This is a genomic window from Psychromonas arctica DSM 14288 (genome assembly GCF_000482725.1).
Classification (GTDB): Bacteria; Pseudomonadota; Gammaproteobacteria; order Enterobacterales; family Psychromonadaceae; genus Psychromonas; species Psychromonas arctica.
In genome coordinates this window covers 433516-483335 of record NZ_AXWP01000001.1, presented here as the reverse complement: position 1 = coordinate 483335, position 49820 = coordinate 433516, and the positions used below count along the sequence as shown (strand labels likewise).

The window sequence follows — 49820 nt, the reverse complement described above, 5'->3', positions numbered from 1 at the left end:
CCCTTGCCATTCGGATTATCTTCCCCTCAATCAGGGTGATCTCACTTTCTTGCAAGTGAGCGGGTTTGCCAGCTTTGCTGGGCAAACAAAAAAGTCACCAATAATTGGTGACCTTATCTCTATTTTCATACTGTTTTTTATCGAAAGTTTTGTAATGGATTATTTATCAATAGAAGATTTACGACGCCATAAACTGAGACCAAGTAAAGCTGCCGCAAAAATTAATAACGAAGAGGGAGCTGGAACCGGAGTAGGAACACTTACGGTAGGGATAGGGTTATAAGCGATATCTCCATTAAATATTGGATTATGTATTTCACCGTTTTGATAAAAATTATTAACAACTACGGAGCCTTCAATATAATTAGAAATAGTTAATGTTGCTAAAGGTGCTAATAGACTTCCCTGTAAACGTTTATCTAATTTAATATCAATAGCTTCATAAAAATTCCAAATTATAAAATCACTATTAGCTTTGTTAAATCCACCGACGGGGTTACCCATACTTGCATCAGTAATATTCTCTCCTGCAACATTTATTACTACAGCAGATGGAGATTGATTAGCAAAATTAATATCATATTGTTGTACTAAACCATTACCAAATAAATCATCAGTATCGATATTAAATACAGCCATACCATTACCAATATTTGAATCAATATTAAAGTTTGCTGCGCTCGGTTGATTACCATTTGGAGAGTCTAATAAAGAATTGGCATTGAGGTTAGCTAAATATGCAGAAAAATCTGTCAATTCATTTTTCACTAAACCAAAATCCACTGGCGAAGACCCTGTAACGGTAAGCGCTGAGTTTATTGTTCCATTATTATTTCCAGCAACCGTGACAGTATGCCCATTTGCATTGATAGTCGTGCCTGATGTTACGTTGCCACCTACCACCAATGCAGTATCATAAGGTGCTAGGTTAATACCATAATTTGATGCGGGACCAGAAATATCACCGCCGACTAACGTTTTACCTTCAACTTCACTATTAGACTGTAAATTACCGAATACAATCAGATTGTTCTGATTGAGCAACTCTATCGGACCAGCTATACCAACCTGTGAATATAAACCTGCGACTAACGCTATAATCGTATAAGTTTTTTTCATGTTTACCTCTTAATTAATAATTACGGTGTAATAAGCAATTATAAGGCCAAGTTAGCAAGCCATTGTTACTACTACTATTTATATATCCCAATATGGGTATAGTTTATGAATGTAAATTATTCCGACACTATGCGTATTAAATTTTCACTTTAAAACTAGAGGTGCTGCTTATGAAAGGCTATTTAAATCATCATGATAGACTAATATCGTTTCAAATCCGTTGATAAGTATCTATATCGCTTACGGCAATTAGTTAATGATTTTAAAAAGATAGTTGCTAAAACATAAGTCGCGATTAAAATGGCTTTTTATAACCAAAAATATCAATCGCGATGGTTAAGTCACCCTGTTTTCAGATAATCAGAAATGTTTACTTTATTTTAGTTAAGGTGTTTTTATCATTATGATCAAACTCTCTACCATAAATATCGAGTAGCATATTTTGTTGGTATTGTAGTGTATTACCCGATACCTGTAATTCTTGTTTGTAACTTTTAGTTTTAGCTTTTTGTACCAAGAAACTACTTTGGATAATTGGACACTGTTCACTATCTAAGGATGCTGCCACTGAGAATCTTGTTGTATTTTCTTGTTGTGATGATGTGCCGCCCGCAAGTACACAAATACCACGAGGAATAGTTAAAGAGTGCATCACTTTATCAGTGCCCTGTTGCCACATCCAATATCCGGTTTCTTGGTGAATTATTTTATTATTACTAATACGTTGTACTTTTTGAGTGTAATGTACAGCACTCAGTCTTTCTTCTTCTGCATTCGCTAAATCAACGGCTTCGGTAAATACAATCGTTTCATAATATTCATTATGTTCGGTGCCATCGGGTTCCGGAGCAAGATCTTTACCTTTATTTCCTTCCCATTTGCCTACTAACACCGCCAACGGTCCATAGTCGATTAATTTTTGCTCTTGCATTGTAAAATCCTTTATTTGTAAATTAATGTGTTTGAATTAACTAATGACAATCATTATAACAAATAAATGTGAGTAAACAGTTGAATTTAAATGTTATATGATATTTATCAAAGGGGTATTTGAGTGATAGAGAAGGAAAATAATAAACATATATAGTGGTTATTTTTTCATATTTAACTAGCTGTTTAGCCGTTATCATTCAAGGTGACTTACTATTTTGATAGTTGAATAATAACGGATACAAAGACAATGAAGGTTACTAAGCGAGGATTAATAGCCTTTTTTTAAGGCTCTTTTCACAAAGGCCTTGGTACGCTGGTGCTGCGGATTTTCAAAAATTTGCTGTGGCGAGCCTTGTTCAACAATATACCCATCTTCCATAAAAATAACCGTATCGGCTACCTCTTTTGCAAATTGCATTTCATGGGTCACTACGATCATGGTTTGCCTTTCAACGGCCAATTGTTTCATTACGGCTAATACTTCATCAACCCATTCAGGATCTAATGCTGAAGTAGGCTCATCAAATAAAATGACTTCCCCCTTTGCCGCCATTGCTCTAGCAATACCAACACGCTGTTGCTGACCACCTGATAATTGCGAAGGATAAATATGTAGTTTATCTTTTAAACCAACTTTGATCAGAATTGCTTCGGCTTTTGCTAAGGCTTCAGATTTAGGTACTCCCCAAACCGTAATTAAACTTTCAGCAACATTTTGTAAGGCTGTTTTATTCGCAAATAGAGAATAGTTTTGAAATACAAAGCTACTCTGTTTACGTAACGAAGTAACCTCTTTCGCTGTATGTGACAACGCATCAATATTGACATCACCGATGTGGATTTGACCACTGCTTGGTGTTTCAAGGTAATTAAGACAACGTAATAAGGTAGATTTACCGGTACCAGATGGACCAATAATAACGATTATTTCACCCTGGGACACTTCAAAGTTGATATCTTTAAGTACTTCTAAATCGCCAAACTTTTTACTCAGACTGGTTACTTTGATCATGATTAATAAGCCTTATTAAGTTTGTATTCTAGAAGATGCTGTATACGCGTAAAGATGATAACAACAACCCAGTAAACAACGGCAACAGCAAGAAAACTTTCAAAAAACTTGAAGCTTGAAGAGGCTTCCATTTGTGCTTTTGCCATAATTTCAACAACACCTAATGTAAACGCCAATGACGTACTTTTGATCATGTCGATGAAGTAGTTCATTAATGATGGTGTTGCGACACGTGAAGCTTGCGGCAAAATAACACGTTTCATTGCTTGTAAACGTGTCATGCCTAAACTTAAGCAAGCTTCCATTTGTGATTTATCAATGCCTAAAATGGCAGCACGAATACTTTCAGCCATATACGCAGAAAAGTGTAACGAAAGACCTATAATCGCGGCGGTAAACGCATCCATACCAACAAAAATAGGCATAAATTGTGGAAACCCATAATACAAAAGAAACAACTGTACTAATAATGGCGTGCCACGAAAAAAGGAAATATAAAGAGAGGCAAGATGCTGTACAAAAGTAATTTTAAATACTCGCACTAGGGCTAAACCCAGTGCGAGTATTAATGCAAATACAAACCCCCAAAGTGCCATTTCCATTGTCACCCCAAGATATTTTAATAAAATGGGCATTAATTCAATAATATATTGAAAATCAAATGAACTTTGCATAAAAACGACTCTTTAAGGATTAATATTATTGCGTGATATCAGTATCAAACCATTTGTTTGAAATTTCAGCTAATTTTCCATCTGCACGCATTGCTTCAAGTGCAGTATTAACCTTGTCGCGAATAATCAATTGTGATGGTTTATTTAAAAATGGCATTGCATTTTCAATTTTCTCAAAAGGTTTGCCTGCTAATTGCAAAGGTAATCCTGCTTTTTTAATTAACTGCGCAGAAGAAACGCGGTCCATTACGAATGCATCGGCACGACCTAATGCAACATCTTGCTCAATACCTGTATCGTAAGTAACAATGTTAATTTCATTGTTTGTATCAATTTTACGTAATACTTGCTCAAAGTTACTACCTAAATTAACTGCAACTTTTTTACCTTTAAGATCTTCAACACCTTGGATATCATCACGTCCTTTACGAACAGTAACTTGAACACCGTCGATCACATAAGGAATTGAGAATGCATACTTAGCAGTACGTGCTTCTGTAATAGTAATTTGGTTTGCAATGGTGTCAATGTGCCCAGCTTCTAACATGCCAAATAAACCCGAAAAACTACTTGTCACAAATTCAACTTTATAGTCAGCGCGTTTTGCAACTTCATTCCATACATCCACTTCAAAGCCCTGAAGCACATCACTTTTAGAAAAGGTAAATGGGAAGTAACGACCAGACATACCGACTTTAACTGTTTCCTGTGCAAATGCAGGTACGGTTAGTAAACTTGTTGCAGCCACTAGTGCAACCAGTGCTTTTTTAAAAAATACGTTCATATTATTCCTAAATAAAATTAATTTGGGTTTATGTTATATATTGGTAATGCAACATCAATTAATGGATGCTTTACCGTGATTATTTACGACATTTAAAAACTAACCAAACTAAATACATAATACAAAGCATCATTCAGTTGAGAAAAGCTGAACCATTTATAGGTAACACTATCGATTGATGTTAAGAAGTAATATTTTGCTGTCAGGAAAACATCTATAAATAAATTTAATTTATTATCAGCAGTTCACTTAAATTCTACAGTAAAATCTGAGGCTAAGGCATAATAATCATTATATTTTAGCCTAATTCAGTCTGATTGAAGCGAAAGTGTACACAACTGTAATTTTGTATTAAACCATTAAGTGTTATTCCTGTCTTTAGTAATGTTATAACGAAATGTTATATCTTAGGGTAACTTGAACGATCGTGTACACTTTATAAACAGCACGAGTGAAACCGTCCAACATTTATCCTATATGAATAAAATCTTTCTGATGCTCAATGCGAGATATCCAAGAAAGTATTGCGGGGAATTCATTTAAATCAAATCCTCCCTCATAGGCCACATGCGTATAAGCAAATAGACTAATATCTGCGATAGATATTTCATCACCTAATAAATAGGGCATTTTCTGAAGTTGTATTTCCATCACGGCTAACGCCCTATTACCGCCTTCCTTTTTACTTTCTAGTTCCTGCAACCTATCTGCAGGACTACCTAGGTATTTATTAATGAAACGTGCAACTGCAATATAGGGTTCATGGCTATATTGTTCAAAGAACATCCATTGTAAACACAGCGATTGTTGTAATATAGATGCAGGGAACAACCGGCTACCTTGCGCAAGGTAATAAAGAATAGCGTTAGACTCCGCAATGGCTTGGTTTTGCTCGGTCACTAATAAAGGTATTTTTGCATTTGGATTAAGTGCTAAAAACTCACTGGTGCGTGTTTCCCCAGCCATAATATCAACTTCAATCCATTGGTGTTCTATATTTAATAGCGCACAAAGTAGCTTAATTTTATAACAATTACCCGACAAGCTATCACCGTAAATAACTACAGACATATTCAATCCTTAAGGTACCGATAATACGGCACAGTTACATAAATCATCACTTTTAAAGGCAGTCATATCACCGGCTTCTAAACCTGGCACTGGAAACAATCTAACCGTAAGTGGTTTATTTAACCTAAAAGCCATAGTGCCGGTATCGCGCATTAAGGCAGAAATTTTATCAATCGGTGTGTCACCGGGAATAGGCACCGTATCTAATCCAATGCCGCAGACTGCGCTATAGGTTAATAAAGAACGTATATCAAAATTCTGTAGTTGGCTACCTTCAGCTAAGCCTCTATCTTCGGTTAGTGCTAACATCAATCCAGAAAAGCCCACCAGCGGTATATGTTTTATGGATTTAAATACACGAGTTAATAAAGCAGAGGCTTCGACCGTGCCTGATGCACCAAAGTATTCAACCCCCAATAATTCATAGACTTCGGTCATACTTGCGCAATCTTTTGAAGGGGCAGCTGAACTATCTAAACCTGCGAATTTGAAATCTTTATCAAGATGATCATTTTCTATAACAGCTTTAATTTGGTCGACATGGTATTGCAATTGTTGGGACAATGATTGGTAATAACCAGCACTTGCTTGTTGATGATTTAAGACCGGATTGTGATGACTAAATGCTTTCAGTGTTGCCACTAATAAGTCAGGTGTTTCTAATCCGATAACAAAACTGTTTTCACTGGATTGATTACTATAACCGGCAGGAAAATATGGGATTAAAGGATCACAGTTGAAATTAACAGTGAAGTTAAAATTACCTTCTCCACGGGGAGTGATCTGGCTGATCTTATTCACTGCTTTGGTCGCTTCTTCAATCAATTGATTATCTAAGACACCATTTTCATCCATTTTTATATTGACGCAGACATTACATAAATCACCGAACTCTTGAATCAACTCAGGTATTAATCCTAATTGATGGGCGCTGGTCACTTCACCGATCGCAAATCTTAATCTTAAACCACTTTGCTGACCATTATTTAACATTTCATTTAAGATACGAAGATCTCGTTGAGCAGATGCAAGATCAGTCGTATCAATATATTCAGCAAATGCATTAGTCACAATACGAATTGATTGAACAGTATAACCATTGTGTTTTAAATCATTGGCTAATACTTGACAAAACGAGTTCGCTTTATGAATGACTTTAGCCCACTTAGTTTGATCAAAATCCAATCGAACAAAAGTGGTAATTGTTCTAACTTTACATAAATTTTTATCCAATAAAATGTCAGGTAATTGCATATGGCATCCTTTTATAATTAACATGCAACATAACATACTCTTTTTGTTTTAGTTACTTTGAAGTAACCACCCTTTGCTATTTTGTAAAGTTTATATAGATAAACAGACAATACTTTTAGTGCTTTCTATCTCAAAAATCGCTAGTTTTTTTTTGAGAAATAATCAAATAATATAATTTGAATCAATATGTTAAATATAAAAATTTATATAAAATGTGACCTTTTAATAGATAAAGTTGCGGTCAACACCAAATAATCGATATCACTAACATGTTACTTTATTGCGTATAAATAGATTAGGTTAAACAGGGATTTTAAATGGCAATATTAATCATGGATAGTCTCAGACGTAGAGTGACTTTGTTATGGCTATTTTTATATTTTTTAACCTTAATCATAAGTATTCATTGGTTATGGCAATACAGCTATCAACAGCTACAAATAACTAACCAACAACAACTAGATAGATTCAGTCGTCATATTGATAGTCAACTTGGTCATTTTTCATTTATTCCTCAACTATTGTCTCGTCAAGGAATTATTATTAACGCTTTAATGGCTTCTGATAATAGCGCACAACTGGATTTAACTAACAGGCACCTCAATACCATCAACAAAATCGTCGGCGCATCAGATACCTATTTATTAGATAAGGATGGTACTACTATCGCCGCGAGTAATTGGACTAAAAAAAGTACTTTTATAGGCAATAATTTTTCGTTTCGCCCCTACTACCAAGATGCTATTCAAGGGGCGCCAGGACGTTATTTTGCATTAGGATCAACCTCAGGCAAACGTGGTTACTACTTTTCGTACCCTGTTAATTATGCAGCGGAAACGATTGGTGTGGTCGTGATTAAAATGAACTTATCTTTACTAGAAAAAGATTGGGCAGGCAAAGAACAGTCCTTTTTGGTGACCGATCTTAACAATGTGGTTTTTATCTCATCTGAAATCAAATGGCTTTACCACAGTTTAACTCCACTCTCCGAACAGCAAAAAAATGATCTGCGAGACACTCGCCGCTACCTTGAGCGTCAAATTGACTATATACCAATATCTGGTAATTTAAACACTAATGCCGCCCTCCTAACATTAGATAATAAAAAGTGGCTGCCTACTTATTACCTATCATTAATTAAAGCCTTTGATGATGAACAATGGAATGTACGCGTATTAGCGCCTATTACCCCTATTCTATTCGATATCCTATTGTTGTTCTTATTGATTACTTTACTGTATATGCTGTTGTACCTCACCCTTATTTTAATTAAACAAAAGCAAACTCGTCACCAGGAACAAGTGCTTGCCGAAATAAAATCCAAACAAAAGTTGGAATTCACTGTGATGCAACGTACTTCTGCTTTACAAGCTGAAGTAGAAGAACGACATAAGGCTGAAGCCGCATTAAGGTCCACACAAAAAGAATTGATTCAATCTGCTAAGTTAGCCGTATTAGGGCAATTGTCTGCCAGTATCAGCCATGAGCTTAATAATCCACTATCGGCTATTCGTACTTACGCTGAAAATGCAGTGCTTTTTCTAGATCGTGATAAGTTAGATCAAGTCAGTAATAACCTAAGCCGTATTACCCACTTAACAGAGCGGATGGCTAAAATAAGTTCACAGCTTAAATCTTTTGCGAGAAAGTCCAATGGAGAGTTAAAAATAATTGCTTTGCAACCTGTTATTCTCGCAGCCCATGAATTGTTAAAACCGCAATTAAAAGCGAATAAAACAGAACTAACCATGCAGCTACCCACACAATCCATTTATGTAAAAGCAGAACCTATTCAGCTTGAACAAATTGTTGTTAACCTTCTATCTAACGCTTTGCAATCGATGCAACATAGCGATCATAAATTGATTAAAATTGAGTTAATTATTGAATCCGATATTGCAAAGATTAAAGTATTGGATCAAGGGACAGGCATTGATCAAGCTCACCTCCCACACCTTTTTGAACCCTTCTTTACCACCAAGGAAACAGGATTAGGCTTAGGCTTGTCAATTTCTCAGCAAATCATTAATAACATGCAAGGTACATTAACGGCGAAAAATAGAGTAACCAGTGGTGCAGAGTTCTGTATTTCACTCCCCGTCAATAAGAACAATATGAGCGCGAACAACAATTAACATACTCAGATTAAAGCAACAAAAGTGAATCAAATTAAGGAAAATAAATGAGCACAGTATTTTTTATTGACGATGAAATAGATATGCGCCTAGCTAACCAACAAACATTTGCTCTAGCCGATATAGAAGCAGAATTTTTTGAAGATGCAGAGTCTGCATTAATTGCAATGAAAGAAACATTACCGATGGTGGTGATATCTGATATCAGATTACCTGGCATCTCCGGTTTACAATTGCTAAATACTTTACAGCAACGCGATCTCGACTTACCAATCATTTTAATAACCGGGCATGGCGATATTTCTATGGCCGTTGAGGCGATTAGGAATGGAGCCTATGACTTTATCGAAAAGCCCTTTGCATCGGATAGATTAATTGAACATACACGTAAAGCCTTGGAGAAACGTCAACTTACACTTGAAAATAGAGAGTTAAAAAAAGCCTTACAAAATAAAGAAACATTAGGGCCACGGATCATAGGCAACACACCAAGCATGCTCACACTCAAACAAATGGTTGATCGCGTGGCAGATAGCCATGCAGATATATTACTTTATGGAGAAACAGGTACCGGTAAAGAATTAGTTGCTCGCTCTTTGCATGAACAAAGTCAACGTCGTTCCAATAACTTTGTTGCTGTCAACTGTGGTGCAGTACCAGAAAATTTGATTGAAAGTGAATTATACGGACATGAAAAAGGCGCATTTACCGGAGCAGATACACAACGAATTGGCAAATTTGAATATGCACAAGGCGGTACGCTATTCCTTGATGAAATTGAGTCGATGCCAATGCAAGCGCAAGTGCGTTTATTGCGTGTGCTGCAAGAGCGAAGCCTAGAGCGTATCGGCTCAAATAAAGCCATTGATTTAGATATTCGCATCATCGCGGCCACTAAAGTAGATTTAAAAGAAGCCCCCAACTTTAGACAAGATTTATTCTATCGTTTGAATATGGTCACCCTCGATTTACCTCCATTACGTCATCGCAAAGAAGACATAGCAAAATTGTTTCATCACTTTTTATTAATTGCGGCAGCGCGATATGGCAAAGCAGCCCCTGCGTTGCCCGCAAACTCGTTACAAGCCCTATTAAGTCATGATTGGCCTGGTAATGTGCGTGAATTAAGAAATGCAGCAGAACGTTATATTTTATTAGGTTCATTATCAGACTTAAACGATGTTAATAATGACGTTAATTCCGGGCTAAGTTTAGCTGAGCAGGTAGAGGCATTTGAAAAGACATTAATCGAGCAAGCGTTAAGCCTAACTAATGGCAGTATCAAGGAGACCATGCATGCACTCAATTTACCGCGTAAAACGCTGTATGATAAAATGCAAAAACATGAGATAAAAAAGCAAAATTTTAAAGCGGATTAACTGCGACTAATAATTATGATGGGCTAGCTTTTACTGACGAATTATATAAGTCATAAATAGCTCATTCAACAGAAGGAGTGCACATAAAAAAAGTGCTGATGTAAATAAACCACCAGCACCAAACAGAACTTTTCACTTATTAACTTATTAACTTATTATTCAGATTAGTGGCTATTTTATAACAACCACTACGCTAGTTAACTTTTTACTTGGTGACAACTTCAGGTCCCATCATCATATTGGGTAACCAAGTTGAAACCCAAGGTACATAAGTTACAATAATTAAGAACAAGAACATCACGCCAACTAATGGTAAAGAAGCTTTCACCACTTTCATCATTGATAATTTGGCCACGCCAGCGGTCACAAATAGATTTAATCCTACGGGTGGTGTGATCATACCTATTTCCATATTTACCACCATCATGATACCTAGGTGAATCGGGTCAATACCTAATGCAATCGCAATTGGGAACACTAAAGGTGCAACAATAATCAATAAACCTGAAGGCTCCATGAATTGGCCACCGATTAAGAGCAGTAAATTCACTACAATCAAGAACTCGATTGGCCCCAGACCTGCAGATAGCATCGACTCAGTGATCATTTGTGGAATACGTTCTTCCGTTAACACGTGCTTTAGGATCAGGGCATTTGCGACGATGAACATTAACATGATAGTTAACTTACCAGCATCGTATAAGGTTTTGCGTGTATCCTCATGACAGAACACGTGCATCGCTTTAAACCAATAAGCTTTAGCTTTTTTCTCTGCGGGTTCCTTATCTGCTAATGGTCCCATATCTTTATAAACAAAGTTTGAAATAATAAAGGCATATACAGCGGCAACAGCAGCAGCTTCAGTGGGTGTAAAAACACCACCATAAATACCACCAAGGATAATAACAATCAGTAATAATCCCCAGCCAGCATCTCTTGCAGAACGGAACACTTCGCCCCAACCAACAAAAGGTTGCGCAGGAATGTTTTTATAACGCGCATAAATGTAGATGGCGATCATCAACATCACTCCGGCTAACAGACCAGGAATAACGCCCCCTAAAAACATACGCCCTACGGATACATCGGTTGCAGCCGCATAAACAACCATAACTATTGAGGGCGGAATCAAAATACCTAACGTACCAGCATTACAGATAACACCTGCAGCAAACTCTTTTGTATAACCATTTTTGACCATACCAGCAATAACAATACCACCGATTGCCACTACCGTCGCAGGAGAAGAACCTGACAACGCCGCAAACATCATACAAGCAACAACTGATGCCATGGCTAATCCACCACGCAATGACCCAACCAGTGCAATTGCAAATCGAATAATACGTTTAGCCACACCACCCGTAGCCATAAAACTAGAAGCAAGAATGAAGAAAGGGATCGCCAATAAAGTATAATGGCCAGTAAACGCATTAAGTAACGTTTGTGCAATAGATGCTAGCGATGCGTCAGAATGAACCATCAAAAAAACAATACTTGAAGCACCTAGTGAAATCGCAATAGGCACCCCGATGATCATTAATGTAATCACCATAATAAAAAGCATTAACATAGCCATTAGTTACTCTCCTTGTTAACATTCGCTTTTTCAGTTTTATTTTTTAGCCCATTGCTTTTGTTGGCAACACTTTGTTTAATCTCTTTGAGTTCAATATTATCTTGTTCTTGATGAAACTCATCTAGTTGTTCTTCAGCTTCATGACTTGCAATCATGCGATCTAATTTATTGGTCATAATTAACCAAGCGATTTGCAAGAATCTGAATGTCATTAATGCCATACCTAAAGGCAATGCAAAGTAAGGAATAAATCGAGGTAGCCTCTCGTATCGCTCTCCTTCATTAAACCAACCAGAAAGAAACTGTAATATGTCAGGCATTGGAATATCTTCCGTCTCATACCACGCACGGTCAGTAATAAAAGGGACCCAATAATTCCAAGAACCAATTAATAATGAAATAGAAAAGAATAAACAGAAGAATACAGCGATCAAGGCAAATGTCTTTCTTAAGCCTTTTGGTGCAATATTGACAACCACATCAACACCGATGTGAAAATGTTTTTTAACGCCATAAGAAGCCCCTACTAACACCATCCATGCAAACATGAATACAGTGAGTTCTAAAGCCCATAATATATTGTCATTCAAGACATATCGCACCACTACATTGGCAAAAGTTAATAACGTCATTAACCCTAAAAATGCGGCAATTAATGTTTCTTCTGCATAATCGGTTATTTTCCCTATTCGGGTAAAAATTCCGTTTTTCATTTATTTATCCCTTTCTTAATCACTATCTTTTACACTATTTAGTAAAGCCATTACCTCAAAAAACAATATTTCATCTTTAAGGTAATGGCTGATATTAATAGTTACTGGTTTGAAGCTTGTGCAGCATCAAGTAAGTCACTACCGATATCTTTTTCAAACTTTTTCCAAACAGGTTTAAGAGCAGTGACCCATTCACCACGTTGCTCAGGTGTTAAAGTACGTACTACGCCACCTGCTTTGATAATATTTTGTTTATTCGCTTCGTTCACAATAGTTGATTCAGCATTTCTCTCTTCAGTCACTTCTTTTAAAATAGTGCCTAACTGATTACGAATATCATCAGGTAGGTTGTCCCACCAATCGCCAGACGTCACCACTAAGTAATCTAAAATACCGTGATTCGTTTCAGTTACGCCATCTTGAACTTCGAAGAATTTTTTACCGTAAGTATTTGACCACGTATTTTCCTGGCCATCGATAACTTTAGTTTGTAAGCCGCCGTAAACCTCTTTAAATGACATTTTCTGAGGATTAGCACCTAGTTGCTCAAATTGTGCAACTAACACGTCAGATGCTTGTACACGGAACTTAAGCCCTTTAGCATCACTTGGTAATAACAAAGGTTTATTAGCAGACATTTGTTTCATACCGTTATGCCAAAACTCTAAACCTTTAAGGCCACGACGATTCATCGCATTTTTTAATTTATCACCCGCTTCCGAGTTCTGAAATCTATCAACGGCAGCAACATCATCGAATAAGAACGGCAAATCAAAAAGTCGATATTTCTTAGTTATTTTTTCAAACTTAGACAGAGAAGGAGCAGCTAGTTGAACATCTCCATTTAACAGCGCTTCTAAAACTTGGTTATCATCGTAAAGTGTTGAGTTAGGAAAAACTTGCATACAAGCTTTACCATTCATTTCAGTATTCACTCGTTGCTCTAATAATGAAGCAGCTACGCCTTTAGGATGTTTGTCAGAGTTAGTAACATGACTAAACTTGATCACCATCTCCCCTTCATCACAATTAGCATAAGCATTAACACTACTTAAAAGTGCTGCACTACATAGAGAAATAACGGTTAATTTTTTAAACATTTTGAGCTCCTATATCCATATTGGTACGCATCAATGCGCTGTTTTTAAAATATGTAAAACCACTGAGTCGTTACATACAGCAGATATAGCAAGTGCCGAGCCAATGTTACTAATTTGTTAACAGGTCAGTGCTAGCAAGGGAAAGATGTTAAAAAAGTGATCGTAAACAATACCAATAAAAAACAAATGGGCGGGATCCTACCCATTAATATTTGCTATATGTGTCAGTAACCGCCCTTTTAAATAGTTGTCTTACTCGTATCGAAATGTTGCCATGTATAAAACACTAATAAGGTAAAGTAGTAAAAACGCCTTTAGTCTTTACAAGAAGTAAAGTTTGTGGAGTTTAGGATAGGCAGTAGTTTAATTCAGGCTCTTTATCAGAACAGTGGTGTTAAATAGAAAAGACAAAAAAGGCCACCTAAGTGACCTTTGTAAATAACCTTTAAGATAAAAGAAGTTTTTGTTTTACTAACGCTTTTAATAAGCAATTAACGCTTACGGCGTGACGCACCAGAAAATCCTAATAGCGCCAAACCTAAAACAGCAAAAGTAGGGGGTTCTAGAATTGCAGTGGCAGTCTCTAAAATCAAGTTTACTAATCGCTCCTGAACCGTTATGACGAATCTCAACAGAATAAGCTTCAGCAATATCAAAAATTAAATCATCCCAAGTGTATTTAAAATCATAATTTAAAAAAGTATTGCTTATGAAAATAACTTAAGAAAATAAACGTTTTGCTTTTAATAGCGCACCAAATACAACTGAGCTAAATGCATCAGCGACAGAAATATCCACATTAGGGAAACGTTCTGCCAATGCTTGCTGCACTAACGGTGATAAACCCATGCCCCCCGTTAAATAGATTATTTCAGGCGTTTGTTGAGCTTGTTTTATTGTGTCATCAATCATCACAAACATTTTATCAAGCCAATTATCCATGGTTTCAGCGACTTGTTCGCGCTTTATATCTAAATGCAATGTACGTTCAATAAACGATAACGATAATTGTGTTTTTTGTTTATCACTCAGGTTTATTTTAGACAACTCTACCGCATGCATTAATTGATGGGTCAGGCGTTGTTTTTGTACTCGTTGCAGGCGCATTAAAGGCAACGGATCTTCACATTGATAAATATATTCAGCGATTGATTTGCTTCGTGTTGGCGAATAAAAGTCACTCATCAATGGAATATTATCGATATCATAAACCCCGGAGAACAACATATTAGGGATTGCTTTTCCATTATCAGTGCGTCCACCGCGTCCAAATAAAGGTGAAACAATGCCGCTGGCTAATAATTTATCGCAAACAATCCCTCCTTGGCGAATACCTTGTGTCGAATGAATATCCTCATCACGATCTAGTTTTTCAGCATTTTCCTGACTTAATAAACAGAATGTAACATCGGATGTACCACCGCCGAGATCCACCACCATCGCTTGTGTAGGTTTTTGTATTTTCTGTTCAAAGTGATAAGCAGCAGCCAAAGGCTCATGGATAAACTCAACATCTACAAATCCCACTTTGTTAGCGGCACGTAGCATCAAAGCTTCTGCTTGTTTGTTACCCAACTCTCCCATTGTCGAGTGATAGTTCACTGGTCGAGCTATAACTACTTTAGTAATAGTGGTATGCAATTGCTTTTCTGCACATTTTTTTAAATAAGAAAGAAACCTGACTACTAACGTTTCAAAACTATCTAATAAACGTTTCGGGATCTTAGCGCCCAAGAAGTTCTTCGGGCTATTCACATAACGCCCTTCATGCGGAGTTTGTAAAAAAGCATTAAAGCCCTGCTCCCCAAATAAAATTTCGCCTGCAGCTAACATTTCGTTAAGGGTTTGTTCATTGGCTTTAGCATCTTGGCTATCAACCCCAGATTGATCATGTGCAAGATAAATAGCTGAGCGTATTTTGTAAGGATTGTCACTGTTTTCATCGACAACAATCAAGGTCGGTTGATTGTTAACAAGTGCCGCTACAGCACAATTACTTGTCCCAAAATCAATTCCAATAAAATCAGATGGCATTATATTTCCTAGTCATGCAAAAATTAAAGGACGCGATTCTACAGTAGACGATTAGAAATTTATACCCGTTATCAGCTCATATTCAGGTCAATAAAGTCAGCACAGTTTTGCTTGCTTTTTTTAATCTTGTCAGCAAGAAATAAATACTCTTTTTTATCCCCTCTCTACTTAAAAGCATTTCTTAACATTTATCTTTAAAAGCATTGCCTGAAAATAATTATTTACAGTCAGCCTTAAAGATGTAAAATAAATACATCTTTAAGGCTGACTGGTTTTTATATGCATATTACGCGTTATACCGACTACTCATTGCGTGTCTTGATTTATCTAGCCATTCATCAAGATCAATTAGCGACTATTAGTGAAATAGCCAACAGTTATGGTATTTCAAAAAATCATTTGATGAAAATTGTGCAACAACTTAACCAACAGGGTTATTTATTAGCAACGCGTGGCAAAAATGGTGGCATAAAATTAAATCGCCCTGCTGAAGAAATTAATATTGGGCAATTAGTACGCAAAATAGAAGACAAAAATAAACTAGTGGAGTGTTTTGATGCTGATAATCAATGTGTGATAACACCAAGTTGCCAATTGAAAAATATTTTTGCAGAAGCACAGGAAAACTTTTTTGCTACCTTAGATGCTTATACCTTGAGTGACTTGGTAGGACCAAAACAACAAAGAAACTTAGCTGAATTGTTAGCAATTAAAGTTATCTAAGGCTATCTAGCAAGTCTAAAAAGTTATTTATACTCGACCAATAAAATACAATTAACAAGACAATACTAACGGTGATATACCATGATTAAAATAACAGATCCGAATGATAACAGCCGAGCGGCTAATCAACCCATTGCTTTTCTGGAATTTGCATTTCGACCTTTATTTTTATTTGCAGCCATATTTAGCATGATCAGCTTACTCGTTTGGAATGGAATATTAACCGGTAATCTAAACATTAGGTTATTTGGAGGTAGTCTTTGGTGGCATATGCATGAAATGTTATTTGCCTTCGCGACGACGGTTATTGTTGGGTTCCTGTTAACCGCAGTACAAAATTGGAGTGGTGTACGCAGTTTGCATGGTAAAGGGTTAGGCGCTCTGGTCATTTTATGGGTATTAGCGCGCATTGCATTCTTTTTCCCAGATCAACTACCGCACTCATTAATTGTTACCTTAGATGCCTTATTTTTACCATTATCAGCCTTAGCTTTAGCAATACCTATTATCAAAACGAAATTGTGGCGCAATTTAATGTTTATTCCTATTTTACTGATCATGGCCATTACTAACCTGATCACACATTACAGTGCCATCACTAACAATCCAATACTGATGGGACAAGCAGCTACCTTTATGGTGTTATTAATTACCTTAGTGATGTGTATTATGGGCGGTAGAGTATTTCCAATGTTCACAGCCAATGGAACAAAAACCCCTCGTGTAGATGCACTACCATTATTGGAAAAATTATCACTCATTAGCATACTGCTCACCATTTTCATTGCTGCATTAGCAACATCAACACTGATTGATGTCCCTGCACTATTGGTGGCAGTGTTGTTCATCACTACCAGCGTGATACATGCAATTCGTGTGTTTCGTTGGAAATTTTCAGTGACCTTATCAACTCCCTTAGTATGGTCATTGCATATTAGTTATTGGTGTATTGTGATAGGACTATTAATGTTTGGTTTATCACAAATAACGTATCTAGTTAGTCACTCACAAGCTATCCATACGCTTACTATCGGAGCGATGGCAACGATGATTTTAAGCATGATTTCTCGTGTTTCGTTAGGCCATACGGGACGAATGATTGCAGTGGGTAAAACCATGAGTATCGCATTTATCGCGATCATACTAGCCTTTGTAGTACGGGTTTTTGGACTGTATTTTATTGCCAACTATAGCCACGTGCTAACACTTACTGTGGCTTTATGGGTGATTGGTTTTGGCTGTTTTGTGGTCGTTTACACCCCAGTTCTATTGGGCCCTAAAGCACGCTAGTTCAGGATTAAAAAGTAAGAAATACACCTTAAGTTGTTTCAACTAAATAAATTAACACAAGTAAGTTATTAAATTAAAACAAGTAAATTAACTATTGGAGATAAAATATGAGTTGTTGTGGTGGATGTGGCGGTTCGGGTCATGAAGAAGAGAAAAAGAAACAAGAGCAACAAGAAAAGCAAGAGACTGAGTAACATGGTACATTGTTAACAGATGCTAATTAAAAACCAGTTTAGTGATTATTCGTTAGGCTGGTTTTATTCTTTTAGACATTTATTCCTTTACACCTTTATTCCTTTATTCCTTTAGACCTTTGTGCATTTATTCCATTTGCACCTTTATCACTGCAAATTACCTAACCATTGCTTTCATATGCTTTAAAATATCCACAGAGTGATCTTTCAATAAACATCGTTAAAAACCCCTTACATAAAGCCTATTTTATCTAATACAGACCTGCACCGAGACAGTGCAATCTATCAATACTTTTCTTTAATGGTGCAATAACCTTGCTACCTAATAGGGTGTAGGATGGCGCTTAAAACCTTAAGCAACTGATAATAAAGACATAAATACTTTTGGCACTCATCCTGCTATATGAGAAACATGCACAACAGTATCAATTATTAAAAGGAGCCAAATAAATGATGAAAGTAAATAGTAAATTAGTAACCTCCGTACACACGCGTTCGGTCTTACTAGTTGAAGATGTCATCATGGATCCTTCACCGTTCAAAATTGCTTTACAAGACCTTGGTTATGCCATAACAGAACATATACAAACGAATCAATTCAATCAGCTTGCACTGAAGCTGAATGAGCAACAACAATGGCATCAACAAAGCAAAAAACAAGGTTCTTATCATGGTAAGCAAAGTACTAAAAATAAAATATCAGCCCCGCTATTCGCTGATCTATTAATGATCAATACCAGCTCTCCTAATGAATCATTGCTTACCGCTCTTGAAAATATTAATCAGTTAGCGCCTTTACCAATTATCTTATTTACTAAAAATAAAAATGAGCATGTCATCAATGCTTCGATACAAGCAGGTGTAAGCTCATATATTGATGATGTAAAGCCCACCCAATTAAGCTTTTTAATGAAGGTTGCTGAAGCACAATATAAACAGCGCCAATCATTGCGCAAAGAACTAGATAAAACAAAAACACAGTTAGCTAACCGAAAAATTGTTGAACGCGCAAAAGGTTATTTAATGCAACAGAAAAGCATCACAGAGCAAGACGCCTTTGTTTTATTACGCACCATGGCAATGAATAATGGTCAAACATTAGCAACCGTCTCTCAAAATGTAACTGACGCATATAGTTTAGAAATATAGTTTAGAAAATTTAGTCTAAAAATTAATTATTATTCAATAGACTGTATATAAACACAGTCATCGCAATAACCATACTATTTTATTTCTATCAATGAAGATAGCCAGTAGATAGTAAGGACGATATTTAGAATCCACACAATGATGTTGGGGTTTTAAGAAGAGCAACGACGCTCATCAACACTCTTTTACAAGAGGATTGATGCGCGTTTTTTTTTGCAAAAAATGTCTATTAATAAAAGGATTTTACAATATGAGTTGGATTAAACCCGTTAAGTTTGTGGCGAAGAAACTAGCATTGAGTATTGCTATTTCAGCGACAATTGTCTCTTTTTCACAAGCTGAAGAGTTAGGTTTCCCAGAAAAAGAAGAACTAAAGTTTGGTTTTATTAAGTTAACAGATATGGCACCGATCGCTATAGCCTACGAAAATGGATATTTTGAGGATGAAGGCTTATACGTGACCATTGAGGCACAAGCCAATTGGAAGGTTCTACTAAATGGTTTAATTGATGGCACGTTAGATGGAGCACATATGTTAGCAGGACAACCTATTGCAGCGACCATGGGTTTTGGTACAAAAGCACATATTATTACGCCTTTTTCCATGGACTTAAATGGCAATGCAATCACGGTTTCTAATGAAATCTGGAAGCAGATGAAACCTAATATTCCTAAACAAGCTGATGGTTGGCCTGTTCACCCTATTAAAGCGGATGCACTAAAACCCGTTGTAGAATCTTATAAAGCACAGGGTAAACCGTTTAATTTAGGCATGGTTTTCCCAGTATCAACGCATAACTATGAATTACGTTATTGGTTAGCGGCTGGTGGTATTCATCCTGGCTTTTATGCACCACATAAAGGGGATACAAGTGGACACATAGACAGTGATGCCATCTTATCAGTGACTCCGCCACCACAAATGCCATCAACACTAGAAGCGGGCACAATTTACGGTTACTCAGTAGGTGAACCATGGAATCAACAAGCCGTATTTAAAGGCATTGGTGTACCTGTCGTGACTGACTATGAAATTTGGAAAAATAACCCAGAGAAAGTGTTTGGTCTAACCGCTGAATTTGCAGAGAAATACCCTAATACAACGATCCGTTTAACACGTGCACTAATTCGTGCAGCTATGTGGTTAGATGAAAAAGACAATGCTAACCGCCCTGCTGCAGTGAAAATATTGTCACAATCTAATTATGTGGGGGCAGATTACGAAGTAATTGCCAATAGCATGACCGGTACTTTTGAATATGAAAAAGGTGATAAACGTGCAGTGCCTGACTTCAATGTATTCTTTAGACACAATGCAACTTACCCGTACTATTCAGATGCTATCTGGTACTTAACGCAAATGCGTCGTTGGGGACAGATTTCAGAAGCAAAATCTGACCAATGGTACAAAGACTTAGCGAAAAAAGTCTATCGTCCTGACATCTACCAGAAAGCCGCGCAATCATTGATTGATGAGAAGTTGGCGAAGGCCAAAGACTTTCCTGATTTTGCCACTGAAAAAGGTTTTAGAGCACCACAAACTCACTTTATTGATGATTTAGTTTATGACGGTAATACACCTAATGCTTATATCGATTCATTTAAAATTGGTCTTAAAAAAGAAGACAAACTTTAACATCCTATTTAATTAATCATTACTGGATTCGAGCTTAATCGGCACAATTGTTATAAACAAAACAATAACAAACGAATAAGAACTCGAATCCAATCATATTAATTGTAGTTACTCAAATGACTAAATTTTACGCACAATAAAGTATTTATTTAATGGCATTATCAGCCAAGAGCTTGTTCTTTTGACGCGTACATTTATACAGTAAATTTGAATAATAAGAGCACTGTCTACTGCACTTAGTATCACTAGCGTTAACAAGGAATCGAGACTATGACAACCATTTCACTGAGTAATAAATTAACACTCTCGCCCACTTTAATGAGCAACTTACAGGGTTTATTTAAGTCGGCTTGCCAAATAGTTATCTTGCCACTACTTGGTATCATGATCTTTTTATTACTATGGAGCATTGCCGCAAAAAATATTCATACGTCTTTAGGTGATTTCCCGGGGCCAACGGCTGTTTACCAACAGTTTCACTCTCTTTACGATGAACATACAGCCGAACGCATCAAAGCAGATAAGTTCTACGATCGCCAACATATTCGTAATGATAAAAGATTAGCCGCAGACCCTAGTTATCAAGTCAAAATCAGAAACTACACAGGTAAAGAAACGTTCTTGGATCAAATTGTAACCAGTTTAATCACAGTCACCAGTGGTTTTTTATTAGCCGCGATCATCGCTATCCCATTAGGTATTGCCATGGGATTAAGTAAAAACTTAAACTCAGCAGTAAACCCCATTATACAAATTTTTAAACCTGTCTCGCCATTAGCGTGGCTTCCACTGGTTACTATGGTCGTCAGTGCCTTGTATGTGTCAGATGACCCTTTAGTCTCTAAGTCATTTGTGAACTCACTATTAACCGTCACTTTATGTAGCTTATGGCCAATGGTCATTAATACCTCAATTGGTGTTTCTTCATTAGATCAAGACTTAAAAAATGTCAGCCGCGTTTTACGTTTACCTCTGTTTACTCATATTCGTAAAATTGTGTTACCAGCCTCTGTACCCATGATATTTACAGGCATGCGTTTGTCATTTGGAGTGGCATGGATGGTATTAATCGCCGCCGAAATGCTAGCGCAAAATCCAGGCTTGGGTAAGTTCGTTTGGGATGAGTTTCAAAATGGTAGCTCTGATTCTTTAGCGCGTATTATGGCAGCAGTGATCGTGATTGGTTTTATTGGCTTTGTACTTGATAGAGGCATGTTGCAACTACAACGAATGGCTTCTTGGGATAAATCATCAACTACGGTTTAGTGGTAACTAGCATTGTAGATAAATCAAACAATATAAAAGTCTAATTTATTTAATCGAAGTATCAGAAATTAAGGAAAGAATAATGAGCATTTTACTTGATATCAGCAATATAGATATGGTGTTTCCAACCCCAACCGGTGGTTTTACCGCATTAAAAAATGTTAATTTAAAAATTAAAAAAGGTGAATTTGTGTCGCTAATTGGCCATTCAGGCTGTGGTAAATCAACGGTCTTGAATGTGGTTGCTGGACTTTATCAAGCGACCAAGGGCGGTATCATTTTAAGTGGTAAAGAAGTTACCGAACCCGGGCCAGAAAGAGCCGTCGTATTTCAAAATCATTCTTTATTGCCTTGGTTAACCGCTTATCAAAACGTAGAATTAGCGGTTGAGCAAGTGTTTGGTAAAACCATGAGCAAACCCGAGAAAAAAGAATGGATTGAACATAATCTAAAATTGGTACACATGGATCATGCAATGAATAAACGTCCCAACGAAATATCTGGCGGTATGAAACAACGTGTAGGTATCGCCCGTGCGTTAGCGATGCAGCCCGAGGTTTTATTAATGGATGAGCCTTTTGGAGCATTGGATGCATTGACTAGAGCACATATGCAAGACTCTTTGATGGAGATTCAAAATGAGCTCAACAATACCGTTATTATGATCACCCATGATGTAGATGAAGCGGTATTACTGTCAGATAAAATAGTGATGATGACTAACGGGCCGAGTGCAACCATTGGTGAAATCTTGAATGTTGAATTAGAGCGTCCGCGAGACCGTTTAAGTTTATCAAAAGATATGCATTACAATCGTCTACGTTCAGAGGTATTAACTTTTTTGTATGAAAAACAGCGTAAAGTAGAAACGATTCGAAACAAAACTATACCTGCGACAAACGAACCTAAAACAGCTTAATGGTGAATACTATTATGTATTCACCAACATTCAGTAACTAGATCACTTTGATAACAAACTATCGGTGATCTAGGCTTTTTTGAACGTTTGTTGCTAAAAAAGTGCTTAAGGTAATGACAAATGACCTCACTACATGTATCAGCCAAGTTATCTTTTGATGTTAATCAAGCACTTAATGAAGTAATCGACCTTAACGAACATAAAAAGCAATAGAGATAAAATGACTGACCGACCCCATCAACACAAACAAGTGCCAAATACCATGAGCATGTTTTAACTTATCAAAGTCGTCCAAGACATAAAACACAATCCCCACAGTATAAGCGATGCCACCGACCGTTAACCATGTAATACCAGGTCCTGGAATAGCATTTTGCAAACTACTGTATTTAAAAACACATATCCACCCCATGGCCAAATAGATAATGATTTGTAACCACTCTATGCGCTTTACAATCAGTACATCAATGACCAAACCAATGACAGCGAGTCCCCACACTAAAGCTAACATCAACATGCCTCCATCTCCTTCTAAAGACAGCAACATATAAGGTGTATAAGTGCCTGCAATTAAAAGGTAAATTGACACATGATCTAACTGTTGGAATACTTTTTTAAGTTTAACGCTTTGCAAACTATGGTACAGAGTGGACATGCTATAAAGCATAATCAAGGTTAAGCCGAAGACAACAAAACTCACGACTATTCGCCAATGCGCTTGTTCAAAAGCAATAGTTAACAACGACCCAAAGCCGACCAATGCTAATATAGCCCCAACAAGGTGAGTGATACTATTTAGCTTTTCACCGTAGTACATAAAACGTCTTCCTCTTAATACATAAAGTTCATTTACAACGTGACTTAAGTATTTAAATAATAAGCGTATAATCATCGAACACATGATCAGTTATACTCAATGAACTAGTCACTTCAGCAGCCAAGTAAGCAGACAGTTAAACGCGCAGCAAATTCAGTTTACTCTGTTTTTAAGCATCTAAAGAGGAAAATACATGTCACAAAATACATTCTATCCGATCGGACAAGCAGGTATCGCTTGGTCTGATACTGAAAAAAAACAATGGTTAAACGCTTGTGTAAAATCTCGTTCATATCTGCAACAAGTGGTAACGTCGTTGGAACAATTGAGCAGCGAATTTGACCTTGTGCAATATGGAGCTTTAAGTATTAACCCTAGCAGTTACCCTTTGTTTGCATTAACCAATCAACAATGGGATCGTAATAAACCCATCATATTAGTCACTGGCGGTGTACATGGATATGAAACTAGTGGCGTCCACGGTGCCATTCAGTTTTTACAAACGGCCACAAATGAATATTCCGAGCATGTTAATATCGTTGTTTTACCCTGTGTGAGCCCATGGGGATACGAACATATTATTCGTTGGAATCCTTATGCCATCGATCCAAACCGCTCTTTTACAGTCAATAGCCCAAGTGAAGAAGCCAGTAATGCGATGCGCTTTGTCGCTGGATTAGAAGGAGAAATAATTCTTCATATCGATTTACACGAGACAACAGATTCTGATGAAAGTGAGTTTAGACCGGCATTAGCAGCAAGAGACGGTGAAGACTATATTCCAGGTGCTATCCCCGATGGATTTTATTTAGTGGGTGACGCTGAAAATAAACAAACCGCTTTCCAAGCCGCAATCATTAAAGCGGTTAAACAAGTGACGCATATTGCACCCGCAGATGATCAAGGCGAAATAATTGGCTCGATAGCAGAAGATGAAGGTGTCATTTACTATCCGGTTAAACAGTTGGGTTTATGTGGTGGGATGACCAACGCACTTTATACAACAACAACAGAGGTTTACCCTGATAGTGAAAAAGCCACGGATGAAGATTGTAATAACGCACAAGTAGCTGCAATTAAAGCCGCCTTAGATTTTGTACTGACTGCTAACAAATAGACTTAATAGTATTGAATAACAGTTCTAACAGACGTTATTAATTAAAAAATAACGTCATTGTAGTCGTTAAAGTTATTAATCTACTACTGAGCAGTGGATCACATTGCGCTGCATAAATTAAGTCTGCGCATTTTTAGACCTTCTTTATCTTTGTATAAACCGATTTAAATTCTTTCAACGCCTTTTAAGCGTTTGTCAGTCAAGGCTGTAAAAGGTCAGGTAGTCTAAGTCATGGTACTAACCACTTCAGTGATGCCAACAATGACCATTTGCATTCCGATCACCGCAAGAATTAACCCCATTAGACGGGTTACAATACTCAAACCACTCTTACCTATCACCGCTAGAATATTTGAACTAAATATAAAACAGATAAAGGTGATAATGCATAACACCGCAAATACAGAAACAGTCACTAAGATACCAGATATTTCACCTGATGAAGAATAATTCATAGCAGTAGCTATCGTACCTGGGCCAGCAAGTAAAGGTACGGCTAAAGGGGAAACGGCGACATCTGTTTCATCTTTGTTTTCAGCGGAGTGTAACTTAGAACCGTGCCCATTAAGCATGTGATACCCAACAAGAAACACCAAAATTCCACCAGTTATTCTCAAGGCTGAAATGGTGATACCAAATAAGTGAAAAATTGCTTTACCAAGTAAAGAAAAAGACAAGATCACAATAAACGTAATAATTAAGGCTTTAGCTGCAATTTTTATTTGTTCAGTTTTGGGTTTATCACCCACCAACCCTGCAAAAGCAGCCGTATTAGCGATGGGATTCATGATCGCAAAAAAACCTAAAAAGACGGTGATTACTTGTGTATATAAATCATTCATTGACGATTATCCTTTGATGAGCCGAGTAAACAGTTGAAATATAATTAACTAGACTATAAATTTAACTTTGATTACTTTTAACCTATATAATTCCAGGCTTACATTTTCCATTTTATAAATTACTACATTTTTAACTTACATTACTTTAGCTTACATTAACTTAAGGCGCTTTAACTTATGTTGCTTTGTTTATGAAATGACAAGATTTCGTGTTCAGTTAAATATCGCCAATCACCTACTTCAACATCCAATTTTATAGCCCCAATTTGTTCTCTATGCAACGATAAAACACGATTACCAACCGCAGCAAACATACGTTTTACCTGATGAAACTTACCTTCAGTAATAGTTAACAAAACCTCTGTGTCACTGATCATTTCTAAACAGGCTGGTAACGTTAAATTGTTCTCTCCTTGTAACTGAATACCTTGTTCAAACCTCTTTATCACCTCCTGGTTAATCTGTCGGGATAATCCTACACGGTATACTTTTTTACAGCCATTATTGGGCGACGTGATATTAAATGTCCAACGCCCATCATCTGTAATCAAAATTAACCCAGTGGTATCTGCGTCTAAGCGCCCTGCTATATGTAACTCAGAAACGAGCTCTAGATTCTGTACAACCTGAACATTTCTATTTTTACTGCAATAGTTTAATAAATTAAGCACAGAGGGATAAACATCGTCTACATTTGAACAGATAAAATTGGCAGGTTTGTGCAGTAATAAATAACGAAATGGACGAGCTGTTAATACTTGATTTTGGTGCTGAATAACATTATTTTCATGAACTTGAGTAGCAACCGATTTGATCACTTGCTCGTTAACAGTGATCTCGCCCGACTCTATTGCCGTGATGGCTTGCTGCTTTGTTAATTGCGTACTTTTACAAATAAATTTATCTAAACGCATTATGCTACCGAGTTAATTGAATATGGCTTTCAACAGGAGATTACCAAGTATTTACGTTAAGGTTTACTTAATATATTTAACCAGTTACAAAATAGATTAGCGGTACAGATGTTCGTTACACAATTCAGCATAACCATAACCATAACCATAACCAAGTAATTATAAGTAAATACCGATTCGACTAAACCTATTAAGCCAGGCTGTGTAAACCAGAAATGGTAAAACCAAGGCTGCTTAAACAAATGATATAGTATCGACATAAAATGAAAGAAGACGTTAACGTGGCATACTCACAAAAGTCAATTTCAGTTAACGGTGAAAACCAAGGGATTTCAAACTTATTGGCCGCTACTTTTTAATAAAGGCCGTTTCAGATAAGTTATTTCCAATCACGATGTTCTACATTAACTCATCGCCTACCCATGATGTTAGCAGGACGACTGCAGCTGAATTACCTTTGAATTGTGTATCATAATGGCATCCACTACCGTAGCATCCTCTTTTATTAACATTATCTAACCCCTTAAAAAATTAAAGCTGACAATGTGATTGTCAGCTTTAATTGCACGTTTAGAACGTGCTTTCAGTATCAGGATCTAAAGCGGTAGGTTAATAACGACGACGTTATTAACCTACCAAATTACACTATCAGAAATAGTTGAAACCTGCATATCACTGAGTTTATTTAACCGCGATAGTAGCTTTGTGCTACAAATGGCATTTTTTCAACAACCATTGCTAATTTTTTACCACGCACTTCTGCAAATAATTCAGTACCAATCGCAGTATAATCAGTGCCAACATACCCCATAGCAACAGGAATGCTTTTTGTCGGGCCAAAAGTACCACTGGTCACAATACCAATTTCGTTATCAGCGGCATCAAACAATTTAGCACCTTCACGAACCGGTGCTTTAGTTAGACCCACTAAACCAATGCGTTTACGAGAAACTTGTTTTGTCGCGATTTGTTCCAGAATAATATCACTACCTATGAAACCACCGGCACGCACGCCATCAGCACGACGAGCTTTGCTGATACCCCATAGCAAACTTGCCTCAACAGGGGTTGTTGTTTCATCTAGGTCATGGCCATATAAACATAACCCGCACTCTAAACGTAATGAGTCACGAGCACCCAGCCCAACCCACTCCACTTCATCATTTGCTAATAGTTCACGAGCAAGTTGTTCAGCTTGCGCAGCAGGTACTGATATTTCAAAACCATCTTCCCCCGTGTAACCAGAACGACTGACATAACATTCAACCCCAACGAGCTGTATTTTTTCAGCATCCATAAACACCATCTTTTGTACGTCAGCATTTAACTTCGCTAACATATCAGCTGCTTTTGGGCCTTGAATCGCTAATAAAGCGCGGTCTTCAATAATATCAATTTCAACATCAGCAGGAAGATTAGCTTGTAGGTGAGCAATATCTTGTGTTTTACAAGCCGCATTGACTACAACAAACAAGTGGTCGCCAAAGTTAGTCACCATTAAATCATCACTAATACCACCTTGCTCATTAGTGAAAAAAGCATAACGCTGTTTACCCGCCGGCAAGTCAATAATATCGACAGGAACTAAAGCTTCTATCGCCGCCGCTGCATTAGCACCTTTTAAACGCAGCTGTCCCATATGAGACACATCAAATAAACCCGCCGATTGACGACAATGTAAGTGCTCTTTTTTTACACCTAATGCATATTGCACCGGCATATCATAACCAGCAAAAGGAACCATTTTTGCGCCCATTTCAATATGTAAAGCATGAAACGGTGTAACTAATAATTGTTCTGACATTGTTTTTACTCCAAAGGCTATAATTTATTAAACGTCACTTACGTTTAGTTAGTAAATTTAATTGTGTTGTTTAAAGCTATTTTTAACGTTGATTTAAACGTTATCGTAGCCCGTTATTTGTAAATGTATTTTGTGTTTAACTATTAATAATGTTGTTCGTTGTTAATGTGATTTATTGATGCTTCCGTTTATCTTTATTAATAATGTTCGATAATAGTGTTAGCGAGTCATGTTTAGTAACTATGTTAAGTAACTATGCTAAGTAACTATGTTAAGTAATCGTGTTAAGTAATCATGTTTGGTAAAAATGCTAGATGCTTGTTAAATATCTGCATTAATATCCCATTTGCTGACTGCGTCACTTATCGACTTACTTACCATTTCCCTCACATACGGTCTCAGCAACTACCTGAGTTAATAACTTACCACCAAAAATTTCGATGATTAACTAAGAAGCGGTCACCCATAAAATACTGGCGTCGTCTTCACTTACCGAGATCAACATGTGTCCCATGTTGGCATCATAATAAACTGAATCACCTTCAGTTAAATTGACCGGTTCATAAAATTCAGAGAAAAATGTAATTTCTCCACTTAACACTAACAGGAACTCTTCACCGTCATGTCTTATCCAATCGGCATACGCATCAAAACTACGTGCACGAATTAATGATTTAAACGGCATCATTTTTTTATTGGTTAATTGCGTCGCTAATAACTCATGTTCATAGGTTGAAGTTGGATGTGCTTTTCCTTCCTCATTTCGCGTAATATCACGGCGACCGGTTGTATGCACTTGCTTAGGCGCCGCAAATAATTGTGGAATATTGATTTGTAATCCACTCGTTAACTTTTGCATTGCTTGAAAAGTCGGTGATATTTGCTCATTTTCAATTTTAGATAAAGTTGAACGCGCTAACCCGGTTTTTTGACTCGCCTCTTCTAATGTTAACCCCAATGAACGACGGATCTCTTTCAATCGTTCACCTAATTTAATAGGAGCTATCTTCTGTTCATGCTGATCTGTAGAAATCGTCATTGATGGATAAATATCTTGTTGTTGGTGATCAGTCATTCTCGTTCTCCTGTCTATGAGACACTATATTATCGAACAAAAATAAAAGCGCACTTTAAAATAAAGATCAATGTCACATTACGGAAATAAAGTTTCCTTTTGGAAACTTTTACTCAACTTTGAGTAAATAAGTCCTTATAATGACCAACACTTGTTATTACATTGTTAACTTATTTAGGTTAGAGCCTATTAAAAGCTAAAAGCATCATGTTAATGAGTTGTTTCTATTGGATAGAGATAATTCCACTATTGGAAACTTTTGGGTTGGCAGAACCTTAACAATGTAGTAGAAATAGAATTTGTGAGTGTTATGCTTGATAGCGAAACACTCAGCCTCAATATCATTTACTAGCGAAGGATTTAACTATGGAAAGTGCATTAAAGTTCACAGAATCACACGAATGGGTATTAGACAACGGTGACGGTACCGTTACTATCGGCATCTCAAACCAAGCACAAAAGTTATTAGGTGATGTAGTATTTGTTGACTTACCTGCTGTTGGCGATACTACTGAAGCTGGAGAAGCTTTTTCTTTAGTAGAATCAGTAAAAGCAGCGTCTGACCTTTATGCGCCTGTTACTGGTGAAGTCGTTGAAATTAACGACGAGCTAGAAGGTAGCCCAGAGTTGATTAACGAATCACCTTACTCTGCGGGTTGGATTGTTAAAATTAAACTTGAAAATGCAGCTGAGCTAGATACCTTGATGTCAAGCGAAGACTACCACGCAGCAAACGAAGAATAAGCTTTTTGCTTTGTTCTGCAATTGCCAACAAGTTTAAAGCAAACCATTAACAATGATGATTAAGGCGACTTCATAGAAAATCGCCTTTATTTTATAAACCATTGCGCTTTTAACACCATACATTTTAGCGGGTTTATAAAAAATCTTTCTTACATTTTCTGCAACAGCGACTGTTTAGGATGAATATGACTGCTCCAACATTACTCGATTTATTAAGCGACCAACAAGAATTTGCAACGCGTCACAACGGGCCTAACCCTGCACAACAAAAACGGATGCTGGACACCATTGGTGCAACTAGCTTAGATCAATTAATTGACCAAACTGTGCCCGCCGCTATTCGCCTTCCAAAAAAATTAAACTTAGCCGAAGCACAAAGTGAATCTGACATGTTAGCTTCACTAAAAACGATTGCAGAAAAGAATGTGGTTAACCGAAGCTTCATCGGCCAAGGTTATTACAACACTTTAACGCCTAATGTTATTCTGCGTAACGTATTAGAAAACCCAGGTTGGTACACAGCTTACACACCTTATCAACCTGAAATATCTCAAGGCCGTTTAGAGTCTTTATTAAATTACCAACAAGCGGTAATGGACTTAACAGCAATGGATTTAGCGAATGCGTCTTTATTAGATGAAGCAACCGCTGCTGCAGAATCAATGACCTTATGTAAACGTGCCAGTAAAAGTAAAAGTAATGCTTTCTTTGTTTGTGACGGGTTACACCCACAAACAGTCGATGTTATTCGTACACGTGCAGAATATATCGGCATTGAAATCATTACAGGTACTGCCCAAGAATTAGATAACCAAGATGTGTTTGGCGCTATTTTACAGTACCCAAATACTACCGGTCATGTCATTGACCTAACAGACATCATTGCACAAGCTCATTCTAAAAATACCTTAGTCGCTGTTGCATCAGACCTATTAGCATTAACGCTATTAAAAGCGCCGGGTGAAATGGGCGCAGATGTTGTTATCGGTAGCGCACAACGTTTTGGTGTACCAATGGGGTTTGGTGGTCCGCACGCAGGATTCATGGCAACACGTGATAAATTCAAACGTACTATGCCGGGTCGTGTAATTGGTGTGTCAAAAGACAGCAAAGGCAAACCAGCATTACGCATGGCGATGCAAACACGTGAGCAACATATTCGTCGTGAAAAAGCCACTTCCAACATTTGTACTGCACAGGCACTATTAGCCAACATGGCCGCATTTTATGCCTTATACCATGGGCCAGAAGGTTTATTAAAAATCGGTCGTCGTGTTCATCATTACACAGCCGTTCTTGCTGCTGGTTTACAAAGTGAAGGTATCGAATTAGAAAACACCACTTTCTTTGATACGTTAACTATTAATACAAATGAACACAGTAAAGCGATTTACCACCGTGCATTAGCAGAAGGCATGAACTTACGTCTATACCCTGCAAAACAAGTCCCATCGCCAGATAATATCACTGTGCAACTAGGCATCAGTTTAGACGAAACAACCACTGCCAAAGATGTAGAGGATTTGTTATTAGCCATTACTGGTAAAGCACTTAAAGTTAGTGATTTCAGTGAAAATATTGCTAAAGATGAATTTGCAGCAATCCCAAGTAACTGTCGTCGTACTAGTAAGTACTTAACACACCCTGTGTTTTCAGATCACCAAAGTGAAACGCAAATGATGCGTTACATGAAAAAACTAGAAAACAAAGATTACTCATTAACACACGGTATGATCCCATTGGGTAGCTGTACCATGAAGTTAAATGCAGCAGCAGAAATGCTACCTGTTACATGGCCTGAATTTGGACAAATGCACCCTTTTGCACCGACAGAACAAAGCTTTGGTTACCAAGAATTAGCTGAGAAACTATCAACCATGTTATGTGAAATCACTGGTTACGACGGCATCTCATTGCAACCAAATTCAGGTGCGCAAGGTGAATATGCCGGTTTAATCGCGATTAAACGTTACCATCAACATAATGGTGAGGGTCACCGTAATGTATGTTTAATCCCAAGTTCAGCACATGGTACGAACCCTGCATCAGCCTCTATGGTTTCAATGAAAGTGGTTGTTGTAGGCTGTGATGAACAAGGTAATATTGACCATGCAGACTTAAAAGCAAAAATAGATAAACACCGCGATAACCTATCGTGCATCATGATCACTTATCCATCGACACACGGTGTTTACGAAGAGTCGATTCAAGAAGTATGTGAATGGGTGCATGAAGCTGGTGGCCAAGTTTATCTTGATGGTGCCAACATGAATGCACAAGTAGGAATAACAACACCGGGCTTTATCGGTTCAGATGTTTCACACCTTAACTTGCATAAAACATTCTGTATTCCTCATGGCGGCGGCGGCCCAGGTATGGGACCAATTGGCGTTAAAGCACACTTGATCCCGTTCCTACCAGGACACATCGAAGTAACTGAATCTGCAGATAACAAACATTATGCAGTATCAGCAGCAGAGCTAGGTTCAGCGTCTATCTTGCCTATTTCATATGCCTACATTGCAATGATGGGTGAGCAAGGATTAACGGAAGCCACTAAATTAGCAATATTAAATGCAAACTACGTGATGGAACGTTTGCGCCCACACTACCCTATTTTATTCCTTGGTAAAGAAGGACGTGTTGCGCATGAATGTATTATCGATATTCGACCAATTGAAGCTGCCTCAGGCATTTCAGGTGAAGATGTTGCTAAGCGCTTAATGGATTACGGTTTTCATGCGCCAACCATGTCATTCCCTGTAGCGGGAACATTAATGATTGAACCCACTGAGTCTGAAAACTTAAACGAGTTAGATAGATTCTGTAACGCGATGATTGCAATCCGTAAGGAAATCAGCCAAATAGAATCAGGTGAATGGACACTAGAAGATAACCCACTAGTGAATGCGCCACATACTCAAGTGGATTTAATGGAAACTGAGTGGACACATACTTACTCACGTGAAGTCGCTTGTTTCCCATCAGAGTTCAGCAAAGGCGCTAAATACTGGCCAACTGCAAATCGTGTAGATAATGTATTTGGGGACAGAAATTTGATCTGTTCATGCCCAAGTATTGAAAGCTATATCGAAGATTAATTGTATCTTGCTAGTTTTGAATAAAGTTTGAAACTTTAATAGCGTTTCAAACTAACAATAGCCGAAAGGCGAGACAAATATGTCTCGCCTTTTTTATGGCTGTAGTCTTATCGTTCAAGGAGAAATATCCCCTTATTCAGAGACAAACGTTATTGCTAATAAATAATTCGTTTTGCTATAGCGCTGATTTAAACCATTCAACAAGCGGCATTTTGCATCAATAACAGAGCGTTCCTGATTATTATCTAATTTCTCATAAAAATTTTTAACTGAGCAGTATTTTTAAAGTACTACAACACTTCCAACATTTTGCATACAACATATGTATTTTCGAAAGGAATTGATATTGTTGCTCTTTCAACTACTTCGAATCGTACCTTAAATAATTCTTCGTAAATCCTCCGTAGCTCTATGATAGCAACTAACGCGCCTCTAAGCGGTAAATAATAGTTGGTTAAAACAAGCGGCTAAAACCTAAAAACCAATGGTTATCAGCCCTTTTATGTATCTTGTATGGCATACATTTCAGCTTAATTAATTGTCAAAAAATGCAAAGGAAAAATCAATGAGATTAAGACGTTTGATTGAGTAATAACGAGCTATTGGGATTGAAAACAACGAAGTGTTCATTAATTTTAACCAGCAAAATTGATCAGGATTTTATGAAGATTACTATTAGTTACCCATTGCTGACTTGGTAGCAAAGATAATAATATTCACGCACACGGTAATTAATATTAAGGCAATAAAAGCAAATTTCTTAGAGTGGATATTAACAACTTCGGGTTTATTATCATTACTGTTATTTGATAGCCCTAGTATTGAAAAGTACATCAACGGGATTGATATAATGGAGCCAACTATTTCTATTACAAATAAACCAGTTGGCATTGGATCAGGTGAGATAGGAAATATACCGCCAAGATCGAGAGCATATACAGATAAATACGAAGCTGCACAAATAATTGAAATAAAGTACGCCCACTTCAGTTTCCGGATCACGAAATAAGTGAGGAGCAAGCTTGTCATTCCTAAAAAGGTTAGAAATATATTAAATGAGCCTAATATGTAGGGAGCTATGTGAGTAAAGCTTCTCGTTTCAATTGCACCGCCGGGTATCAAAATACTCAACAACACAAAAGAGATAAGCAACAATGTAGCGGTTAAGTATTTAATTTTAGCGTACATAGGCTTATCGTACATAGGTTTAATACGCTCCCGATTGAATATCACGCTTCGTTAACTGGCGCCTAGAATAGTATTATTTTTGCTGGCTTTCGTTTGTTGACAAAAACAGCAACAGCCATTTTGCGTCCATTTAAGTCGCTTGTTGGAAAATGTGTAAGTGGAATACCACTGATTAACACGACATTCCCCGAGATCGCACCAACAGCCGATTCAATGAGCAACCCGCTTGCGCGTGAGGGCTATCCCTAAAATTATTAATAACATCGCCGCTAGGCTATGCCATTCAATGACTTCGCCCAAAAGAAGCGCACCAGTAAAATACGCCACGACAGGGATCACGTAATTAATGTACGAAAGGAACGTAGGGCCTGCCGTGCCGATAACTGCAAACAACAGAATAGTGGCATACGCAGTTGGGCCGATACCTAACCACAACACGGACAACGTAGCTTTTAAAGAATAGCTTTGCTGCCACGGTAAATCTTGCCACAGCCACAATGGCACTATCACGATGCTGGAAATAATCATCACACCAGCCGACTTTACAACAGGGTTATAGGAGGGTAATCGCCTTACCAAAATAGTATTGATCGCATAACTAAAAGTGGCGAGTAAAATCAATAGACCACTCATTAAGTTACTGTGAGTTCCTACTAACGAAGGCCAAAGCACAATCACCACGCCAGTGATACCTAGCACAAAACCAAGTATTTTAAAGCGATTGAGACGTTCCCCCAACACAAAATAATGTGCCAAAATCATTGTCGCCAGCGGCATAAATGCCATCAACAATCCCGCAATGCCCGAGCTAATATCCTTCTGACCTGTAGAGATCAGAAGAAATGGCAATAAGTTACCCATAATACCCAGCAACAAAAATATCGCCCAAGCCAACGGCTCCGCAGGCAAACGCCAGCCCTTGGCATACATAAACAGCGTTAGAATAATCGCAGCAATCAATACTCTAAGAGAAACGATCCCCACAGGGCTAAAGCTTTGCAGTGAGACAGCGGTAAACATAAAGGATGTCCCCCACAGCAGAATAAGTAACAGTAGAGAAAGCCAGTCTTTAACAGTAGGTGTATAGTTGTGAGTCATATATCTGATCCAATTAGCATTATTACTGGAGAGTTTAACCGACAACCTCCTGTGTTTTTGATGCTTTAAAGTTTAAATGCCTTCTAACACCGCAATAAACTATAAACAATAGTTGGCGATACTTTGTGAGATACGAACAAAAGCCAACTGTTTTTCGTCCTGCTTTAATAACTTATAGTTTACTCTTTACTCGGTTCTCGAGTTAATGACACAGACCATTTGTCACCTATTGTATTAGGTCAAGCATGGTATCCTGGTTCAATATTGGCGACCTCAAAACAGTAGGATAAATTTGGATAATTTCTTCTAAACTAACCAGTTTGGCATCTTCCATTGAGTATTCAATGTTGCTTACAAACTGCCAGCCATCATCTTCTAAGTCGTGATATACAGCTTAAATAGTGTGTTCACCATCAATAACTTGCCTAATAGTAAATACCGCACGATTTTAAGATTGTTCGAATGGCCCCTCAACTTCTTTTTCTTAAATAACCTGAACATTGCACTATTCTTCACTTTTAAACTATTGCCGCATTAAGCGGACAAAAATTGCAGGTTTAAATGCATAGTAAAGCGAAACATAACACACTAATTTTATTGCATTTAAGTGCCTTTTTATACGCTTCCTTCTGATTCTACGACTAAGATTCTTGCTTCTCCGCGAGGATGCGCAACATGCTCAGTTCCAATAGAAGCATAAAATATATCACCAGTTTCTAGAATTGTTGATTGCTTAATTCCATTTTCTTTAAATAACATTTCAACTATTCCATCTAAAACAACAAATACTTCTTCACCATCGTTCACATGCCACTTATAAGGTTGATCAGTCCAATGCAAGCGCGTCGTGATGCCGTTCATAGTTGCGATATTTTTTGCACCCCAAGCGCGTTCAGATTTGAATTCTTTACTTCTAATTATTTCCACGTTACTTCCAAATTATGAACAGCCTATAACGAGACTGTAGAATTTCTAAATTTCAGGCTGTTTATATTAAATAAAAATGACAGTAGCTTACATTTACTTGAGATTAAATAGATTATTTTATTTTTATTAACTAATTGATTAAATTGAGTCATAGATAGGATTGTAAGGCTAACACTGAGGCATTTTTTGAGTTAATAAGCACCAAGGTTAAACCCCAATGGAATCAAAAATCTTAATAGGCATAATGTGTCTCATTATGGCGTCACCCATTAGGGCCATCGCTTGAGGTTGTCCACCCCCCAGATAAGGTGTCGACTGTGCTGCACCAATTATTGTTTTTTATAACGCACTCACTCTGGAATAAAATTAGCTTCTGGCCATATTTCATTTATTTCATCTGCTTGCTGCTGAGCAGTAAAACGCTCCCAAACGATACCGTTTACATCAGAATCTTGGCTAAACTCTTCTGCTGATGAATCTTCCCAACCTAAATGACGTAACTCTCCAGGCTTACAGGTTGAATCTTGTCTGACTGATAAATTAAGTGACTCAGTTCTCCATAAGGCATATTCATTTAATACAAATGAGCATGGTTCCACGCCTAAACGAATAGTGTAATCTTTGATAGTTTCTTTAATATTATGTGTAGCAATTGCGATATGTAATTTATTCACAAAACCTCCTTGTGCGATATGGCGTTCTGATAACTGGCATCTAGGTTGACGTTGTTTTTACGCTTTTTTTGAAAAAACTATGACAACTGCTATACGTTCAGCTGATTAGCTAGTTAGAATTTTTTAAAGTTGAGGATATCGCTAAAAAACTTTGCAATCTTAGGCTCAAGAGCTTCCAACTTTTCTTTTTAGGGATATTAACTAAACATTATGTTTATCAGTTTTTTGTCTGTCACTTTCCTATAAAACTCACATATCACTTACCAACTAACTTTCTCATTTTTTGCACTTGTAAGTACACTTCATCAGGAAGTAAAAACTGGGCTTGGTTGCATGCTGTTTGATAAGAATGAAATTGCTCTTTACTTAGCCCCTCTGACCATTAAAGAGAGCTCAAGGTCTACGAAATAGAGTTATATATATTGAATCGTTTTTCATAGAGATCAAACTAACGATTAGCAGAGTATTGATGCCAAGCTATATATATACCAGTCATTGCAACTACAGGAATGAACAAACGATATATTTGAACAAGTAACGGTAAATCTATATTCATTACGATACTCACAATTAAATTTTATCGCCTTAATAACTGGGTATAGGTTGGTGTTTTTTTTGCGTCTTTTGCTTTAAAAAATGATGACAACCGTAATACATCCAGTTGATTAACTTGTTAGAATGATTATAACTGCCGTGCCAAACAATCAATGGACATGCAAATCTCCCATACATATTTAGCTGATATAATTATGCCAGTATCAGTTACTTCATAACCTTCATGCAAAACAGTAAGTGTTGAACCATGAACCAAAGAGTTTCTAACTTTTCTTACATTACTATTTAAAAAATGAACTGATGGTTCAGAGGTAAGTTTTCGATCATCTATTTTCTCCAACCATTTTAAATAATGTATGAAAATAGATTCGTTCCTCTTTTTACCCCGAAAGCTAATGTTTTTTTGACTACTAAGCTCACGTACAATGTAACCCAGAGTGTCTTCCAACATTGCCCATAGCATTAAGACTTGGGACTTTCTGACATAATTAGGCAAATCTTGTTTAAAAGTAGCTTCCAAGTCATATTGGCCATTACTAATATTTGAAACTGATACTCGGTCAGAATACTCGTTACTTGAAACGCCCCTTCCACCATTCATGAGCATATCCGAAAATTTTGTAGTGTAATTTTCCAGTTGGTAATTTTGTTGTTCTATGAATGCCATCATTAAGATCACTTCTTGATACAATCCTCTGCGCAGAGAAGCTTTCATATCTATTTTCTTTGAAAAACCAATCATTCTATCAAACCTATTAATAAGGTGAAGTCACGAAAAATTCTAACGAGGCTTTAGAATTTCTTTAATGCCAAGGAAAGCAGCGATTTTAAAAATTTAATAATAAAATAAAAAGTCAAAGGTCGATATTTTTCTTAATTTACAAAAAAAGGAGTTATTCTACAACCTCAACTCCTCATTCAGAGGCAAATAATTGTTGGCTACAATAGCTACGCTGGAGCAAAAGTTAACTGTTATTTGTCCTCCTGAAGTGACTTATAGTGACAGTTACTAAAAATTATTTTTAACTAAAGGTCTCATAATAACAGTTTGAGATGTTTGACATTCTCCACAGAAAATATTTAATTGTTGTTGAAATTTAAGATCTTTAAATACGTTTGAAGGTATTTCTAAATCCTTTTTACAACCTAAACATAAAAACTTAATTATGCATCGTGTTATTTCATGTTCACTATTTTTTTTTGGCTCAATAAGATAACTTTCATTGCACTTTGGGTTAATACAGTTTGCAATAATTGGAGCAGTTAGAAGTTTAAAAGGCTTTTTAATTAAAGTTTCACAGGCGAAACAATTAAAAGAAAACTCCTTCCCTAAAGAGCCACCCATTAATAAGTTACCTTCTTTTAATGTTAATAAATAAACAAGAAGATTTTCAATTTTCTTTTTTATTATCTCCCTATCCCCGTATATACGGATATCTCCAGAATCAATATTCGGAACAGGTATGTGCAGTGCTACATTTGACAGTCCATGCCAAAAACTATGTAGCTTATTTAAATTGATTGCAGATTGATTACCTATTGGTGTGTAGTTAACTGATTCAAATTCCTCTTTATTTGCAGGTAATTTACCACTTAAGGACTCAGTTGATATAGATAAGGTAAAGCCTTTATTGATATTTTCATTAATCTCTTCAGATATTTGCTTTACAACATGCTTTGGTTGCCAATTTTTAAGATCCTCAGCAGATATATATGAATACGACAGCTTAAAGCGCTTATAACATAAATACTCAATTGTTAGCCTTCCTTCGAGAGCGGCGTATGTTAGGCTTTCTACTGTATTTTCTAATAATAGAAATTCAATAAATTTTATACGTTTAGTAATATCAAGCAAACCACAGACCCCCGATTAAGTCACATAACATCTTATTATACCGAAAAATTCCATATTTCAGGTCGAAAGATGGAATATGTTAATTTGTTAATATGTTAATTTGTTAATATGTTAATTTGTTAATATGTTAATTTGTTAATTTGTTAATTTGTTAATTTGTTAATTTGTTAATATGTTAATTTGTTAATTTGTTAATATGTTAATTTGTTAATTTGTTAATTTGTTAATATGTTAATTTGTTAATTTGTTAATTTGTTAAAACTAACGTAAAAAACATTTATAGCATATAAAAAGGTAACAGAAGTAAAATTAATGAAGTCTCCATTTTTAAGACGCAAAAGGTATGCAATAGGCTACCCATTAGGGCTTATAAGCTAATCTTTAAACCATAAATTAAGTAACAATATGCAGGCTAATATCAATAAAACACACTGATTAATCTGTTGCCAATCAAACCAATTTATAAGTACTCCTCCACTGATAACCGCGATAATGCTTGATAAGGCAATAATCACCTCAGACACTCCTTGTGCTTTTCCTTTTTCTATTGGTTCAATGGATTTTGTGTATTGTGCAGTGCCAGCCATATACATAAAATTCCATCCCATTCCGAGTAGAAATAAACTCACGTAGTAATTGATCAACTCCATCCCTAATATGGCCATCATTGCGCTAAGAGATAAGATACATAGGCCTGTTATTGTGATCGATTTTGTGCCGAATCGGTCAATCAATTTTCCACTAAAAAATGAGGGTAAAAACATGCCAATAATGTGCCAACCGATAACAGATATCCCTTGATTTGTAGAGTGATGACCTGAATGCATTGCTAAGGGTGTCACTACCATCATCAACACCATCACAAACTGAGTGAAGGTTGTATTAAATACTCCTATCAAAAAGCCTGAATGTTTAATAAAGCGAGAGCTTGCGCTTTTAATTATAGGTTGAGCAATAACTTGAACGTTCAGTTTACCTAGTAAAAAATAGGCAATGATAGTAAACACAGTCAACATTAAGTATGCGCCTAGGTAGGCAGGTTGTTTTATCCATTGATTTGCTTGCATCGCCAAACTAGGTCCTAAAACAGCAGCAAGCAAGCTCCCAGACAACACTAAGCCCATGACACGGCCATGTTGACCTATTGGTGTTTCATCAATTGCTGCTAGTCGATAAAAAACTGAGGATGCCTGATAAATCCCCATTAAAAAATTCGCCAAACAAAACAAATAAAAACTCTCTTGTAAAATAGCTAACATACACAACAAACCAGAAATAGCGCCTGCAATTGCGCCGAGACGTAAGCCCTTACGACGCCCATGTTGCTGCATGAAAATAGATAGTTTATAAGTCGCTATTAAAGCACCTAAGCTTACTAAACCATATGGGAGAGTCGCCAATGAAGAATAAGGCGCAAGTTGAATACCAATAATTGATGATAAACTGACCCCAATTAATACAGCAAACCAGTAACAACTCTGGGAGAAAGACAGGGCAATAATGCTAACATTCATCTAATCAGTCCTTTTTTAAATTAAATATGAAAACGTTTGCGGTATTCTGAAGGTGAGATATTTAACTCGCGTTTGAATAAACGCCTAAAAGATTCACTATTTTCATAGCCACATAAGTAAGCGATTCGTTGTATTGATGTGTTGTTTTCTTCCAACAATAAACGTGCTTTGTTAAAGCGCGCTTTGGCAATATAGCGTGAAGGAGGTAAACCTATTTCCAGTGTAAATTTTCGAGAGAAATTACGCACACTCATTGCCGCTAATTCTGCAAGCTGACTTACCATCAATACCTTATTTAGGTTTTTATCAATCCAATTCTGAGCTAGCACTATCGCATCACTGCTTGCGCTAACAGTGGTTTTAATACTAGAAAACTGATTTTGTCCACCAGGACGATGATAAAATGCAACCATCTCGCGAGAGGTCTCCAAAGCTATCCGATGCCCGTAATCTTCTTGAATTAAATAAAGCGACAAATCTATTCCTGAAGTCACACCAGCTGAACAGTAATACTTATCATCTTTAGTAAACAGAGCATCAATATTGAGTGTGACTGAAGGAAAGCGTGTAGAAAACTCCTCATAACGCCCCCAGTGTGTCGTTGCTTGACGGTTTTCCATTAGCCCTGTTGCGGCAAGAATAAACGCCCCACTACATACTGAAGATACACGCCTTGCTTGATCCATAATGGGCAGTAATTGAGAAATCACTTCAGGTTGATCAGCTAACGACAATGCCACCTCTCCTCCTGAGATCATAATAGTATCAGCTTGATATTGAACAAGATCGTCAAGCACACCATCAGTTAAAACACTGGTTCCCGTATGAAGTTTAATTTGCAGTTGAGTAAGACTAAATAATTTTATTTCGTAAATATCAAAGTTTTCAGAATGCATGCGTTTATACATTTCATTGGCACTGGCAAAAACTTGTAAAGGACCAAAAATATCAACTGCATTTGCACCATCATAAGCGATAACAGCAACTTTGATTGGATATTGTATTTTCATGGGTATCACTTCCATTTGAGTTAGTGATATGAATTATACGCACAACCAGCTGTCCGAAAGGACATATTACCGCCTTATTCAGCCAAAAAATTATAAATCATGTAGGGGTAATGATGACGTATGTTCCTAAGCGATTCGGTATCTATTTCTTTGTCTGTTTATTGTTGTTAAAAAGTTATTCTGATAACAGACAATTTTGTCGCCGGACAGGGCAAAACTATTAAACATTTTTTTAAACTTAAAAAATAAATTTAAAATTGTGCGAACCGCACAGTCGGTTAATTTTCACAAAACGAGTATGATAGAAAAACGTTAACTTAAACCAAGGATTTCAATTACATGCTTTTATTTATTAATGCGGAAGACGTTAAGGATAATTTATCATGGACAGCGCTTTGTGATGCTTTGCATGAAGGTCATCAAGCTCCCCAAGCTGATATCGATGACATTTTATTCAAGCAAGGAGACAATGCGCTATTAAACCGAGCAGCATGGATCAAAGGTAAGGGAATAGGTGTAAAAACAGCGACCATTTTTCCCAATAATGCCAACCTCGCAGAGCCCCTCCCAAATGTACAAGCGGTGTTCACCCTGTTCGATGATGAAACAGGAAAACCATTAGCATTTATTGATGGCAATTTAGTCACAAAATGGAAAACAGCTGGCGATTCAGTATTTGCCGCTAAATTATTGGCGAGACCAAATAGTCGAGTGTTAACCATTATTGGTGCTGGAGCAGTCGCATCATCAATGATTGATGCCTATAGAGCTTTGTTCCCTAAACTGGAAAAGGTTCAGGTATGGAATCGTACCTTTGCAAAAGCCCAAAAACTAGCGCAAGAAAAAAATGCTATTGCCATTCAAGATCTGCCTGAAGCATTAAGCAATGCTGATATTGTCTCTTCTTCTACCATGTCAACGTCATCGTTTATTAAAGGTGAATGGATCAAAGCAGGCACACATGTGGATTTAATTGGTGCCTATCGTCCTGATATGCGTGAAGCTGATGACTCACTATTAATCAAATCGCGAATCTTTGTTGATTCACGAGATACTGCAATTCATGATATTGGCGAGCTCGCGAAGCCAATAAAGGATGGAATAATTAAAGAAAGTGACGTGTTAGCAGACTTTTATCAACTGTGTAATGACGGACAAGGACGCCAAAGCGAATCGGAAATAACGCTTTTCAAAAATGGCGGTGGTGCCCATTTAGATTTAATGACTGCGCTTTATATTATGAAAATGGCAGGAAAATAATTTATATCATTTAACTCAGTGGGGGCAGTTCTTGCTTTACTTTTATTCGTCTTATTGATGAATGAGGTAAGACAAAGTACCGCCCTATTTCGCTAGTATATAACGGCGAGATTGATAAGTTTTAATGATGCCTTTATTACACGAATTAAAGGCATAGCGTGTGGTTCATACAAGTAGGTAAAACTTAAATATTTAAGTCACGTACTTACTAAAAGCAAAAAGACTAGACAGAAATCTGCCTAGCCTTAACCCTGTTATTTAACCAACCATTATAAATAACGAGCTTCCAAGTGTTTTCTGAAATAGTCCGCGTTGAGTGTTTCACCTGTTGCACGTTTGATCAACTCATCCGTGGTATGCAGTGAAGCTTGTGACCAAATATTGTCGCTCAACCATTGGAAGATAGGACTGAGATCGCCACTTTTAATCGCCCCGTCTATATCCACTGTGTTTTGCATTGTCGCTTTATATTGTGCCGCATACATTGCACCTAATGTATAAGAAGGAAAATAAACAAATGCGCCGTCGGTCCAGTGAATATCTTGCATACAGCCATTTTTGTAATTACCTTTAGTGGAAAGACCAAGCGAAGCTTTCATCTTTTGATCCCACAATTCAGGCACATCGGTGTGCTCGATAACACCGTTGATTAAGTCGCGTTCGATTTCATAACGCATGATCACATGTGCAGGGTAAGTAATTTCATCAGCATCGACTCGAATGAAACCTTTTTCAACTTGCGTATATATTTTGTACAGGTTTTCTTCTGCAAATACGGGATCTTTTTGCACGTTAAAAGCGTTTGCTGAAAGGCGTGATAAGTGAGAAATAAACGGTTTGCTACGGCCAATCTGCATTTCAAAAAAGAGTGACTGAGATTCATGAACACCCATTGAACGAGCTTCACCAACAGGCAATCCAGCCAATGCTTTTGGTAACCCTTGTTCATAACGTGCATGACCAGTTTCATGGACTATTCCCATTAAGGCTTGCACAAAGTCTTTTTCATCATATCGAGTGGTAATACGCACATCTGTTGGTACGCCGCCACAAAATGGATGCACGCTTTGATCTAATCGTCCATGGTCAAAATCGAATTTCAACAACTTCATGGTTTCTAAACCCAATGCTTTTTGGTTAGCAACCGAAAAGTTGCCTGTTGGCATGATGACCGATTGTGATTGTTGCTTCTGCAATACTTTTTCAATTAAGTCGGGTAACCAACTCTTAACATCTGAAAACAAGCTATCAAGTGACGCGGTTGTTGTTCCCGGTTCATACTTATCTAGCATCGCATCATAAGGGCTAAGTCCCAGCCCTTCGCTGCGAATTTCAGCTTCTTCACGAGATAATTTAACAACATCTTTCCAGTTTTTTTCAAACCCTGTCCAATCATTTTCTTGACGCTGTGAACGCCAAGCGTGCTCACATTTAGAACCTGCGATAGATTGTGCTTGAACCAAGTCCTCTGGCACAATCGTCGCTTGCTGCCATTGCCGTTTCATTTCACGTAAGCTAGATTGTTGCTCTGAATTAAGTGACTCTTGTTCGGCCTCGCCAAACCATTCTTCAACTTGCGGTTGTGTCGATAGACGATGTATATGAACTGATAACTCTGCCATAGCCTGGGAGCGAGCATCACTGCCACCCGATGGCATGTTCGCAGCGGCATCCCAACCCAACATAGATTGAGCGTGGTTGAAGTGATTGATTGTTTGATAATGAGCGGTAAGTTGGTCGTAGTTTGACATGTTCCGGTTACTTCCTATAAGTTGCGGCTACAGGATACTGGCACTAAAAAAGTAGATGCCGATATTATTAAGCTATCAATAACATATTAACGAGACTCGCGATAAGAGAACAGACAAATCAACGTTGTTTACAGATAAAATTGTTATTAACCAACAGTCTCGACTATCTACTAATTAAGCTATCAATTGTTAAATGCCCCTGTGCAGCCTCCAAAATGGATTCGGCTGTGCGGTACCTATTTTCGTTTGTTAGTATTTGTTATATGCACTTTTCAATTCGATCTTGTTCAGTGACTTTTCTCAGCACTTTACAAGGGCTGCCTAGCGCAACAACACCAGCTGGAATATCTTTAGTGACGACACTGCCCGCGCCAATAATACTGCCTTTGCCAATGGTGACTCCGGCACAAACCGTTGAATTAGCGCCAATCCAGACTCCATTTTGTATCGTGATGGGGGCAGATGTGATGATCCCTTTTATGCGCTCTTGGGGATCGATGGAATGCCCTGCACAACTAAGGCACACGCCAGGTGCAATAAATACCCCGGCACCAATATTAATTGGAGAAGTATCTAGCATCACACAATTGTAATTGATAAGTGCAATGCCATGAAAATGGATATTAAAACCATAGTCACAACGAAAAGTTTGTTCTACAAACACTGTGTCATTATAGGTTCCAAATAACTTAGCTAATATTGCACTTTTTTTATCCACATCATTGGGTTGTGCTTGATTAAACTCCCAACAAAGTTGCTTGGCCGGCTTTTGCAGTTCAAGGTTTGAAGGTTCAAACTGCGCAGTATAGGCTTCAGGTTTAGTTAGTTTTTCTAAGAAGCTCATTGTGTTCCCTATTTTGCTTGTTTATTTAAGAGTCATTATTTAAGGGTGTTTATTTAAGCATGAATACTTAACAGTGAATCCTTCACAACGTATGGAAAGCAATTTATCAGAATCCAGTTATCAAAGCCTATTTATCAATAGCTCAATCATGACAACAGGGGCTGTCCACTGCAAGTGCTAGATGACTGTTTTATTTGTAAGCATGATGATTTCCCCTAACCCCGAATTTTCTCATAAAACAAAAATAGCTAAATGTTCTTATGCTTCTACTAGTACACAATATAGATAAAACTTATATTTAATATGAGCACTATTTAAAATGGCACAAACAATACAGCCCCCTTCTAATTCACACCTAAATGAATATTAACGCCACGGCCTATATTCGGAATAATAACTATATTCTGAATATAAATCAGGTCTCCATTCGATTCCAATGATCATTACGTATAAACGAAAAAGTAAATACGGTTGTGATTTTCATCAATGATTGAATGTTTTTTAAGCATAACTTTCTTTATTATTGCTTTAAAAGCAATAGTGATTCACATAAAGCAGCATATATCATCACATTAAAACCAGTAATAATGTATTTAGCTTAAACATTGCAACCTTAATACGATTACAACGTCTTAAATATAAATGCTTTAATTGCATTTTTAAGCAATTAACAACCATCTTATATTAAGGCTTGCTGTTGATGTTTTAGTTAATATTTTCCATTACAAATAGAAGAGTAAACGATGATAACTTTGCACGGTTTTGCCGCTAGTAACTATTACAACCTAGTGAAACATGTACTTCTCTATAAACAATTACCATTCCAAGAAAACCTCCTCTACGCGGGCAGCAAAGAATTATTAGCAATCAGTCCTGTAGGCAAAGTACCTGCTATCACCACTGCCGAAGGTTTAAATATTTCTGAGTCGAGTGTTATTTGTGACTTTCTAGAAGAAACTTACCCTGAGATTCAACTCTACCCTGAAAACAGTGGCGAACGAGCTGTTGTGCGTCAAATAATGAAAATAGCAGAGCTTTACTTTGAACTGCCAAGCAGACGTTTTATACCTTATGCACTTTCCGGTACTGAAGCGCCTGAACCCGTTAAAGCAGAAGTACGCCAAGTATTAAAACGTGGTATTACTGCAATAAGTCATTTATCTCAATTTTCACCTTGGATTGCGGGTGAACAATTCACTATGGCCGACATTTACGTACATTATGTTAATAGCATTGTCAGTAAATTTGCATCTAGCCAACTTGAATGGGATGTACTGGCTGAGATTCCAGGAATGACAGAATGGAATGAGTCTATGAGTCAATCTTCGATTGCTCAAAAAATTGAAGCCGATCGCTTAGCAAATATGCCCGACTTTATTAAAAAAGTAACCGCTCAAATAAGAGCATCAAAGGCTAAACAGTAATTGCTTGATGACACTAAAACGAAAATAAAAAGATTCTTTTACTGAATTAGTTCATTCATAAAAATATAACCAAACCAAAAAATAATTAGTTAATACCTTACTTATTTGCAGGAGATAATATAAATGACAAATACCAATATTCAACTGACTTCAACTATCAGCGAAGATAACAAACTAACACTTGCCTTACAAAACATCGAGATGCCACAACCTAGCGCCGATGAAGTGGTTATTCGCATTGAAGCAGCGCCCTTAAATCCATCAGATCTAGGTGTTCTATTTAGCGCGGCAGATCTATCAACGGCAGTCCAATCTGGTACAGAAAACAACCCTATTATTAGCGCAGATGTACCAGCTCAGTTTATGCCTTCGCTTAAAACACGCGTTGGTAAAGCAACCCCTGTTGGCAACGAAGGTGCTGGAACAGTAGTCGCAGCTGGCCCATCCCCAGCGGCACAAGCCCTAATGGGTAAAATGGTTGCAGTGATTGGTGGTGGTACTTATCGCCAATATCATTGTGCTAATATAAAGAGCTGCCTTGTATTAAAAGAAGGCACAACGGCTAAGCAAGGCGCATCGTCTTTTGTTAACCCGCTTACCGCATTAACAATGGTTGAAACCATGCGAGCAGAAGGTCATAAGGCGATAATTCATGCAGCCGCAGCCTCTAATCTCGGGCAAATGTTAAACCGTATTTGTATTGCAGACGGTATTGATTTAATTAATATTGTGCGCAAACCTGAACAAGAAACACTATTACGCGACATGGGCGCTAAATACATTGTGAACTCAAGCAGTGAGTCTTTCCTTGATGACTTAACCGCAGCAATTATTGAAACAGGTGCAACGATTGCATTTGATCCGATTGGTGGTGGTCAATTAACCAGTGATATTCTTAACTGTATGGAAGTCGCTGCAGCACGTGACATGAAAGAGCATACTATTTACGGCTCTGACACGTTCAAACAAGTTTATATTTATGGCGCATTAAATCGCGGTCCTATTACAATAAATCGTAACTTTGGTTTTGCTTGGGGTGTGAATGGATTCTTATTATTCAATGCGCTTGGTAAATTAGGCACTGAAACGGTAGCTGCAATGCGACAACGTGTAGCAGATGAAATCACCACCACCTTTGCTAGCCACTACACACATGAAGTGTCATTGTCTGAAGCATTACAACTACAGTCAATAGCCGCTTATTCTAAGCAAGCAACGGGTGAAAAATACCTCATTACCCCTCAAAAATAACATCTTGTAGAGAGACCTAAAACATCACCGCTTAGTAGGTTACGTGCTTAGTTCTTAGTGTTAAGAGTTAAGTGTTAAGTAAAGCAGATGCCAATAATGGTATCTGCTTTTTTATTACCTGACTTATTCATACCTTTGTTTGCCATACCGTTGTTTCGATAGTGCAATGCTCATGTCTTTACTACTTTGAATAAATAGAACATCCCCTCTTAACGTAGGAATGTTGAAAGATAGTCCTTTAAAAAGTGACGTGTGCAATTTCAATGCAAGTATTTGTGATTGTTGCACCCTATTAATGCAACTTTCTTTGATAATGAGGTTGTTTTATAGCTAAAACAGAACTAGATTAGCGCCATTGTTATGTGGGGTATTGAATATTAACTATTGGTCTAATTATTGCTATTAATTGTTAATTGTTGCTAATTATTCTTTAATTTTTAATAGTTTGTTGTAAAGAAGTGGAATAGGTCGTTAATGACCTAAAGGGCTTCAAACATTCAAAGTACATTAATTTATCCTTAGTTTTTATTCTCAAACATATAATTAGGCTCCTTATGTCTACAAAATCAGCTCAACACTCATTGTTTGAAGATGCTCAAGGCATACTGATCGGCACTTTACTTGCTGCACTTGGCATTACATTTTTCAAATCAACAGGGTTACTTATTGGTGGCACGGCGGGTTTAGCATTCTTAGGACAATATGCCTCTTCATATTCATTTAGTGATGTGTTTTTTGTTATTAATCTGCCTTTTTACTATTTGTCATACCGACAACTGGGATTAGCTTTTACAATAAAAACCTTTATTTCAGTTTTTCTTCTGTCTATTTTTGTTGAATACGCCCCTTCTTTTATGCAATTTAAATATTTGGATCCGATATATGCGGCGTTCATTGGCGGATTATTGGTGGGATCTGGTTTACTTGGATTATTTAGACATCAAGCGAGCTTAGGTGGCCTCACTATTCTCGCGCAATACTTAGCAAAAAAACACGGTATCTCCATTGGTAAGTTTCAAATGGCTGTGGATTGTATTGTTCTTATTCTTGCCGTTTTCATTGTTGATTTGAGTGCCATTGCTTTATCCATC

At 37.2% G+C, this 49820-nt stretch carries 41 protein-coding genes (1 of these 41 running past the window's edge); 15 read left to right on the top strand and 26 right to left on the bottom strand.

The annotated features are described in order from the left end of the window. Positions 1 to 159 precede the first annotated feature (159 nt). The 7 genes from H592_RS0102050 to H592_RS0102020 form a co-directional block, all read right to left on the bottom strand. Positions 160 to 1119 (bottom strand): collagen-binding domain-containing protein, encoded by a 960-nt coding sequence (locus tag H592_RS0102050; protein WP_028867278.1) that lies wholly within the window; start codon positions 1117 to 1119, stop codon positions 160 to 162. 370 nt (positions 1120 to 1489) lie between these two features. Continuing rightward, positions 1490 to 2050: a heme-binding beta-barrel domain-containing protein gene (locus H592_RS0102045; RefSeq protein ID WP_028867277.1), complete on the bottom strand. Its 561-nt coding sequence runs from the start codon at positions 2048 to 2050 to the stop codon at positions 1490 to 1492. Positions 2051 to 2320: 270 nt separating this feature from the next. Beyond that, positions 2321 to 3064, bottom strand: coding sequence for an amino acid ABC transporter ATP-binding protein (locus tag H592_RS0102040; protein WP_028867276.1), 744 nt, complete (start codon positions 3062 to 3064; stop codon positions 2321 to 2323). 2 nt (positions 3065 to 3066) lie between these two features. Beyond that, the gene (locus H592_RS0102035) at positions 3067 to 3738 is read right to left on the bottom strand and encodes an amino acid ABC transporter permease (protein ID WP_028867275.1); all 672 of its coding nucleotides are present in this window, start codon (positions 3736 to 3738) and stop codon (positions 3067 to 3069) included. 25 nt (positions 3739 to 3763) lie between these two features. Next, on the bottom strand, positions 3764 to 4522 hold the full coding sequence (locus H592_RS0102030; protein WP_028867274.1) for an amino acid ABC transporter substrate-binding protein: 759 nt from the start codon (positions 4520 to 4522) through the stop codon (positions 3764 to 3766). 468 nt (positions 4523 to 4990) lie between these two features. Beyond that, positions 4991 to 5593 carry a glutathione S-transferase family protein gene (locus H592_RS0102025; RefSeq protein WP_037070706.1) on the bottom strand — a complete coding sequence of 201 codons (603 nt, stop codon included), beginning with the start codon at positions 5591 to 5593 and terminating at the stop codon, positions 4991 to 4993. 9 nt (positions 5594 to 5602) lie between these two features. Then, positions 5603 to 6847: a DUF711 family protein gene (locus H592_RS0102020; protein ID WP_156916053.1), complete on the bottom strand. Its 1245-nt coding sequence runs from the start codon at positions 6845 to 6847 to the stop codon at positions 5603 to 5605. A 317-nt stretch (positions 6848 to 7164) separates the two neighbouring features. Here H592_RS0102020 and H592_RS0102015 point away from each other — a divergent pair, with 317 nt between their 5' ends. Further along, entirely contained in the window at positions 7165 to 8982 is a 1818-nt protein-coding gene (locus H592_RS0102015; protein WP_245600348.1) for a sensor histidine kinase, read from the top strand. A 47-nt stretch (positions 8983 to 9029) separates the two neighbouring features. Next, positions 9030 to 10361, top strand: a complete 1332-nt coding sequence (locus H592_RS0102010; protein WP_028867270.1) for a sigma-54-dependent transcriptional regulator — start codon at positions 9030 to 9032, stop codon at positions 10359 to 10361. A gap of 205 nt (positions 10362 to 10566) precedes the next feature. Here the strand turns inward: H592_RS0102010 and H592_RS0102005 are convergent, their stop codons facing one another. From H592_RS0102005 to yegD, 4 genes are all read right to left on the bottom strand, one after another. Continuing rightward, a complete protein-coding gene (locus H592_RS0102005; RefSeq protein WP_028867269.1) occupies positions 10567 to 11940 on the bottom strand; it encodes a TRAP transporter large permease in 1374 nt (457 codons plus the stop codon). Beyond that, on the bottom strand, positions 11940 to 12653 hold the full coding sequence (locus H592_RS0102000) for a TRAP transporter small permease (protein ID WP_028867268.1): 714 nt from the start codon (positions 12651 to 12653) through the stop codon (positions 11940 to 11942). The genes H592_RS0102005 and H592_RS0102000 overlap by 1 nt, the downstream gene beginning before the upstream one ends. Positions 12654 to 12754: 101 nt before the next feature. Further along, entirely contained in the window at positions 12755 to 13753 is a 999-nt protein-coding gene (locus H592_RS0101995; protein ID WP_028867267.1) for a DctP family TRAP transporter solute-binding subunit, read from the bottom strand. Between the two features lie 720 nt (positions 13754 to 14473). Continuing rightward, entirely contained in the window at positions 14474 to 15787 is a 1314-nt protein-coding gene (yegD, locus tag H592_RS0101985) for a molecular chaperone (protein ID WP_028867266.1), read from the bottom strand. Between the two features lie 279 nt (positions 15788 to 16066). Between yegD and H592_RS0101980 the strand changes: the two genes are divergently transcribed. From H592_RS0101980 to H592_RS21335, 6 genes are all read left to right on the top strand, one after another. Next, positions 16067 to 16510, top strand: coding sequence for an RrF2 family transcriptional regulator (locus tag H592_RS0101980; RefSeq protein WP_028867265.1), 444 nt, complete (start codon positions 16067 to 16069; stop codon positions 16508 to 16510). A gap of 81 nt (positions 16511 to 16591) precedes the next feature. Next, the gene (locus H592_RS0101975; RefSeq protein WP_028867264.1) at positions 16592 to 17800 is read left to right on the top strand and encodes an NnrS family protein; all 1209 of its coding nucleotides are present in this window, start codon (positions 16592 to 16594) and stop codon (positions 17798 to 17800) included. Between the two features lie 644 nt (positions 17801 to 18444). Beyond that, complete coding sequence (locus H592_RS0101965; protein ID WP_028867263.1) at positions 18445 to 19143, top strand: ANTAR domain-containing response regulator; 699 nt, start codon at positions 18445 to 18447, stop codon at positions 19141 to 19143. 250 nt (positions 19144 to 19393) lie between these two features. After that, the gene (locus tag H592_RS0101960) at positions 19394 to 20779 is read left to right on the top strand and encodes a CmpA/NrtA family ABC transporter substrate-binding protein (RefSeq protein WP_028867262.1); all 1386 of its coding nucleotides are present in this window, start codon (positions 19394 to 19396) and stop codon (positions 20777 to 20779) included. Positions 20780 to 21097: 318 nt separating this feature from the next. Continuing rightward, positions 21098 to 22045, top strand: coding sequence for an ABC transporter permease (locus H592_RS0101955; protein WP_245600350.1), 948 nt, complete (start codon positions 21098 to 21100; stop codon positions 22043 to 22045). 82 nt (positions 22046 to 22127) lie between these two features. Continuing rightward, positions 22128 to 22964: an ABC transporter ATP-binding protein gene (locus tag H592_RS21335; RefSeq protein ID WP_037070701.1), complete on the top strand. Its 837-nt coding sequence runs from the start codon at positions 22128 to 22130 to the stop codon at positions 22962 to 22964. Positions 22965 to 23154: 190 nt separating this feature from the next. Here H592_RS21335 and trhA read toward each other — a convergent pair whose 3' ends face one another. Further along, positions 23155 to 23781, bottom strand: a complete 627-nt coding sequence (gene trhA, locus H592_RS0101940) for a PAQR family membrane homeostasis protein TrhA (RefSeq protein ID WP_028867260.1) — start codon at positions 23779 to 23781, stop codon at positions 23155 to 23157. A gap of 193 nt (positions 23782 to 23974) precedes the next feature. Between trhA and H592_RS0101935 the strand changes: the two genes are divergently transcribed. After that, on the top strand, positions 23975 to 24898 hold the full coding sequence (locus tag H592_RS0101935) for a M14 family metallopeptidase (protein WP_028867259.1): 924 nt from the start codon (positions 23975 to 23977) through the stop codon (positions 24896 to 24898). 224 nt (positions 24899 to 25122) lie between these two features. Here H592_RS0101935 and H592_RS0101930 read toward each other — a convergent pair whose 3' ends face one another. The 4 genes from H592_RS0101930 to H592_RS0101915 all read right to left on the bottom strand — a co-directional run bounded on the left by H592_RS0101930 (position 25123) and on the right by H592_RS0101915 (position 29533). Continuing rightward, entirely contained in the window at positions 25123 to 25740 is a 618-nt protein-coding gene (locus H592_RS0101930; protein WP_028867258.1) for a MarC family protein, read from the bottom strand. Between the two features lie 170 nt (positions 25741 to 25910). Next, positions 25911 to 26654 carry a pseudouridine synthase gene (locus H592_RS0101925; RefSeq protein WP_028867257.1) on the bottom strand — a complete coding sequence of 248 codons (744 nt, stop codon included), beginning with the start codon at positions 26652 to 26654 and terminating at the stop codon, positions 25911 to 25913. Between the two features lie 685 nt (positions 26655 to 27339). After that, complete coding sequence (gcvT, locus tag H592_RS0101920) at positions 27340 to 28458, bottom strand: glycine cleavage system aminomethyltransferase GcvT (RefSeq protein ID WP_028867256.1); 1119 nt, start codon at positions 28456 to 28458, stop codon at positions 27340 to 27342. 448 nt (positions 28459 to 28906) lie between these two features. Next, positions 28907 to 29533, bottom strand: a complete 627-nt coding sequence (locus H592_RS0101915) for a helix-turn-helix domain-containing protein (protein ID WP_028867255.1) — start codon at positions 29531 to 29533, stop codon at positions 28907 to 28909. A gap of 366 nt (positions 29534 to 29899) precedes the next feature. On the opposite strand from H592_RS0101915, the gene gcvH reads away from it, so the two are divergent. Further along, positions 29900 to 30277: a glycine cleavage system protein GcvH gene (gcvH, locus tag H592_RS0101910; RefSeq protein WP_028867254.1), complete on the top strand. Its 378-nt coding sequence runs from the start codon at positions 29900 to 29902 to the stop codon at positions 30275 to 30277. 185 nt (positions 30278 to 30462) lie between these two features. Continuing rightward, a complete protein-coding gene (gcvP, locus tag H592_RS0101905; protein WP_028867253.1) occupies positions 30463 to 33378 on the top strand; it encodes an aminomethyl-transferring glycine dehydrogenase in 2916 nt (971 codons plus the stop codon). Positions 33379 to 34053: 675 nt separating this feature from the next. Here the strand turns inward: gcvP and H592_RS0101900 are convergent. The 8 genes from H592_RS0101900 to H592_RS0101865 form a co-directional block, all read right to left on the bottom strand. Next, positions 34054 to 34581, bottom strand: a complete 528-nt coding sequence (locus H592_RS0101900; RefSeq protein WP_028867252.1) for a DUF8051 family protein — start codon at positions 34579 to 34581, stop codon at positions 34054 to 34056. 195 nt (positions 34582 to 34776) lie between these two features. Continuing rightward, complete coding sequence (locus H592_RS0101895; protein WP_028867251.1) at positions 34777 to 35664, bottom strand: DMT family transporter; 888 nt, start codon at positions 35662 to 35664, stop codon at positions 34777 to 34779. Between the two features lie 615 nt (positions 35665 to 36279). Beyond that, on the bottom strand, positions 36280 to 36591 hold the full coding sequence (locus tag H592_RS0101890) for a cupin domain-containing protein (protein ID WP_028867250.1): 312 nt from the start codon (positions 36589 to 36591) through the stop codon (positions 36280 to 36282). Between the two features lie 350 nt (positions 36592 to 36941). Continuing rightward, the gene (locus H592_RS0101885) at positions 36942 to 37265 is read right to left on the bottom strand and encodes a hypothetical protein (RefSeq protein ID WP_028867249.1); all 324 of its coding nucleotides are present in this window, start codon (positions 37263 to 37265) and stop codon (positions 36942 to 36944) included. Between the two features lie 682 nt (positions 37266 to 37947). Next, entirely contained in the window at positions 37948 to 38562 is a 615-nt protein-coding gene (locus tag H592_RS0101880) for a hypothetical protein (RefSeq protein ID WP_028867248.1), read from the bottom strand. Positions 38563 to 38829: 267 nt separating this feature from the next. Then, a complete protein-coding gene (locus H592_RS0101875; RefSeq protein ID WP_028867247.1) occupies positions 38830 to 39675 on the bottom strand; it encodes a hypothetical protein in 846 nt (281 codons plus the stop codon). 374 nt (positions 39676 to 40049) lie between these two features. Further along, on the bottom strand, positions 40050 to 41189 hold the full coding sequence (locus H592_RS0101870; protein WP_028867246.1) for an MFS transporter: 1140 nt from the start codon (positions 41187 to 41189) through the stop codon (positions 40050 to 40052). 20 nt (positions 41190 to 41209) lie between these two features. Beyond that, complete coding sequence (locus tag H592_RS0101865; protein WP_211235601.1) at positions 41210 to 42199, bottom strand: GlxA family transcriptional regulator; 990 nt, start codon at positions 42197 to 42199, stop codon at positions 41210 to 41212. 339 nt (positions 42200 to 42538) lie between these two features. On the opposite strand from H592_RS0101865, the gene H592_RS0101860 reads away from it, so the two are divergent. Continuing rightward, positions 42539 to 43459 (top strand): ornithine cyclodeaminase family protein, encoded by a 921-nt coding sequence (locus tag H592_RS0101860; protein WP_028867244.1) that lies wholly within the window; start codon positions 42539 to 42541, stop codon positions 43457 to 43459. Positions 43460 to 43728: 269 nt separating this feature from the next. Here the strand turns inward: H592_RS0101860 and H592_RS0101855 are convergent, their stop codons facing one another. Then, on the bottom strand, positions 43729 to 45210 hold the full coding sequence (locus H592_RS0101855) for a carboxypeptidase M32 (RefSeq protein WP_028867243.1): 1482 nt from the start codon (positions 45208 to 45210) through the stop codon (positions 43729 to 43731). A gap of 259 nt (positions 45211 to 45469) precedes the next feature. Further along, positions 45470 to 46054 carry a sugar O-acetyltransferase gene (locus tag H592_RS0101850; RefSeq protein WP_028867242.1) on the bottom strand — a complete coding sequence of 195 codons (585 nt, stop codon included), beginning with the start codon at positions 46052 to 46054 and terminating at the stop codon, positions 45470 to 45472. 743 nt (positions 46055 to 46797) lie between these two features. Between H592_RS0101850 and H592_RS0101845 the strand changes: the two genes are divergently transcribed. The 3 genes from H592_RS0101845 to H592_RS0101835 form a co-directional block, all read left to right on the top strand. Then, entirely contained in the window at positions 46798 to 47478 is a 681-nt protein-coding gene (locus H592_RS0101845; protein WP_028867241.1) for a glutathione S-transferase family protein, read from the top strand. Between the two features lie 123 nt (positions 47479 to 47601). Then, complete coding sequence (locus H592_RS0101840) at positions 47602 to 48729, top strand: zinc-binding dehydrogenase (RefSeq protein ID WP_028867240.1); 1128 nt, start codon at positions 47602 to 47604, stop codon at positions 48727 to 48729. 554 nt (positions 48730 to 49283) lie between these two features. Beyond that, positions 49284 to 49820: the 5' portion of a YitT family protein gene (locus tag H592_RS0101835; protein WP_028867239.1), read on the top strand. It continues 69 nt past the right edge of the window; the window shows 537 of its 606 coding nt (coding positions 1-537); it begins with the start codon at positions 49284 to 49286; the stop codon falls past the right edge of the window.

Excerpts from the sequence above, each read along its gene's own strand:
- H592_RS0102050 (WP_028867278.1), bottom strand. The coding sequence starts at position 1,119 with ATGAAAAAAACTTATACGATTATAGCGTTAGTCGCAGGTTTATATTCA.
- H592_RS0102045 (WP_028867277.1), bottom strand. The coding sequence starts at position 2,050 with ATGCAAGAGCAAAAATTAATCGACTATGGACCGTTGGCGGTGTTAGTA.
- H592_RS0102040 (WP_028867276.1), bottom strand. The coding sequence starts at position 3,064 with ATGATCAAAGTAACCAGTCTGAGTAAAAAGTTTGGCGATTTAGAAGTA.
- H592_RS0102035 (WP_028867275.1), bottom strand. The coding sequence starts at position 3,738 with ATGCAAAGTTCATTTGATTTTCAATATATTATTGAATTAATGCCCATT.
- H592_RS0102030 (WP_028867274.1), bottom strand. The coding sequence starts at position 4,522 with ATGAACGTATTTTTTAAAAAAGCACTGGTTGCACTAGTGGCTGCAACA.
- H592_RS0102025 (WP_037070706.1), bottom strand. The coding sequence starts at position 5,593 with ATGTCTGTAGTTATTTACGGTGATAGCTTGTCGGGTAATTGTTATAAA.
- H592_RS0102020 (WP_156916053.1), bottom strand. The coding sequence starts at position 6,847 with ATGCAATTACCTGACATTTTATTGGATAAAAATTTATGTAAAGTTAGA.
- H592_RS0102015 (WP_245600348.1), top strand. The coding sequence starts at position 7,165 with ATGGCAATATTAATCATGGATAGTCTCAGACGTAGAGTGACTTTGTTA.
- H592_RS0102010 (WP_028867270.1), top strand. The coding sequence starts at position 9,030 with ATGAGCACAGTATTTTTTATTGACGATGAAATAGATATGCGCCTAGCT.
- H592_RS0102005 (WP_028867269.1), bottom strand. The coding sequence starts at position 11,940 with ATGGCTATGTTAATGCTTTTTATTATGGTGATTACATTAATGATCATC.
- H592_RS0102000 (WP_028867268.1), bottom strand. The coding sequence starts at position 12,653 with ATGAAAAACGGAATTTTTACCCGAATAGGGAAAATAACCGATTATGCA.
- H592_RS0101995 (WP_028867267.1), bottom strand. The coding sequence starts at position 13,753 with ATGTTTAAAAAATTAACCGTTATTTCTCTATGTAGTGCAGCACTTTTA.
- yegD (WP_028867266.1), bottom strand. The coding sequence starts at position 15,787 with ATGCCATCTGATTTTATTGGAATTGATTTTGGGACAAGTAATTGTGCT.
- H592_RS0101980 (WP_028867265.1), top strand. The coding sequence starts at position 16,067 with ATGCATATTACGCGTTATACCGACTACTCATTGCGTGTCTTGATTTAT.
- H592_RS0101975 (WP_028867264.1), top strand. The coding sequence starts at position 16,592 with ATGATTAAAATAACAGATCCGAATGATAACAGCCGAGCGGCTAATCAA.
- H592_RS0101965 (WP_028867263.1), top strand. The coding sequence starts at position 18,445 with ATGATGAAAGTAAATAGTAAATTAGTAACCTCCGTACACACGCGTTCG.
- H592_RS0101960 (WP_028867262.1), top strand. The coding sequence starts at position 19,394 with ATGAGTTGGATTAAACCCGTTAAGTTTGTGGCGAAGAAACTAGCATTG.
- H592_RS0101955 (WP_245600350.1), top strand. The coding sequence starts at position 21,098 with ATGAGCAACTTACAGGGTTTATTTAAGTCGGCTTGCCAAATAGTTATC.
- H592_RS21335 (WP_037070701.1), top strand. The coding sequence starts at position 22,128 with ATGAGCATTTTACTTGATATCAGCAATATAGATATGGTGTTTCCAACC.
- trhA (WP_028867260.1), bottom strand. The coding sequence starts at position 23,781 with ATGTACTACGGTGAAAAGCTAAATAGTATCACTCACCTTGTTGGGGCT.
- H592_RS0101935 (WP_028867259.1), top strand. The coding sequence starts at position 23,975 with ATGTCACAAAATACATTCTATCCGATCGGACAAGCAGGTATCGCTTGG.
- H592_RS0101930 (WP_028867258.1), bottom strand. The coding sequence starts at position 25,740 with ATGAATGATTTATATACACAAGTAATCACCGTCTTTTTAGGTTTTTTT.
- H592_RS0101925 (WP_028867257.1), bottom strand. The coding sequence starts at position 26,654 with ATGCGTTTAGATAAATTTATTTGTAAAAGTACGCAATTAACAAAGCAG.
- gcvT (WP_028867256.1), bottom strand. The coding sequence starts at position 28,458 with ATGTCAGAACAATTATTAGTTACACCGTTTCATGCTTTACATATTGAA.
- H592_RS0101915 (WP_028867255.1), bottom strand. The coding sequence starts at position 29,533 with ATGACTGATCACCAACAACAAGATATTTATCCATCAATGACGATTTCT.
- gcvH (WP_028867254.1), top strand. The coding sequence starts at position 29,900 with ATGGAAAGTGCATTAAAGTTCACAGAATCACACGAATGGGTATTAGAC.
- gcvP (WP_028867253.1), top strand. The coding sequence starts at position 30,463 with ATGACTGCTCCAACATTACTCGATTTATTAAGCGACCAACAAGAATTT.
- H592_RS0101900 (WP_028867252.1), bottom strand. The coding sequence starts at position 34,581 with ATGTACGATAAGCCTATGTACGCTAAAATTAAATACTTAACCGCTACA.
- H592_RS0101895 (WP_028867251.1), bottom strand. The coding sequence starts at position 35,664 with ATGACTCACAACTATACACCTACTGTTAAAGACTGGCTTTCTCTACTG.
- H592_RS0101880 (WP_028867248.1), bottom strand. The coding sequence starts at position 38,562 with ATGATTGGTTTTTCAAAGAAAATAGATATGAAAGCTTCTCTGCGCAGA.
- H592_RS0101870 (WP_028867246.1), bottom strand. The coding sequence starts at position 41,189 with ATGAATGTTAGCATTATTGCCCTGTCTTTCTCCCAGAGTTGTTACTGG.
- H592_RS0101865 (WP_211235601.1), bottom strand. The coding sequence starts at position 42,199 with ATGAAAATACAATATCCAATCAAAGTTGCTGTTATCGCTTATGATGGT.
- H592_RS0101860 (WP_028867244.1), top strand. The coding sequence starts at position 42,539 with ATGCTTTTATTTATTAATGCGGAAGACGTTAAGGATAATTTATCATGG.
- H592_RS0101855 (WP_028867243.1), bottom strand. The coding sequence starts at position 45,210 with ATGTCAAACTACGACCAACTTACCGCTCATTATCAAACAATCAATCAC.
- H592_RS0101850 (WP_028867242.1), bottom strand. The coding sequence starts at position 46,054 with ATGAGCTTCTTAGAAAAACTAACTAAACCTGAAGCCTATACTGCGCAG.
- H592_RS0101845 (WP_028867241.1), top strand. The coding sequence starts at position 46,798 with ATGATAACTTTGCACGGTTTTGCCGCTAGTAACTATTACAACCTAGTG.
- H592_RS0101840 (WP_028867240.1), top strand. The coding sequence starts at position 47,602 with ATGACAAATACCAATATTCAACTGACTTCAACTATCAGCGAAGATAAC.